Source organism: Sphingopyxis sp. CR5 (genome assembly GCF_059693785.1).
In genome coordinates this window covers 1-57,671 of sequence record NZ_JCATIE010000018.1, presented here as the reverse complement: position 1 = coordinate 57,671, position 57,671 = coordinate 1, and the positions used below count along the sequence as shown (strand labels likewise).

Annotated in this window: 16 protein-coding genes and 1 pseudogene (1 of these 17 running past the window's edge); 12 read left to right on the top strand and 5 right to left on the bottom strand. The window is 65.9% G+C overall.

The window, feature by feature from the left end; all coding sequences use genetic code 11:
* Nucleotides 1–748 (top strand): annotated as a pseudogene (locus AC58D2_RS19885) (IS3 family transposase); its annotated part reaches 236 nt to the left of the window's first position; the annotation flags it as partial.
* A gap of 31 nt (nucleotides 749–779) precedes the next feature.
* On the opposite strand, the gene AC58D2_RS19880 reads toward AC58D2_RS19885, so the two are convergent.
* On the bottom strand, nucleotides 780–914 hold the full coding sequence (locus AC58D2_RS19880) for a three component ABC system middle component (protein ID WP_497392774.1): 135 nt from the start codon (nucleotides 912–914) through the stop codon (nucleotides 780–782).
* A gap of 178 nt (nucleotides 915–1,092) precedes the next feature.
* Here AC58D2_RS19880 and AC58D2_RS19875 point away from each other — a divergent pair, with 178 nt between their 5' ends.
* From AC58D2_RS19875 to AC58D2_RS19850, 6 genes are all read left to right on the top strand, one after another.
* Entirely contained in the window at nucleotides 1,093–38,316 is a 37,224-nt protein-coding gene (locus AC58D2_RS19875; RefSeq protein WP_497392773.1) for a putative Ig domain-containing protein, read from the top strand.
* Between the two features lie 11 nt (nucleotides 38,317–38,327).
* A complete protein-coding gene (locus AC58D2_RS19870) occupies nucleotides 38,328–38,699 on the top strand; it encodes a DUF3467 domain-containing protein (RefSeq protein ID WP_497392772.1) in 372 nt (123 codons plus the stop codon).
* Nucleotides 38,700–38,716: 17 nt separating this feature from the next.
* Nucleotides 38,717–40,099, top strand: coding sequence for a GAF domain-containing protein (locus AC58D2_RS19865; protein ID WP_497392771.1), 1,383 nt, complete (start codon nucleotides 38,717–38,719; stop codon nucleotides 40,097–40,099).
* Nucleotides 39,990–40,694: an efflux RND transporter periplasmic adaptor subunit gene (locus tag AC58D2_RS19860; protein WP_497392770.1), complete on the top strand. Its 705-nt coding sequence runs from the start codon at nucleotides 39,990–39,992 to the stop codon at nucleotides 40,692–40,694. Before AC58D2_RS19865 ends, AC58D2_RS19860 begins: the two co-directional genes overlap by 110 nt.
* Nucleotides 40,695–40,703: 9 nt before the next feature.
* Nucleotides 40,704–42,857, top strand: a complete 2,154-nt coding sequence (locus tag AC58D2_RS19855; RefSeq protein ID WP_497392769.1) for a peptidase M50 — start codon at nucleotides 40,704–40,706, stop codon at nucleotides 42,855–42,857.
* Nucleotides 42,850–44,874 (top strand): preprotein translocase subunit SecA, encoded by a 2,025-nt coding sequence (locus AC58D2_RS19850; protein WP_497392768.1) that lies wholly within the window; start codon nucleotides 42,850–42,852, stop codon nucleotides 44,872–44,874. The genes AC58D2_RS19855 and AC58D2_RS19850 overlap by 8 nt, the downstream gene beginning before the upstream one ends.
* Before the next feature lie 306 nt (nucleotides 44,875–45,180).
* Here AC58D2_RS19850 and AC58D2_RS19845 read toward each other — a convergent pair whose 3' ends face one another.
* Both AC58D2_RS19845 and AC58D2_RS19840 read right to left on the bottom strand, forming a co-directional pair.
* Nucleotides 45,181–46,650, bottom strand: a complete 1,470-nt coding sequence (locus AC58D2_RS19845; protein ID WP_497392767.1) for a TolC family outer membrane protein — start codon at nucleotides 46,648–46,650, stop codon at nucleotides 45,181–45,183.
* A gap of 13 nt (nucleotides 46,651–46,663) precedes the next feature.
* Complete coding sequence (locus AC58D2_RS19840) at nucleotides 46,664–47,641, bottom strand: efflux RND transporter periplasmic adaptor subunit (RefSeq protein ID WP_497392766.1); 978 nt, start codon at nucleotides 47,639–47,641, stop codon at nucleotides 46,664–46,666.
* Between the two features lie 18 nt (nucleotides 47,642–47,659).
* On the opposite strand from AC58D2_RS19840, the gene AC58D2_RS19835 reads away from it, so the two are divergent.
* Nucleotides 47,660–48,421, top strand: a complete 762-nt coding sequence (locus AC58D2_RS19835; protein ID WP_497392765.1) for an ECF-type sigma factor — start codon at nucleotides 47,660–47,662, stop codon at nucleotides 48,419–48,421.
* A 52-nt stretch (nucleotides 48,422–48,473) separates the two neighbouring features.
* Here AC58D2_RS19835 and AC58D2_RS19830 read toward each other — a convergent pair whose 3' ends face one another.
* Nucleotides 48,474–50,861, bottom strand: coding sequence for a serine/threonine-protein kinase (locus tag AC58D2_RS19830; protein WP_497392764.1), 2,388 nt, complete (start codon nucleotides 50,859–50,861; stop codon nucleotides 48,474–48,476).
* Nucleotides 50,862–51,292: 431 nt separating this feature from the next.
* Here AC58D2_RS19830 and AC58D2_RS19825 point away from each other — a divergent pair, with 431 nt between their 5' ends.
* The 3 genes from AC58D2_RS19825 (at nucleotide 51,293) to AC58D2_RS19815 (ending at nucleotide 55,813) form a co-directional block, all read left to right on the top strand.
* Nucleotides 51,293–53,863, top strand: a complete 2,571-nt coding sequence (locus AC58D2_RS19825) for a TonB-dependent receptor (RefSeq protein ID WP_497392763.1) — start codon at nucleotides 51,293–51,295, stop codon at nucleotides 53,861–53,863.
* 4 nt (nucleotides 53,864–53,867) lie between these two features.
* Nucleotides 53,868–54,962, top strand: a complete 1,095-nt coding sequence (locus tag AC58D2_RS19820; protein ID WP_497392762.1) for a cytochrome-c peroxidase — start codon at nucleotides 53,868–53,870, stop codon at nucleotides 54,960–54,962.
* Nucleotides 54,963–55,057: 95 nt separating this feature from the next.
* Nucleotides 55,058–55,813: an energy transducer TonB gene (locus tag AC58D2_RS19815; protein WP_497392761.1), complete on the top strand. Its 756-nt coding sequence runs from the start codon at nucleotides 55,058–55,060 to the stop codon at nucleotides 55,811–55,813.
* Here the strand turns inward: AC58D2_RS19815 and AC58D2_RS19810 are convergent.
* Complete coding sequence (locus AC58D2_RS19810; protein ID WP_497392775.1) at nucleotides 55,718–56,374, bottom strand: glycosyltransferase; 657 nt, start codon at nucleotides 56,372–56,374, stop codon at nucleotides 55,718–55,720. The two genes, AC58D2_RS19815 and AC58D2_RS19810, sit on opposite strands and share 96 nt — an antisense overlap.
* Nucleotides 56,375–56,925: 551 nt before the next feature.
* On the opposite strand from AC58D2_RS19810, the gene AC58D2_RS19805 reads away from it, so the two are divergent.
* Complete coding sequence (locus tag AC58D2_RS19805; protein WP_497392760.1) at nucleotides 56,926–57,609, top strand: ArdC family protein; 684 nt, start codon at nucleotides 56,926–56,928, stop codon at nucleotides 57,607–57,609.
* The last annotated feature ends 62 nt before the right edge of the window (nucleotides 57,610–57,671 follow it).

The window sequence follows — 57,671 nt, the reverse complement described above, 5'->3', positions numbered from 1 at the left end:
AGGACATCATCGCGCTGGCCCGGCAATATGGTCGCTATGGCTATCGCCTGGTGACGGCATTGCTGCGCGATGCGGGATGGCATGTGAACCGCAAGCGGGTTGAGCGCATCTGGCGCCGCGAGGGGCTGAAGGTGCCGCAAAGGCAGCCGAAGCGGGGGCGGCTCTGGCTGAACGACGGATCGTCCATCCGGCTCCGGCCCGAGTATCCCGGCCATGTCTGGTCCTACGACTTCGTCGAAGGTCGGACGCACGATGGGCGCAAATATCGGATACTGTCGATCATCGACGAGGCGAGCCGTGGATGCCTGGCGTTGGTGGTCGCACGCAAGCTCAGGAGCGACGACGTGCTGGCGGCCCTCGCCGAGCTGTTCGTCGCGAGTGGGCCGCCGGCGCATATGCGGTCGAATAATGGCCCGGAGTTTATCGCGGCGGCGGTGCAGCAATGGCTCGCCCAGATCGCCGTGAAGACGCTCTATATCACGCCGGGGAGCCTATGGGAGAATGGGTATTGCGAGAGCTTCAACGGGTCGCTTCGCGATGAACTGCTCAACGGCGAGATCTTCTACTCGCTCGCCGAAGCCCGGATCCTGATCGAAGCTTGGCGGCGACATTACAACACCGTCCGGCCGCACAGCTCGCTCGGATATCGACCACGGCGCCGGAGGCCGTTCCATCGCCAGTGTCGCCCTCCGGTTCCGCTTCGCTCCACCTACGGCCAACACTGGCGATGGAGGGGCGAATGCACTAACAATCGCCGCGGACCACTCGGTAGGGGCCGGTCAAGGGACGGCTACATACGCGGCGGGCACCTCAAACGCATCGTTGCTTGACTCCAGATAGCCCGAAGCAAACCAGGCAAGGGTTAGCGCGCAAAAAGCGGGGCTCGTCTCCGCGTAGATGTCATGCGCGATCATTCGCTATCACCCAACAAGAGTTGGTATCTCGGATGCCATCCAATCCTGAGATTGGCAGCCTGGTAAAGTTCAGGGAAATTCACCCCGCTTGATCCGAAATCCGGCAATCGGCCGCTTACCCTTATGAATACAGGCGGAATGGTGGGACCGCCAACCCCGGCGGGGAAGGGGAGGCAGCATGTTCAACAGTCTCGGGCGTCTGGTATCGGCCAGTCGCCTGTTCGAAAACCGAATTCCGGACCAGCGCGGGACGGAGCAGCGACGCTGTGAACGTCGCAAGGCCGCTCTTCGTCAATCGTCGATCCTGTCGAGCCGACTGACGGTCGAGGCGCTCGAGCCGCGATTGCTGCTCTCGGCCGAAGTCGCGCCGCCGCTGGCCGCTGCGGTGGGGGCGGACCCGGCCGCAATCACCCGGCTGATCGACGTCGCACCGCATCGGATCGATCTGAGCGCGGAGCAGCCCGGTCCGGCTCAAGGGGATGGTCCCGCGGCCCGACAGGCCGCCCTTGCCACACAGGTCGGGCAATATTCACTTGCCGTTCGCGGGCAACGCGGCGTCGGCGGCGTCTATGTCTACAACGGGCTCGATGTCGTTGGTAACGGCCTGTTGACCAGAGATCGGGGACTGCCCACCGCCATCCACCCGATACGGGCGCGCTCCGTCGACGATTTGCTATCGACCGAGCTTCGCATCCGCGCCGTCTTGCCCGAACGCGAGAGTGTTAACGGATTCACGCCCGGCGACAGCTATTTGTTCGAAATTTCCGGTCCCGGCGAAAGCGGCGGAGACAGCGTCATATCGCTGCTTTCGGCGCCGATCGACGTGCCGCCGGTCAGCCGGTCGATCGATGCGCCGGGGGCGACCGAAACGCTGACCTTCACCCTGACCGAGGCGCGGCAGCTCTATTTCGATTCGCTGACCGACAGCAGCACGATCCGCTGGACGCTGATCGGCCCCGGCGGCACGATCGTCAATGCGCGCGCCTTCGGCGGCTCGGATTCGCGCGACATCGCCGGTTCGAACATCCTTGACCTGGAGGCGGGCGACTATCGCATCGTCGTCGATGGCGACGGCGATGCGACCGGCCCCTATTCCTTCCGCCTGCTCGACCTCGCCAACGCCGGCGCGATCGCCGTCGATGCTCCCGTTTCCGGCCACAACGAGGGGCGCCGGACCGACATCTATGCCTTCGACGTCACCGCGGGCGAGCGCTTCTTCTTCGATCGGCTGTCGCTGTCCGGCGGCGACGTGTCGTGGCGCCTGATCGGCCCCGACGGCGAATATGTGCGCGGCCCGGAGGTGTTCGACGATTCGGGCGTCTTCACTCTCGACCGCACCGGCACCTATCGCGTCGCCATCGAAGGCCGCGATTCGAATGCCGCATCCTTCGATTACGGCTTTGTCCTGTCGCGTGTCACCGACAGCGAAGCCGCCTTGGCCGTCGGCGACACGGTGACCGGCCGCATCGAGGGGCCAGGCGACAGCGTCGCCTATGGCTTCGACCTCGCGGCCGACACGCGGCTGATGTTCGACGGCTTGCTTGCGGCCGCGGCGTTCGACTGGACGCTGACCGGGCCGCGCGGCGTCGTGGTCGACCGGCGCGCTTTCGGCGGGTCGGATTCGTCCGGCGGGATGCCGATGCTGTCGTTGCAGGCGGGCAGCTATCGTCTCACGATCCGGGGCAGCGGCGATGCGGCGGGGGGCTTCGCCTTCCGCCTGCTCGATCCCGCCGCCGCGACCCCGGTCGCCGCGGCCGGCACCTTCGGTGCGATCGTGGGCGACGATGGCGCCTCCGACGGTATCGGCCATGTCGCCGGTGCGCCGCTGGACTATTCCGCGCTTTCCGGCGCGACCAACCGCGCGTGGGACGTGTCTTTGCTTGGCGATCTGACCGTTGCCGACCGCCAGGCATTGCGGCCGCAGGCGCTGACCGTCGAAACCTGGCTAAAGCCGGGCGGCGGCGGCGGCTATTATCAAGGCGCTCTGTCCAAGACGTCGAACACCGGCTGGTCCGATGGCTATGGGCTGTTGCGGGTCGGCGACGCCATCCGCTTCTACCTCAACTATTGGGACGGCACTTATGTCGAGGCTCCGCTGGAGATCGGCGCCTGGCAGCATGTCGCGGCGACCTATGACGGCGCCGCGCTGCGGCTTTATATCGACGGCGAACTGGTCGCGGAACAGGCCTTTGATGGCGAAATCACGCACAGCCTTTCGCCGCTGGCGATCGGCGCGGCGCCCGCCGGCAGCTATCGTTGGGACGGCGCGATCGACGAGGTGCGCGTCTGGTCCGTCGCCCGCAGCGCGGGCGAACTCGGCGCCGCTGGCCGGCCGCTGACCGGCGCCGAAGCGGGGCTCGTCGGCAACTGGCGCTTCGACGAGGAAAGCGGCACCGCCGCCGCCGACACATCCGCAGCCCGGCCCTCTGCCGCATCGGCGGGCGCGCGCGCGACCGAAACGCGGCTCTATCGCTTCACGGGCGAGGCCGGCGACCGCTGGTTCTTCGACCTGCTGACCCGGACGGGCGACGCGCTGACCGTCCGGATCTATGGCCCCGACGGCATCGAGATTCAGGCGGCGACCTCGCTGTCGGACATCGAGTTGCCCCCGCTGCCGATCGGCGGCGAATATCTGATCGCGGTCGAGGGCCCGGTTTCCAACACCGCACCGGCCGCCTTCTCCGCGCGCCTGCTCAAGCTCGCCGACACGACGCGAGCGATCACCGTCGGCGCCCCGGTGAGCGGCCATATCGATACCGGTCAGCGCAACCGGCTGACCTTCACCCTCGCATCGCCGGCGAAACTGCTGTTCGACAGTCTTGCCGATACGGGCAATCTCGTCTGGTCGCTGACCGGGCCGCGCGGTTCGGAAATTACCAATCTCAACTTCCGCAACTCGGATTCGGCGGATTATTTCCTTACGGCCTCGCCGCTGCTCGATCTGCCGGCGGGAAGCTATGAACTGACGATCGACGGGCTCGGCGACGCCGCCGCCGACTATCTGTTCCGCCTGCTCGATCTCGCGGCGGCGGCTCCGGTCGCGCTCGGCGCGACGACGAACGGGAGTCTTGATCCGGCGAACCAAACCGACCTCTATCGCTTCGATGCCGCGGCGGGCGACGCGATCGCGATCGAGCATGTGACGGGCGAAGCCGGCAACGCCTATTGGCGGCTTTACGACCCCACCGGCCGGCTGGTGACGCCGGCGCGTTATTTCGATGCGTCGGAGGCGGTGTCGCTGGGCATGACCGGCACCTATACGCTGGCTATCGAGGGGCGCATCTGGGATTCGGCGTCGCTCGACTACGGCCTGCGCGTCAGCCGCACCGGCAATACGCCGCCGCCCGATACGGCGGTGGGAACCGCGCTGACGATCGGCGCCACGGTGCAGGGTACGCTCGCCGAAGACGGCGCGACGAACCTTTACACCTTCAATCTCTCGGCGCCGTCGCGACTCCTGTTCGATTCGCTGACCTCTGACAATGGAAAGACATGGACGCTGATCGGGCCGCGCGGTGTCGAGGTGGCGGCGCGAGCGTTCGACGAGTCCGATTCCTATGAAGCCGGCGGCGGCGGTGGGGCGCTCGATCTGCCGCTGGCCGGCACCTATCAGCTTCGCGTCACGGGCAGCGCGGGCGCTTATGGTTTCCGTTTCCTCGACCTTGCAGCGGCGAGCGCGGCCGCTACCGACAATTCGCTTGTCGAGGGTGTTCTGACCCCCGCCAATGCGACCGCGATCTACAGCTTTGCCGGCGCGGCCGGCGACCGGTTGTTCCTCGACGTGCGCGCCGGGCTGAGTTCGGGGTCGATGCGTATCCTCGACCCCTACGGCCGCGACTATCTGAGCACGACATCCTTTTCCGACCGTGAACTGACGTTGCCGGTTGCCGGAACCTATCGCCTGCTGATTGAAGGACGGGTGTGGAACGGGGGCGCGAACGATGACTACAGCTTTGCGCTCAATCCGATGCAGGACCCGGCCGCGCTCGACCTTGCGCCGGGCGATCTTGTCGAGGGCGCGATCGCAGGTCCGGGCGACGTGCAGCGCTATCGCCTCGCGCTCACCGAAGAGACGCTGGTCTCCTTCGATTCCTTTACGAATGATTCGCGGCTGACCTGGCGGCTGACGGGTCCTGGCTATGACTATTCGACGTCGCTGCGCGCCGCGGACGGGTTCGAACAGGCAAGCCGGCCGCCGATGCTGCTCGGGCCGGGCGACTATGAGCTGTCGATCGACGGCAGTGGCGATGCGACCGGTCCCTATTCTTTCCGTCTCCTCGACGTCCGCGCAACGGCAAGCTTGCTCGAAGGGCGGGGCGAAACGGTGGCGGCCGTACTCGCCCCGGCATCGGCAACGCACATCTATGCCATCGACCTGGCCGCGGGAGAGCGGTTCACCTTCGACGCCCGCCAGGTGCCCGGCAGCAGCGTGGTTCGTCTGCTCGATTCCGATGGCCGCGACCTGTCGGGATCGGTGGGCTTCTCCGACCGCAGCTATGCCGCCACCGACGCCGGACGTTATTACATCCTGATCGAAGGGCGCGTCACGGACACCGCCGCCGAGCGTCCCTACGAATTCGCGATCGACCGGCCGGTCGACCCGGCGCCGCAGGCGATTGCGCTGAACAGCGACATATCGACGACGATCGCGCGGGCGACCGAAGTCAATCGCTTCACCCTGACCGTCGACGAACCGACGCGCGTCTATTTCGATTCGCTGACCGCCGACACCGATCTGTCATGGAGCCTCAGCCGCTTCGGCAACGTGATCGCGAGCGCCAGCTTCTATTACAGCGACGGGGGAGAGAATAACGGCGAGCGCGTCGTGACGCTGGTGCCCGGCACCTATGATCTCACGGTAAGCGGCAGCGGCTTCTATACCGGGACTGCGACCTTCCGGTTGGTCGATGTCGCCCCGGCGACGGTGCTGGTCCCCGGCCAGCCCGTCGCCGGATCGCTCGACCCGTCGAACGAAACCGCGATATACAGCTTCGAGGCTGACGCCGGAGATCATTTCTATTTCGACAATCTGCAAAGCACGCCGAACACCAGCCTGCGGATCATCGGTCCCGACGGCAAGCAGCTTTCGAATCCCGTAAACCTTGCCGACCGCGAGTTCACGGCAGAGCAGGGCGGCACCTATCTGATCCTGATCGAAGGGCGGGTATGGGCCGGAACGGAGACGCAGGACTATCGCTTCGCCCTCCACCGCAGCACCGACACCGCGACCGCGGTGGACATCGTCGGCGACAATCCACGACCATCGTTGCTGCGGCCCGGCAAGGTCGGCAGCGCGCTGTCGATGACCACCCACGAACAGATCGAGATCGATGACCCGGCACTCGATCTGCGCGAAGACCTGACGGTCGAATTCTGGATCAATCCCGACCGGACGACCGATGCGTGGACGCCGCTTGTCTACAAGGGCAATGACGCTGGGCAGCGCGGCTATACGATCTGGTACAACAGCAGCGGCTATATCCATGTGTCGAGCGCGCGCGGCGGCAGCGCCGATACGCTGCAAACCGCCAACGGCTCGGTGCCGATCGGCGAATGGACCCATGTCGCGGTCGCGATCGAGCGCAGCACCGGCGAGATGCGCATCTATCTGAACGGCGTTCTCGCCACGTCGCGCACGATCAGCACCTCGCCGCACAACGGCAACGCCGGCACGCCGCTCTATATCGGCGCCGGACCCGAATATGACGACAGCTATCAGCGGCTGGAGGGCGCGCTCGACGAACTGCGCATCTGGGACCATGCGCGCGGCGAGGCGGCGATCCAGGCCGACATGCTGAACGGTGCGCCCGCCGACCCCGACGGGCTGGTGCTGCGCCTCGATTTCGATGCGGAGAGCGGCAGCAGCGTGACCGACCGGGTGTCGGGCGCCGCGATTCCGGTGCTCAGCGACTTCGATGCGATCGCCGGCGCGATCGCCGGACGCCTCGACGGCCCCGGCGACACCCAGAGCTTCGGCTTCACGGTCGATGCCGCGACGCTGATGGCGTTCGATGCGCTGCACAACAATGGCGACATGACGGTGACGATCACCGGCCCCGAAGGCTTTGCGGTCGAGCGCAACATGCGGAACGGCGAAAGCCACGACTTCGGCAGCGGCAACCCCGCCTTCCGCATCGAGCCGGGCGAATATCGGATCACCGTGGACGGCAACGGCGATGCGGCGGGCGCCTTCGCCTTTCGCCTGCTCGACCTTGGCAAAGCGCCGGCGCTGGCGCTGGACAGCGCCGTCAGCGGCCGGATCAGCCCGTCGCGCGACAATCAGGTCTATCGCATCGAGGTCGATCCCGGCGAGCGATTGTTCATCGACGTACAGCAGTTCGGCGCCGGCGCCGACCGCGCGACCTTCCGCCTGCTCGACCCCTTCGGGCGGCAGGTCGTGGGGCCGGTCAATATCGCCGATTACGACACCGGACCGCTTACCTATGGCGGCACCTATACGCTGGTGATCGAGGGGCGGACGGCGCTGTCGAACTGGCCGATCGACTATCGGCTCGCCGTCTATGACGTCCCCGACGCCGCGCCGGTGCCGATCACGGTCGACGGCCCGAACCCCGACGAGCCGAAGGTCGCGCCCGGCGTATCCGGCAACGCGCTGGTGCTGCGCGGCGTCGACTATGTCGAGATCGCCGACAGCCCCGCGGTCGCGCCTGTGCGCAACCTGACGTTCGAGGGCTGGTACCGGCTCGACCGCTTCACCGACACCTGGACGATCCTGGCGACCAAGGGCAACGACCAGGACGGCAGCATTCCGCTGCACCTGTCGGTGAACAACGCCGGGCGCGTCTATGCCAGCGTCGGCGATGCGTCGGGGAACCAGAGCGTGACGACCGCCAACGGCGTGTTCGCAACGGGCGAATGGGTCCATCTGGCGGTGGTCGCGGACCGCGACGTCGGGACGCTCAAACTCTATGTGAACGGTGTAGAGCAGGCGTCGGGCGCTATCCGGCAGAACAACGCGGTGACGAACGGCGAGCCGCTGCTACTCGGCCATTACCCCGACGACAACACGGCGGACGGGAAGATAGAGGGTGCGATCGATTCGGTCCGCCTGTGGAATGTCGCGCGCTCGGCCGCCGAGATCGCGGCCGGAATGGCGGACCCCGCCGTCCCGGGAACGCCGGGCCTGTCCTATGCGCTCGATTTCGAGAGCTCCGCGCGTTCAGGCGGCGCGGTGCTGCGAAGCCTCAACCCGAACGGCGTGAGCGGCCGCATCGACACGCCGGGCGAAGAGGATCGCTACAGCTTTACGCTGACCGGTCGGTCGATGCTGCTGTTCGACAGCCTGACGCCCAACAGCAATCTCGTCTGGACGCTGACCGGTCCCGAAGACGTCGTCATCGACGCGCGCCGTTTCGACCAGTCCGATTCGTCGAGCTTCGGCGGCAATCCGGTGCTCGATCTTGGTGCCGGCGATTATGTGCTGACGGTCGACGGTGCGGGCGACACGGCCGCTTTCTATAATTTCCGCCTCACCGATCTGGCGCACGGCACGCCCTTGCCGCTCGGCACGCCGATTTCGGGTGAACTGACGCCGGCGAATGCCACCGACGTCTATCGATTTGCCGCCAATGCCGGGGAAACCTTCGTCTTCGACGCGCTGGAGGCGCTTGCCGGAGTCCGCTGGCGGCTGATCGACCCGTTCGGCAAGATCGTCTTCAACCAGCGCACGCTGACCGATATCGACGGACAGCAACTCGACGTAACCGGAACCTATACGCTGCTGCTCGAAGGAGAGGTCGGGCAGGGCGCGGTCGCGGGCTATGGCTTCGCCGTTTATCCGGTGACGATGCAGGATGCGCTGCTGACGATCGGCGACCGCATCGATTCGACGATTTCACGGCCGGGGGAGAGCGATCGCTACGGCTTCACGCTCGATGCGCCCGCACGGCTCCTGTTCGATGCGCTCGGCAATCCGGCCAATATCAACTGGACGCTGACCGGGCCTGGCGGGACCGTGGTCGATGGCCGCGCGATACGCAATTCGGACGGCGCCGACTTCACGGACAACCCGGTGCTCGACCTTTCCGCGGGCAACTGGACACTGACGATCGACGGCGCCGGCGATGCGACGGGCGCCTATGCGTTCCGCATGCTCGACCTCGCCGATGCCGAGGAACTGGCGCCCTCGGGCCTCTATAATCGCGCGCTGGGCGAATCGGGGACCGAAACCGACCTTTATCGCTTCGAGGCGACCGCCGGCCTGCGCTTCGGCTTCGATGTGCAGTCGAACGGATCGGGCAACAACCGCTGGCGGCTGATCGACCCGCTGGGGCAGGTCGTCTTCGGCCCCTCGACGCTCACCGACACCGGGCTGCTGACCGCGACGATGGACGGCACCTACACGCTGCTCGTCGAGGGGCGCAATTCGCAGACCGCCGACAGCGGTTACGGCTTCCTGTTCGATGTTCCGGTGCAGCCGGCGCCGAACGGGGCGACGAGCCAGGATTTCGACGATGGCAACCTGCCCTATGTGCTCGTCAATCACCGCGGCGCCGCGGCGCAACTGCTCGATGATGGCGACGATGATTTCCTGCGCCTGACCGACGCGCTCAACGCCAATGCCCAGAACAGCGTCGCCTTTTCCGCGACCGGCAGCGGGCGGCAGGACGTCGTCGATATCGGCTTCGATTTCCGCCTGACGCGGCGTCCCGGCCAGACCGTCGATGCCGACGGACTGGCCATCGCCTATCTGCCGGTGTCGGGGTACGGCAACGGCGGGCCCGGACCTCAGGTCGGCATAGAGGCCAATATCCCCGGTGCGCTCGGCATCGGGTTCGACACGTTCGACAATACCGGCGGCGACAGTCACAACACGATCTCGATCCACTATGACAATGTCCGGCTGACCAACGGCGAAAATCCCGTGGTGACGATGGCGAGCGGCGAGTGGACGCACGCCCGGCTGCTCATCGAGCGCACCGAAGGCGGCGCGCTGCTCACGATCGAGCTGACGCCAGAGGGCGGCGCGAGCGTGGTCGCGGTCGAGGATTATTTCCTGCCCGGTTTCGAACTGGAGGCCGGGCGTCTGCTGCTCTCGGCATCGCAGGGCGGGAATACCAGCGATCAGGATGTCGACAACATCACCGTCGCGATGACCCCGGCAGCGGCCCCGATGCCGCCGGCGGACTTCGGCGACACTGTCACGGGCACGATCGAACGGGCGGGCGGTGTCGACCGTTTCGCCTTCACCGTGACCGAGCCGACCCCGGTGGTGTTCGACGCGCTGACCAACAACAACCAGCTTCGCTGGCAGATCAGCGGTCCGACGCAGACCCCCGGCGCGCGCAGCTTCACCTCGACCGATTCGTCCAGCTTCTCGGGCAATCCGGTGATGTGGTTACAGCCGGGCCGCTATACGGTCGCGATTTCGGCCAACGGCACCGCGACCGGCAGCTATGGCTTCCGCCTGCTGTCGCTCGCGGATGCCGCGCCGATCACGCGCGGCGAGACGCGGTCGATCACGCTCAACCCCGGCAATGTCACCCAGGCCTTCCGCTTCGACGCGGCGGCGGGCGAGCGGCTGTTCTTCGACTATATCAGCGGCTCGACCGACCCGTATTGGCGGTTGATCGGCCCGCAGGGCGATGTCGTCTTTGGACCGAGCCGCGTCGGCGATATCGAGGAGCCGTTGTTGCCGCTCACCGGCACCTATACGCTGCTCGTCGAGGGGCGGATTCCGACCGGGGCGCCGCAATCGCTCGACTTCCGTGTCGGGGCGATGACCGATGCCGATGCGGATGCCGCGCTGACGCTGGGTGAGACGACCGGGGGCACGCTCGCGGCGCCGGGCGACCGGCTGCGCTATGCTTTCACGCTCGACGCCGCGACGCGCCTCATGTTCGACGCCCTGACCAACAGCAGCCAGTTCGTCTGGACGCTGACCGGCCCGGAAGGGGTCGTCGACAGTCGCGACTTCGGTCACAGCGACGCGTTGAGCCGGACCGACGCGATGGCGTTTTTCGCCGTCGCGGGCGACTATATGCTCACCATCGACGGCACCGGCGACACGACGGGCGATTTCGCCTTTCGCCTTCTCGATCTGGCTGCGGCGACGCCGCTGACGCTCGACACGGTGACGAGCGGAACGCTTGAGCCCGCCAATGCGACCGAACTTTATCGCTTCACCGCTGCGGCGGGCGACCGGCTCTTCTTCGATTATCTGACCAACCAGACTGCGGGGCGCTGGCGCCTGCTCGATCCGCATGGACGACTGGTTTTCTATGGCAATCACGACGGCGATTACGGACCGGTCACGCTCGACAAGGATGGCGTTTATACGCTGGCGTTCGAAGGCCGGATCGACGATGCGAATGCGTCGGCAACCTATGAATTCCTGGTGTCGCGGATCGTCGACAAACCGCAGTCGCTGACGTTCGGCGAAACGATACAGGGCACGCTCGACCAGGCGTATCAATCGACGCTCCTCGACTTCACGCTCACCGAAGACACGCTGCTGTATGTCGACGCGCTGACCGCCGACGGTTCGCTGGTCTGGACGCTGACGGGACCACAGGGCGATGTGGCGTCGCGCAGCTTCACCGGATCGGACGGCTATAATATCGGCGGCACCCCGGTGCTGGCGGTGCCTGCCGGCGACTATGTGCTGCGCGTCACGAATAACAGCGGCACGGCCGGGCGCGATTTCTCGCTGCGCGTGCTCGACCTTGCCGATGCGACCGCAATCACCCCCGGGCTACCTGTCACCGGTACGCTCAGCCCGGGATCGGAAACCGAGGCCTTTCGCTTTGCCGGCGAAGCGGGCGACCGCTATTATTTCGATCGGCAGGCGCTGGCCGGCGTATCGGCCTATTGGCGGTTGATCGCGCCGAACGGACGCGAGCTCTTCACGCGCGACTTCAACGATGTCGAAGACTTCATACTGCCCGACGACGGCAACTACACGCTGCTGCTCGAAGGTTACATCTATGATGCGGCGGCGATCGGCACCTTCGGCTTCAACGTCTTCGAGAATCCGGAATCCGCACCGATCCCGATTCCGGGCGTCGAGGTCAATCCCGCACCCGACCTGATCCCGCGCAACATTACCGCCACCGCCGACGGAGCGATCCGGTCGGGCGGGGCGGTCACGATCGCGTGGGAAACGTTGAACGACGGAACCGTCGCGGCAACCGGCAACTGGACCGACCGGCTGATCCTCCGCAATCTCGACACCGGTCAGGTGATCGGCAATTTCGTGCTCGATGACGAGGCGGGTAGTCTCGCTGCCGGGGCGTCGCGTCAACGGCAGATGACGGTCACGCTGCCGCAAGGGAACGCCGGGGTCGGCCGCATCTCGATCACCGTGACCAGCGACGTCGCCAATGCGGTGGCCGAGGAAAATCCGTCGGCGACCGGCGAAACCAACAACAGCGCCGCGATCGAGGTCGATTCGATCCTCGCGCCTTTCATCGACCTTACCGTGTCCGACGTCATCCCCGAGCCCGCCGAAGGCTGGGCGCCAGGCGACAATGTGACCCTCCGCTGGACGACGACCAACGAGGGCAACCGCCCGACGCCGTCGGGCTTTTCGGAACGGATCGTGGTGCGCAACAGCAGCAGCGGGCAGCAGATACTGCTCGCCACCGTGACCGCCGATGCGCTGGGGGCGGGCGACACCCGCGCGGGAAGCCATACCATCGTCTGGCCGGAAGGCCCGTCGGCACATGGTCAGTTCGTCTTCACCGTCACCACCGACATTCTGGACGATGTGGGCGAGGCCAATGACGCGGGGAACGGCGAAACCAACAATGCCGGAACGGCCACGATCGTCTCGTCGCCGGATCTGACGATTCGCGACCTGATTATCGCGGAAGGCGATCCGCAGTCGGGCGACACGATCACGCTCGGCTGGACCGAGGCGAATATCGGCAATGCCCCGACGCTTGCGGGCTGGAACAACCGCATTCTCGTCGTCAATACCACGACCGGGCAGACGCTGCTCGATACCAGCATCGCCAGCGACACGCAGCTCGCCGGCGGCGCCGAGCGGGCGCGCAGCTTCAGCTTCCGGCTGCCCGACGGCCAGGCGTCGGTCGGCACGATCCGCGTCACCGTTCAGGCCGACCGAAACGCCGGCGGCGGCGGGGGCGAGGTTCGGGAAGTCGCCAGCGGCTATAATGGCGAAGGCAACAACAGCGCGCAGGCCACGGTGCCGGTCGCGGCGCGCGCCTATGCCGATCTTCGCGTCGGCAATGTCTCCGCGCCGGGTTCCGCCAGCGGCGGCGACAGCATCGCCGTGTCGTGGCGGGTCGAGAATGCCGGCGCGATCGCCGAAGCGGCGGACGGATGGGTCGACCGCGTCATCCTGAGCGTCGACGATCTTGTCGGCAACGAGGATGACATCGTCCTGGGCGAGCGGCGTCGCGATGGCTCGCTGGCGTCCGGCGCCGGCTACAATGCGTCGCTCGACGTAAGCCTGCCTGCCGATATCGGCGGCAATTATCGCCTGTTTGTTGTCGCCGACGCCGCGGGCGCACTAACCGAACCCGATACGCGCGCCGACAACATCGGCGACCCGGCCCTGATCCGGATTACCTCGCAGGCACCGAATCTGGTTGCCGAGGCGGTGTTCGGTCCTGCGGGCACGATCGTCGGCGGCGATCCCTTCACCGTGTCCTGGCGCATCCGCAACACCGGCGATCTGTCGGCCGCGGGTGGCCATGTCGACCGGCTGATCCTGTCGGCCGACGATGTCGTGGACGAGGATGATCTGGTGCTGGCCGAAGTCGTGCGCGACGGGGCGCTGCCGGTCGGCAACAGCTATACCGTGTCGGTCGAGGCGCGGGTGCAGGATGGGCGGACCGGCGATTACCGCCTGATCCTCGTCACCGACGCCGGTGCCACGGTTTTCGAGAATTTCGAGGAAGGCGACAATGTCGCGGTGTCTCCGCCGGTGCGTTTCGAAGCCGCGGCCGCCGCCAATCTGACGGTCGAAAGCGTCGCGGTTCCCGACGATGCGGTGCCGGGTCAGACGATCGACGTCACCTATGTCGTGCGCAACACCGGCAGCGTCGCCGCCGCGGCGCCGTGGACCGACCGCATCTATATCGACGATGACGACGGCATATCGGGCGCGCATCTGCTGACGTCGCTGCCGCGCAACTTCGATCTTGCGCCGGGCGAAAGCTATGAAGTCACCCAGGCGGTGACGATTCCGTCCTCCTATGACGATGGCGAGTGGCATATTTTCGTGCGCACGGACGCGCTGTCGCAACTGTTCGAGGGCGGACAGGAAAGCGATAATGTCGGCACGTCCAACGCGCTGGCGCTTCAGCATCCCGACCTCGTGCCGGTCCTGATCGAAGGACCCGACGGCGGCACGGCCGACTCGAACAGCGAGATCACGATCCGGTGGCGGATCCGCAACGACGGAAGCGGCGACACGCTTGGCGGCTGGACCGACAGCATCTGGCTGTCGCGCGATGCCGTCGTCGGCGCCGGCGACATCAAGCTCGGCGCGTTGGTGAGCGACGCCGCGCTGGCCGCCGGCGCCGTTTACGACGGCAGCCTGACCGTTACCCTGCCGATCGACGCGAGCGGGGAATATCAGCTGATCGTCCAATCGGACAGCGGGGCTACGGTGGTCGAGACGGCCGCCGGGGAGGCCAATAACCAGGCGGCCGTCGCGCTTGACGTCGGCCTGTCCGACTATGCCGAATTGGAGGTCGGCGGTGTCTCGGCCCCCGCGCGGACGATCGCCGACCCGGCGCTTGTGACCGTGGGTTGGACCGTCACCAATGTCGGCACCGGTGCCGGTTTCACCTCCGAATGGACCGACCGCGTGATTGTGTCGCGCGACGATGTGCTGGGCAATGCCGACGATATCGTCATCGGAGAATTCGTGCACAGCGGCGCGCTCGATGTCGGCGCAAGCTATGATGCCAGCGAGGATATCCTTCTGCCGTCGGGCTTTTACGGCCGCTACACCCTGTTCGTGCAAACCGATGCCAAGGGCGAAGTATTCGAAAATGGCGCCGATGAAAATCGCGGCCTGTTCGCCGGACCCTTCGACGTTTCTCCGATTCCGTGGGCCGACCTGCACCTCCTTTCGGTCTCGGTACCCGAAACCGCGCTCTCGGGCAGTGCGATCAATGTCACGTGGCGGGTCGAAAATCAGGGTATCGGGCTGACCAACAGCGGTGACTGGTTCGATCAGGTCTATCTGGAAAAGCTCGACGGGTCGGGCCGGGTCAAGCTGGGCAGCGTCAATCACCTGGGCTTCCTGGCGCCGGGCGACAATTATGAACGCGCCGCCAGCTTTGTCCTGCCGGACGGGATCGAAGGCGAGTATCGCATCGTCGTCGAGACGCCGGGGGCGACCAATCCCCGGTCGAGCCCCTATGAGTTCATTTATACCGACAACAACAGCGGCCAATCGGCACCGATCGACGTCGCGCTCGCGCCCTCGGCGGATTTGAAGGTCGAGGCGATTTCGGCGCCCGAAACCGGGGTCGAGGGTCAGGTGGTCGATATCGAATGGACGGTGCGCAATGCCGGTGCCGCCGCCGCGACCGGAACATGGACCGATCGCGTCTATCTGCGCCGCGCGGGCGAGACCGGGGCGGGGACGCTGATCGGCACGTACAGCTATACCGGCCCGCTCGAGGCAGGAAAAACTTACAGCCGCAAGGAAGAAATGCGGCTGCCCGCGAAGGTCAGCGACCGTTATGAGGTGATCGTCGTCACCGACGCGGGCAACGCCGTCTACGAACATGGCGGCGAGGACGATAATCGCGCGGTCGACGATGCGACGATCCTCGTGTCGGCGATGCCGCGCCCCGACCTCCGGGTCAGCGAGATCGTCGCGCCCGACGAAGTGACGGCGGGCGCGACGGCTTCTGTCGAGTTCAAGATCGTCAATCAGGGACTGGAGGCAGCGAACGGGTCGTGGACCGACCAGGTCTGGCTGTCGCTCGACGACAAGCTGACGAGCGACGATATTCTGGTCTCCAGCCTCCAGAACCCTTCCGCGCTTGGTTCGCTGGAGGAATATCGGTCCGAAACGGGCACCTTCACCGTGCCCAAGCGGTTTCGCGGCACCGTCTATATTCTCGTCGCGACCGACAGCGGCAACAAGGTCGATGAATGGCCGAACGACAGCAGTCAGAGCAACATCGCCGCGCAGGAAATCTATGTCGAGCCGATTCCCTTCGCCGACATCGTCGTGGACAATGTCGTCACCCAGACCCAGGCGTTCGAGGGCAATGACGTCACGGTGCGCTACAGCGTCACCAACCGCGGGGCGGGCGACACCGATCTGGGTCAGTGGACCGAACAGATCTGGCTGACGCGGGACAAGAACCGTCCGCATCCGGGACAGGGCGACATACTGCTCAAGACGCTGACCTACAAGGACGGCGTTCTGATGCAGGATGCGGGCTATGACCGCGAAGTCACCGTGACGCTGCCCGAAGGGCTGATATCGGGCACCTATTACATCATGCCGTGGGTCGATCCCTATGCGACCCTGCTCGAAGATTCGCTGGCGACCAACGTCAATCCCGACGACCCGGCCGAGATCAATTCGAGCAATTATCGCGCGCGGGCGATCGATATCGTCGGCCTCCCGCCCCAGACGTTCACGCGGGCCATCGCGGTCGAGACGGTCAGCGCCGACGCGACCGGCGCTGGCGGCCAGGAATTCACCGTAAGCTGGACGGTAAAGGCGGGCGGTAACGCGACCGCAAATGGTTGGCAGGACCGGGTCGTTCTGGCCGACGCGCCATTGCTCGAAGACGCGACGAACATTTTCGAACTGGGCAAGTTCGCGAATCTGAGGCCGCTCGATCCGGGGCAGTCCTATACCAACAGCCAGACCTTCACGCTCAATCCGGCTGCCGCCGGCCTCTATGTGATCGTCCAGTCGCAATTGGGCGGCGACCCCAATAGCCTCGACAATGCGGCCTTTGCCGAAACCAGCGTCACCAACATGCCCGCCGACCTGCGCGTCGTCGACGTCGTGCCCGCGGCGCCCGATGCCCCCGCCTATTCGGGCGAGGCGACCAGCGTCACCTATACCGTTCGCAATGATGGCGCGGCGACGTGGGACGGGACGCAATATTGGACCGACGAGGTGTGGATTTCGGCGGACCCGGTGTTCAGCACTGATCGGGCCACGAAAGTCGCCTCGGTCGCTGTTTCGGATGGCCCGCTGGGGGCCGGGGACAGCTATAGCCGCACGGTCGACTTCACCATGCCGCCTGGCGTGGACGGAGACTATTATGTCTATGTGATCGCCAATTCGGCAGGGCGCTCGCCGATCCCGTCGGACATCGTGCGGCGGGGTGGCAACGACGGCCTGCTTGGCCAGTTCGCCAAATATGCGTTCGAACTGCCCCAGGGCAATATTGCCTCCGCGTCCTTCCCCGTCGTTTATCGCGAGCCGGATCTCAAGGTCACCGAACTGACCGTACCCGATACGCTGGCCGCCGGCAGCACCGTGACGATCAGCTTCAAGGTCGAGAATGTCGGCAACCGCGCGACCCGCGAGACCCAATGGACCGACCGCGTCTATCTGTCGCTCGATGCTTCGCTCGACGATGGCGACTGGCTGATGTCGCGGGAAAGCTCGCCGGGCGTGATCGTCAAGGCGGAAAACCAGCATGTCGGCGTGCTGGAGGCGGGTGATTCTTATTATGCGACCGTGACGGTAACGCTGCCCTTTGAACTCGAAGGGCCGATGAACGTCATCGCCATGGCCGATTCGGGGCTGGCCGAATCGGGCTATTCGACCAGCAGCCTCTCGCCGCGTCTGAAGGGCGTGCGCGGCCTGTTGGCGGGGGCCGTCCGCGAATTCCAGGGCGAAGGCAACAACAGCGCGGTGCAGGGGGTCACGCTGACCCCCTATACGCCCCCCAATCTTCAGGTGAGCGCGCTGACCGCGCCGGACCGCGCGGTGCGCGGCCAGACGTTCCGCGTCGAATATACGGTCACGAACGATGGCGGTGCGACACCGGCCTTGCAGGGACAATGGGACGATCTTGTCTATCTCTCGCGCGATCCCTTCCTCGACCTGACGTCGGACCGCTACATCGGATCGGTACGGCACAGCGGCGGGCTGGCGGCGGGCGACAGCTATGATGTCGCGCTCGACCTCACCGTGCCGAACGACCTCGGTACCGAAGCCTATTATGTTTTCGTCGTCACCGATCCGGCACGTTATGATGCGACGGGCAGGCTGTTCGAAGCCGACGAGCGCGACAACCTCCTCGGGACCGTCACCCCGATGGTGATCGAACTGCCGCCGCCGACCGACATCGAGGTGCAGGACATCGTCGTTCCCGGCGACCGGCAGCCGGGCGATCCGGTGACGATCAGCTGGACGGTCGCGAACCAGAGCGATGTGACCGCGTCGGGCCGTTGGACCGATGCGGTCTATCTGTCGCGCGACGCGACGTGGGACGTCGGCGACAAGCTGCTCGGCCGCGCCGATTTCAACGGCACGCTGCTGTCCGACGGCACGTATACGCTGTCGCTCGACACGACGCTGCCCGGTGCGGCGGCGGGCGATTACCGCGTGATCGTCCGCACCGACGTGCGCAACCAGCTTTACGAGGACACCGGCGAAGACAACAACACGACCGCGTCGCCCGACACGCTTTCGATCTCGGTCGAGGAACTGGCGCTCGGCATTCCGCTGACCGTCGACCTCGAACCGGGGCAGGAGCGGCTCTACCGGATCGAAGTGCCGGCGGACAGCACGCTGCGCTTCCGCGTCGGGTCGAACGACGAACGGAGCATCAACGAGGTGTTCCTGCGCCACGACGAGGTGCCGACCTCCGCCGCGTTCGACGCGACCTATACCGGCCCGCTCGCGCAGGAACTGACCGCGATCGTCCCTGACACCGAACCCGGCGTCTATTATGTGCTCGTGCGCGGCTACAGCGGCCCCGACGAAGGCGCACAGGTGACGCTGACCGCCGATCTGCTGCCGCTCGTCATCACCGGCATCGACACCGACCGCGGTGGCGATTCGCGTTTCGTCACCACGACGATCAAGGGCGCGCAGTTCCACCCCGACGCGATCGTCAAGGTTTCGCGACCCGACATCGCCGAATATGAACCCGTCGCATGGGAGGTCGTCGATTCCTCGACGATCATCGCGACCTTCGACTTTACCGACGCGCCGCACGGCCTCTACGACATCAAGGTCATCAATCCCGACGGATCGGAAACGGTCGAACCCTATCGCTTCCTGATCGAACGCGGCATCGAGCCAGAGGTGACGATCGGAGTCGGCGGCCCGCGGGTTATTCTGGCGGGCGACCAGGCGACCTATTCGGTGGCGCTTGAAAACCAGTCGAACCTCGACGCCCCCTACACCTATTTCCAGGTCGGCGTTCCCGAACTCAACAACAACCAATATGTCTATGGCCTGCGCTTCCTGGACTTCTTCGCCAATGTTCGTGGCGTGCCCGAAGGGCTGCTCGACAGTGTCGGCGCCCTCGTGCCATGGATGAACCTCGATTCGATCGTCAACACCAACGGCCAGCTCGTCACATCGGGTTTCCTGTACGATCAGCCCGCCGACGGCTTTACCGGCTTCACGTTCAACGTCCTGACCTATCCGGGGCTGAAGGCAATGGCCGACCGTTCGTTCGACACCTTCCGCGAACAGATGGCGGTATCGTTCCCCGAACTCGACGACCTGCTTGTCGGGGGCGAGGGCGGGCTCGAAGACTGGTGGGAGGCCGCCAAGGACCTCATCACGGCCAAACTTCCGGCGGCGAAGTCGGTCCTCGACCAGTTGGATTTCGTCGGCCTTTACCAGTCGAACGCCGCGACGCCGAGCCGCGACGAAATTCCTTTCATCCCCTTCCGCTTCCATATCCTTGCCGCCGCGACGACGATGACGCGCGACGAATTCGTCGCCTTTCAGTCGGAGCAGGCGCGGGGATTGCGCGATGCGATCATCGCCGCCGCCGATGCACCGCCGTCGCTGCTTGCCCTCGTCGGGAGCGAGGAGCAATGGGTCGACCTCTATCTCGCCGCGCTTGAGGACGCCGATCTGCTGCGCCCCGACGGCGATGTCCCGCCGATCCGCACCCAGCCGCAGATCGTCAGCCTAATGGCAACGCTCGCCTCGGGCATCCTGTATGGCCCGGCGGGCAGCGATATTCGTTCCGATGGCGATCTGCTCGGCTTTTTCGAGCAGTTGCGCACGCTCTATGGCCATGACGAAGGCCAGATGGCCGACATCGAATATCTCGATCCGCGTCAGAGCCCGCGCTATGTCGGCGATGTGCCGATCCCGGCGCTGCCCGATGCCGTGGATTATGATCTCGGCCTGTCGAACCCCACCTATTTCGAGGCGTTCCGTGTTTTCGTTCCGTGGATCGACTTCGCACAGCGCGGCGCGGGCCTGCCCGCCGATTTTCAGATCAACGGCCCCGAGCCGGTCGATGGCGATCCGCTCGCGGCGCTCGACTTCTCGCAATATACCGCCACCGGCGGCAACAGCGGCCGCCTCGCGTCGATCACCGGCCCGCAGACGATGGACACGCTCGGCTGGCTGCCGGCATCGGCGTCGCTGCCCTATACGATCGGCTTTGAAAATGCGGCGGGATCGTCGCGCTATACGAACGAGATCCGCATCGTCACCGCGCTCGATCCCGATCTCGATCCGCGCAGCTTCACCTTCGGCGACATCCGCATCGGCGACATCACCATCGACGTGCCCGATGGCAAGACGAGCTTCCAGGCCGAATATGATTTCACCGAAGCGCGCGGCTTCATCCTGCGCGTCAGCGCGGTGCTCGACCTCTATCAGGACCCGCCGAGCGCAAGCTGGCTGATCCAGGCGATCGATCCGGTGACGGGCGAGGTATTGCAAGATACGACGCGCGGTCTTCTGGCACCGAACAACGCGAGCGGTGCGGGAGCGGGCTTTGTCTCCTATTCGGTGCGTCCCGCTGGCGATGTCGCTACGGGCGAAACCATTTCCGCCTCGGCGCGGGTGCTGATGGATGGCTTTGCGCCAGAGGATACGCTGGTGCTCGGCCAGATGGTCGATGGCGAGGCGCCCGAAAGCCAGCTGGCGGTGGCACGCATCGGCGGCACCGACGATTATCGCGTCGATTGGCGGGTCGAGGATGACAATGGGGGCTCGGGCGTACGCCGCGTCACCCTGTATGTGGCCGAGGATGGCGGCGACTTCCGTATCTGGCAGCGTCAGCTCACCGAGGTCGAAGGCTCGCTGACTTTCGAGGGCGAGGCCGGAAAAAGCTATGAATTCCTCGCGCTCGCGACCGATGTGGCGGGCAATCGCGAGCTGCCGACGCCGGGGGTCAACGCCGCCTCCGACGGGGCGGACGTCAACCTTGGCGCCCTGCCGACGGTGCCCGGCACGACCCCTCCCAATTTCGGCCAGGCCCCCGAACCGTCGCCCGAGCCATCGACCAATCCGCTGTTCGCCGCCGCCGAGGCCGATGTGCCCGCGGCGGCGCCGCTGTCGTCGCCGAGCGAGTTCGGCGAGGTGTTGAGCCCCTTCACCGCGCGCGCCTTTGCCACCGGCATCGGGGCGAGCGCCGCCGGCATCGGTCCGATGGCGATCGTCGAGACGCCCGATGGCGGCTTCCTGATTTCGGGCGGCGCCAACCGCGGGACGCTGTGGAAATTCGACGCCAATGGCGGCGCGGCGGGGACGCCGCTCGCCCAGCTCGACGAGCCGGTATTCAACATGGCCTTCGACCTTCAGGGCAGGCTGTGGGCGACGACCGGCGGCGGGGCGCTGCTGCGGCTCGACCCGGACACGGGCGCGGTGCTCGACCGTTTTGGCGACGGCGTGACGATCGCGATCGCGGTCGATCCCGAAAGCGGCGGGATCTATGTCTCGACCAACAGCGGCATTTCGATCTTCAACCCCGACGACGGCGGCTTTACCCAGTGGAGCCGCGACGAAAATCTGCGCGTCGGCAGCCTCGCCTTCGATGGCGACGGGACGCTGTGGGCGGTGACATGGCCCGACCGCAAGCAGGTGGTGCGCTTCACCGACCGCGCGCGCGCCGAAACGATGCTGACCTTCGACGCGCCGGCCGATTCGATCGCTTTCGGCCAGGCGGACACCGCGCTCGAAGGGCTGATGTTCGTTTCGCACACCGCGGGGACGGTCGCCGACACCGGGCTCGCCGCCGAGGGCAGCGAACTGACGATGGTCGATATGGCGACGCTGCGCCGCGTCGCGATCGCGACCGACGGAACGCGCGGCGATGTCGTGACGGCGACAAGCGACGGCCGTCTGCTGATCAGCCAGAGCGGCCAGGTCGATGTCGTCGCCCCCGCGACGGCGCCAACGGTGATCGCGACCAATCCGCCCGCGGGGTCGGACGTGGTGCTGCCCGCGCCCTTCCTGACCGTGACCTTCGACCAGGATATGTTCGCGGGCGCCGCCGATCAGGCGGGATCGGTGCTCAACCCCGAATATTATCGGCTGGTCGACGGAACCGGCGCCGCCCACGCCATTCGTTCGATCAGCTATGACACCGCGACGCGCACGGTGGTTCTGGGGGTCGGAACGCTGCTTGCCGGCGATTTTGCCCTGACCGTCGGTGCCGGCGTGACCGCTGCGACCGGCCAGCGTCTGGGCGTCGATTATCAGAGCGGTTTCCAGGCCTTTGACGATATCTCGACCCTCGTCGATATCGACTTCGGCGATACCCGGCTCGATCGTCTGACGGGGACGGTGTCCTATCGCGTGACCGTCACCAACCGGACCGACGGCCCGCTGACCCTCCCGGCCTTGCTGACCATCGACCCGCTTGCGGGTTTCCCCGGCGTGCCGACCGACGCGAGCGGACAGAGCGGCGACGGCCGCTGGCTGGTCGATCTGTCGGCGTCGCTCCCTCCCGGGGGCGTGCTGGAGGCGGGCGAAAGCACGAACGGCCGCACCGTGTCGATCACCGGGATCGACGGCCGCCGGCTTGCCTTCGCGGCGGGTGTCGTCGCGGGGACCCTGCCCAACAGCGCCCCGCTAATCACCAGCGAGCCCCCGGCCGGGGCCAGCGTCGGGCAGGAATTTACCTATCGGGTGACGGCGACCGACGCCGATGGTCAGCCCGTCGCCTTCGGGTTGCTCAGCAAGCCCGCGGGCATGGTGATCGATGCCGAAACCGGCCTTGTTCGCTGGACGCCCGGACCCGATGTGCCGGCGCGGGCGGCGGTGGTCGTCGAAGTCTTTGATTCGCGCGGCGCGGTGACGCTGCAACGCTTTGTCCTCACGGTCGAAGGCGGCAACAGCGCCCCCGAATTCCGCAGCCCGCCGACGCGCGTCGAGGGCGGCGAAGGACAGGTGTTCCAGTTCCAGCTCAATGCCGTCGATGCCGACCTCGACCCGCTGGCCTATACGGTCGACGGGCTGCCCGGGGGTGCGGTCTTCGATCCCTCGACGCGAACCTTCAGCTGGCTCGCCGACTATGAATCGGCGGGCACCTATGACGTCCGCTTCACGGTGACCGACGGGATCAGCCGCGACGAGGCGCTCGTGACCATAGCGGTGGCCGAGCGTAACGAGCCGCCGCGCGTCGTTCCGGTTGCCGACCGCGACGCCCGCGAAGGCGACTTGATCCGCTTCCGTATCGATGCGCGCGCCGACAGCGACCGGACGCTCACCTATTCCAGCGACTCCTTGCCGTTCGGCGCGACGCTGAACCCCGCCACGGGCGAGTTCGAATGGACGCCGACCTATATCCAGAACGGGGATTATGACATTCAGTTCGCCGTCAGCGACGGTGAAACAACGGTCAGCTTCGTAACCCGCATCACCGTGCTCAACGCCAATGCGGCGCCTGTCTTCGACCAGCTCGATGGCTGGCAGGTTCTCGAAGGGCAGCTTTTGTCCTTCACCGCCTATGCACTCGATCCCGACAATCCCTATTATACGCCGCCCCTGCGCGACACCGCGAGCGGCGACGTCACGACGACGACCGACCTGCCCCGGACGGTGACCGTCGAACTGTTGTCCGACCTGCCGCCCGGGGCGAGCTTCGATCCCGATACGCTCGAATTCCGCTGGACCCCGACCAACGATCAGGCGGGCGACTATGAATTGCGCTTCCGCGCGACCGACACCGGCGACGGCGACGAACCCCCGCTGTCGACCGAGGTCGTCATGCCCGTCCGCGTCTTCAATCAGAACCGCCGTCCGCAGGTGCAGGCAATCGAGAATGTCAGCGTCGCGAGAGGCGAGGTGGTGGAGATTCCGATCGCCGCCTTCGACGCCGACGGCAATCCGCTGACGCTCGGCGCGATGAACGAAAGCCCGTTCCGGCCGCTTCCCGATTTCGTCACCCTCATCGACAATGGCGACGGCACCGGCATCCTTCGCCTTGCCCCCGGCGCGAACCAGCGCGGCGACCATACGATCATCGTCACCGCGATGGACGACGGGGACGGCACCGGGGCGCCGCTTGCCTCGGGCTACAGCTTCGTCGTCACGGTAACGAGCCCGAACGAAGCGCCGGTGATCGCCCATCTCGGCCATTTCGTCGCCGTCGCGGGCGAAAAGCTGAGCGCGACGATCGAGGTCGGCGACATGGACGAGGATGCGCTCGCCTATATGCTGACTGGCTTGCCGGCTGGCGCGACGATCACGCCGACCGGAGTCTATGGGCGCGCGTTGCTCGAATGGACGCCGACGACCGCGGAGATCGGCAGCTATGATGCGGCGCTGATCGTCACCGACAGCGGCAGCGGCGTCGTCGCCCCGGCCAGCGACAGCCAGGCTTTCCATGTCGTCGTTCGCGCCGCGAACAGCGCGCCGTTGCTCGCCCCCGTCGGCGACAGGACGCTGACCGAAGGCGAAGCATTCGCCTTTGACCTGCGCGGGATCGATTCCGACGGCGATGCGCTGACCTTCGCGATGGAGGGCGATCTGCCCGGCGCGACCCTAGATCCGGAGACCGGTCGCTTCAGCTGGACTCCCGCGCTCAACGCCGCCGGGACCTATCAGGTCGTCTTTGTCGCCAGCGACGGCAACAAGCGCGCGACCGAAAGCGTCACCTTCACCGTCGCCAACGCCAACCAGGCGCCCGAGTTCGTGCCGATGGCGATGCAGTTGCTGCGCGAAGGTTCGCCGACGACGATTCGGCTTGTCCCGGTGGACGGGGACGATGATCCGGTGCAGCTTTCGGTGGTCAGCGGCCTTCCGCAAGGCGCGTTGTTCGTGCCCGCGCGCGGCGAATTGCAATGGACGCCGGGCTTCGATCAGGCGGGCGATCATATCGTCCGCTTCGCCGCGACCGACCCGTCGGGCGCGGTCGGAACGATCGATGTGCTGTTCCGCGTCGCCAATGTGAACCGCGCGCCGGTGATCGACGAGGGCTATCATGCCTTCCTGATCGGCGAGGACAAGAGCTTCATCGTCGCCGCGACCGACCCCGACAGCGACGACACGCTGCGCTTCAGCGCCAAAAACCTGCCCGAGGGTGCGACGCTGGATGCCGAAACCGGCGAATTTTCGTGGACGCCGGGACCGGGGCAGGCTGGCGATTATGTCGTGACGCTTATCGTTGAGGACGGCCATGCGACGGTGCGCCGTTCGGTGCTGATGCGCGCGCAGCTCGAACCCACCGCGCCGCTGGTGCGGATAGAGGCGACGCCCAGCTTTCCCCCGACGCCGGGGCAGAGCGTATTGCTGCACCCGGTCGCCGACAGCCTGTCCGATATCGTTTCGCTGCGCCTGTGGGTCGACGGGCAGGAAATCGCGCTCGACGTCAATGGCCGTGCGACTGTCACGGCGGGCGAACCCGGCAAATATCTGGTGCGGGCGACCGCAGTCGATGCCGATGGCGGCACCGCGACGGTCGAGCAATGGCTCAAGGTGCGCGACCCCGCCGACAAGACCGCGCCGGTCATCGGTTTCGGCAACGGTATCGACGGCATGGTGGTGCGCGAGCAGCTTGCGATCGACGCATCGGTCGCCGACGCCAACCTCGACGAGTGGACGATCGAACTGATCGCCGCCGACGGCACCGTGCGCGAACTGGCGCGCGGCGAAGCCAATGCCAATGGCGACCTCGCAACGCTCGATGGCCGCACGCTTGCCGACGGCTTCTACACGCTGCGCCTGACCGCGCGGGACATCGGCGGCCGGACCAGCGCGGCGAGTGCCGAGATCGAGCTGCGCACCGGCGATGACAAGACCGGTCGTTATCGCTCGACGCATGTCGATCTGGCGGTCGCGCTCGGCGGCGTGCCATTTGCGCTGACCCGTCAATACGACAGCCAGACCGGCGAATGGCGCTTCCTGGGGCTCGACATCGACGTCGATAGCAATGTGAGTGACCTGCCGGGGATCGGCGGGGCGCTGCCGGGTTTCGAACTCGGTTCGCGGGTCGTCGTGACGCTGCCGACGGGTGATCGTGCCGGTTTCGCCTTCCGTCCGGTTGCGGAGACGATCGGTGCCGTCACTTTCTATCGTCCGGCCTGGGTCGCGGACGCCGACGACGGCTGGACGCTGCAATCGGCCGATACCCAGTTGCGCAAGGTTGGCGGCAGCTATTTCGATGTCGATACCGGCCTTGCCTACAATCCCGCCGCGTCGCAGTTCGGCAATGCGGATTATGCGCTGACCGGCCCGGACGGTACAACCTATATCGTCGACAGCAGCGGCGGCACGGTCGAGATCCGGTCGGCGGAGGGGCGGTTGCTCGTCGGCGACGGCGCGATCACTTCGATGGGCGGAGAAGCGCTGCAATTCCTCCGCGATGCGCAAGGCCGCGTTATCCAGGTTACGGGGCCGGACGGCGCCGCGATCGTCTATGACCATGACGAGGCGGGCAGGCTGACCGCGGTGCGCGATCTCGCGACCGGTTCGGCGGTCCGTTATGGCTATGCCGACGGTCGGCTGGCGATCGAAATTCCCTCCGAAGGCAACGGCACGCGTATCGCCTATGGCGACGATGGCGCGGTGACGACCAGCCCGGTTCGCGCCGACCTGGGCACCGCCGCCGCCTTCACCGGCCATGCCATCGCCGGTACCCTCGATGCGGAGGCGAACGACAGCTATGCCTTCACCATCCGCGACAGCGAACTGGCCGGTCCCGCGGGCGGCGCGGTCATCCTGCGCGTCGCGACCAGCGGCGATGCGATTCCGGAAATAGCGGGGCTTTCGGCACTGACCAGCCTCAGGACCGCCGACGGCGGTCGGGTCACCCTGTTCGCGACAAGCGAGGCCGGACTGTACCAGCTGACCCTGACCGGTACCGGCGCCTACCAGGCCGAAATGCGGATTGCGGGCGATATCGACGGCGACGGACGGGTCGATGGCACCGACAGCGCCGCGGTGGTCGCCGCGCTCCTTGGCTCAGATATCGACGGCGACGGCGTGACCGACGCGACCGACCGCCAGCTCGTCGCCGCCTCGTACGGATTCCTGGCCAACAGCGCGCCGGTGATCGCCGACGAGATCGACACGGTGACGACGCACGTCGATTTGCAGGCCTGGGTGCCGCTCGGCGACATTGCGAGCGACCCCGATGGCGACCGCCTCTATTACCGCATCATCGGCACGACCGGCGGCACCGCCGAGCTGACCGCCGACGGCCGATCCTTCATCTTTACACCGGCGGCAAGCTACAGCGGCGGAGCCAGCATCCGCTTTTCGGCTGACGACGGCTTCGGCACCTCGGCCGAAGGGGTTATCGATATCGCCGTATCCGACGCGCCGCTGGTCGCGATCGATTTCGACATCCGCACGCCGAGCTTCTCAGAAGCCGGGCTGGACCTGCGCGTCGGGCTGATCGGCACCTTCGCCGATCAGGACGCCGTCTACCTTCCCTATAATTATGTCGATGCCAGGGTCGGCGACCAGTCGATCGTCAAGCTGCTCGAAGACGGCACGATGCTGTCGGCGGGCGACGGCGCCACCTATCTCCAGGTCACGCGCGGCGACATCTCTGCCGCGACCGCCGTGACCGTCGGCTATGCGAAAACGGGCTTCGACCTGATGACGGCGATTTATGGCATCGACGCCTATCCCGACACGGTGACGATCCTGCCCGACGGTGGCGAGCGGCGCATCGTCACCCGGCTCGATCCCAATGGCGAATTTCTGGCCGACGGCGCCGATGCGGGCACCGTTTACGTGTCGTCCGATACCTCGGTCGTGACGGTCGACGAAGACGGCGTGATGCGCGGCGTCGGTACCGGCACCACGACGGTGACGGTGATCAACGGCTGGGGCGAGGACCGGGTGGTGGTCAGCGTGCTGCCGGCGACGGTGGGCGACGCGGTGACGGTCGATGGCGAAACCGGGGGCATCGTCGAAAATGCCGACGGGGTGCAGATCGCCTTCGGTCCCGGCGGGCTGACCGGTGACGCCGAAGTGACGATCACCAACCTCGACAAGGGCGAACTGCCGATCGCCATGCCGAACGAAGAGGTGCTGAGCTTCGTCGGCGCCTTCGATCTTCAGGTCGAGGGGGGGGAATTCAACGATACGGTGCAGATCGCCGTGCCGGTCCCCGATGGCGTTGCCGAACCGGGCGACCAGCTGTGGTTCTTTACCAACCTGATGCTGCCGCTCGGTGAGAATGGCGAGGATATCGAGGTCTGGACCGTCATCGATTCGGGCACCGTCGATGCCGACGGCATGGCGCGGGTGAAGTCGCCTCCCTATCCGGGCCTCAGCAAGCGGGGCAGCGTCCTGATCGCGCGCGCTTCGCAGCCGGTTCCCAACCTCAATATCAACGTCGGCTTCTCGACGGCGGTGGCGATGGTCTTTGCGCCGGCGATCGGCATCGCTTCGGTCGGCGGCCTTGCGGGCGGCGTGGCGGCGCTGGGTCTTGCGGGCGCCGCGCTCGGCATGGTCGCCATGCCGCTCTTCGCGCAACTCGGCGAGCTTTACGCCTATCGCAAATATGCGGGCATGGACGTCACCAAGATCAAGCTCGATCCGCAGATTACGCTCGAGGACCTGGCGGCGGGCAAGACCATCTATCCCGATTTCCCGCTGCCGCTGGCACAGAGCGACACCGGACCGGTCATCACCGCGGCATCGGTCGAGTTCGCGGGCGACAGCGGCACGCTGGTCGAGATTCGTGGCACCAATTTCCTGAGCGGGATCGATGCCGAAGGCACCGCCGGCGGGCGCGTCGGCGACTTGAAGGTCATTCTGCGTCACGGCACGCAGGAACTGGAGATCGACAGCAGCAAATTCGCCTTTGCCAACGAAGACAATGGTGAAACATCGGTCACGTTCCTGGTGCCGCCGCATGTCCTCCTCGGATCGACCGAAATCTATCTTGAACGGCCGCAAACGGGGTCCGTGACCGGGGCCGACGGCAAGGCGCTGGCGAGCAGCCAGATCGTGTCCAGTTCGCCGGTCGCCATCGACAACAAGGCGGGCTATGGCTTCGTCGGCGATCCGACCGGCGTTGTCGTGATCGACCGCGCCCTGCCGGGTGAGCCGGCGAGCGACGTCGATCAGGCGATCCACCGTATCGAACTCGATGCAACGGTCGAGGATATCGTCGTGACCAACGACCTGGGCGCCGCCTTTGTCGCGACGAACAAGGGAATTGCCGTCATCGACACGTTGTCGTTGCAGCAATATGACGTCAACCCGGACAAAGGCGGCGTCAACATGATCGAGATACCGGGCGGTGCGGTGACCGCGCTCGCGGTCGATCCGGCCAATCGCTATCTGTACGCCGCCGGTCTCGGCAAGGTCTATGTGATCAACATCGACCCCGGACAATCCAACTATCTGAAGGTGCTGCCCTATGGCAGCCACGCCATCGACGTGTCGGTGATCAGCCAAAAGCAAGAGTTCGGGCATATCACCAGCATGGCGCTGAATGCCGACGGCACCCGTCTCTATGTCGGTGTGCCGGTATCCGAAATGTTCGGCGAACGGGCCTGGATATATAATCAGAACGCCGATCCCGGCTTTGTGATGGTCATCAATACCGACGAAACGGACCGGCCCGCTGCGGGGCAGGCCAACACCGGACAGTGGCGCACGATCATCGGCAAGATTCCGGCCGGAATCGAGGTGTTCGACATTCAGGCGACAAGCGATCCCGACCGCATGGTCTTCGTCTCGCGCGGCGACCGCAACCGCGGCGTCCGCACCGTCGAAGTGACCAACAACGCCCCGGGCAGCTTCCAGGCCAAGGTGACGCAGATCGAAACGCGCATCACCGACGTCGAAGTGGGCGTGATGTATCAGCCATTTTCGATCGCCGGCGTCGTGCTCAGCGTCGACAAGAAGCGCACGACCGACGAATCGAGCTTCTCGATCGGCAAGGTGCCCGACCTCAATGTCCATAACGCGTCGGGCATCGCGGTGACGCCCGACCGGCAATATATGTTCGTCGCCGACTGGGGCCTGCCGACGCTCTATTGGTATGGCGGAGAACAGGCGCAGGCGCGGATCAACAGCCGCGGCTTTTATGAACCCAGCCTCGCCGAAGATGTCGACTCGCTTTATGAAATCGGGTCGAAGATCATGATCATCCAGGATCCCTTCGGCCCGAATCCGGTGCTGCTCGGGTCGACGACGCCGGTGCCGATGGCTTTCCTAGAGGATCTGCGCATCGATAGTTCGGGCAAGAAACTCTATGCCTATTATCGCGGCGCCGGCAATGTCGTGGTGATCGACATCGACACGATCCGCGACATCGACGTCACCGACGATCGCGACCGGATTGCGCTCGACAACATCAATTACGGCCACCCGATCTACAGCACGCCGATCGACGTCGCGCGCAACGGCAGCGGTCTGGCGCTTCAGGACGTGATGGCGCTGCGGCTGCTGGCGCCGCTCTCCGAATTCGATCTCGTCAACCAGGACGAAGAGCCGCTGACCTTCACCTGGGAAATCGACACGGATCTCGTGTCCGACAAAAGGGGCTATGCGACCAAATTCTATCTGAGCGCGCTGCCGCCGGGCAAGGGCCTGTGGCCGAAGGACCGGCCGACGACGCGCCATTTCTTCGATTCGGATCCCGATGCGGATATCCTTGCCAAGGATGACTACAATCCCAACCGCATCTTCACGTCAAAGGACCTCACGCCCGGCGCCTATTATGTGAACGCCGACGGCACGGTCGAGCGGACGGGCGACACCGACGACAGGACCTATAAACTTGTCTTCGACGACGGCTATGCGCGCGCGATGACCGCGGGGCAGGAATATTATTGGGGTGTCCAGATGGTCGGCCTCGATATCCGGGAGTCGGCCGCCTTCACGATCCCGGCGGAACGGACCAAGGGCTATTTCAACGGCGTGACCGTGCTCACCCACGGGTTCCAGTTCGGCCTTGCCTTCGACGATGCGCCCTTCGAGCCCGATGGCGGCAACTTCACCGAAATGGCGAAGCTCATCGTCGCGGCAAGCGGCGGCGGGGTCGTCCTCCATTACGACAAGGAAAGCGGGGACTGGATCGACATCGCGAGCGGCAAGCGCAACGCCGCGGCACTGGCCGACGCGAAGGACAAGGGTGTCGTACTGTTGTCCGACTGGAACAAGGAATCGGACATCACCGACAGCGGCTTCGCCGAAGCCGCGGCGGACGCATTGTTCGCGTCGCTCGTCGCCTTGAATGCGGAGACGGGGGGCGATCTGTTCGGCTCGGCGATGCATTTCATCGGCCACAGCCGCGGCACCGTCGTCAATTCGGAGATTATCCAGCGGCTCGGTACCTATTTCCCGAATGCCGGCGGCGAGGGCGGGTTGCAGATGACGACGCTCGATCCGCACGACATGGAGCAGAAGACGCTCAACATCCCGCTCAACATCCTGTTGCCGTTGATCTTTACCGGCGCGGCGGCGGTTGCCGACGTCCTCGCGCCACCGATCGGCGCCGCGCTGACCAGCCTGTCGCTGCGCCTGCCAAAGCTGCTCGCGCTTGCCGACAAGCTCGGCATCGAGCTCGATCCGGCGCCGTTCGGCGACTTCAAGGATCCCGACGTACAGGTCTGGGACAATGTCGATTTCGCCGACAATTATTATCAGGCACTGGCGCGTATGGACCCGCCGACCCTGCCGCTCGGCGAAACGCTGCGCAATCTGGCCTTCACCGTCACCCCGAACGGGCGGTCGCTCGAGAATGATCCCTTCAAGGATCTCGACGCCGACAAGCTGAAGGAATTGCTCCAGGGCAATCCCTTCGCATCCAAAAACAGCGCCGACCTCGACGTGCTGCTCGATGGCCGCTCGGGCTTTACCCAGGACGACGTCTGGCTGCTCGGTTTCGGCGGGCCGCATAGCCGCGTGTGGCAATGGTATGCCGGAACGATCGACGTCAGCGCGGACAATTTCAACGGCTATGCGGTCTATCGGCGCGTCGTCGACGACGGCCGGGGCACCCTGTCGCTTGTCCTGCCGACCGAGGATTTCGGGACGACGCCCTGGTACAGCGTGATTCCCAAGGACGTCACGCAAACCGTCACCAGCGGCACGTCGCGCGGCGATCTGACCGCGGTGTGGGAGGGGATCGGCACGGGCTGGTACTACAGCCCGGTCGGTGGCGGCGCCGAATATTGGGAGCGTGCGGGCGATCGCGTCTCGGTCGCCTATGACAATACGGAAACGACCAGGTCCGACGGGGCGGTGCCGACGATCTTCAACGGCGATTTCGAACAGGGCACGCGCCAGTCGATCTGGAACCTGATCAGCGGTGCCGACCGCGGGCGGTTCCCGGTATCCTATGAACTGCCGGGCTGGTCGTTCCACGGCGGATCGGGGTTCACGCTCGACATCGGGCAGCTTGTCGGCATTTCGACGGGCCCGATGGACGTGTCGGGCCTGATGCTGATGCAGACCGACATCCGCACGGCGTTCAAGGATGGCTTCTCGAAATTCCTCGACGTCTTTGCCGACAAGATCATGAGCTATATCGCCCGCGGCATCGCGGCGAAAAAGGCGGGGCTGCCGTCGGCGCCCCCGGGCGACACGAGCTCGCTCGAATATCAGGCGTGGCTGCTCGCCTATGGCCCCGACAGCCCGGCGGTCAAAAAGGTCCAGTCGGCGCTCAAATTCCTCGAAAAGGTCGACAACTGGATCAAGCTGGCGGTCGATGCGAAGGTCTGGACCGGCCAGACGAAGAGCTTCACCGATGCCTTCACCAAGCTGAACGACCCGACCAAGGCCGAACTCGACGGACTGACCGCGCTGCTCAAGGAAGCGATGGGCGCGATGCTCGACAAGCTGTTCAAGCCCGAATCCGATTTCGCGCTGATCATGGGCGGCGAAAAGGCGGTCGCGGCGCTGATGCGCGGGACGCTCGACAGCTATCAGGCGCTGTTTCCGCAAGACCCCTATGTCAACGCCTTCAGCGACTATTTCGATCATGTGATCGAAAAGGCGGTCGATTTCTCGGGCATCACGCACAACCGCGTCTATGTTCCCGACACTGCCAATTTCCTGACTTTCGAGACGATCTCGCCCTGGCTGATGACCCCCAATGTCGAGCTGGTCGTGACCGTCACTCCGGTCGACGGATCGCTCGGCACCTATACCAAGCATATCCGGTTGGAACCCGGCTTCATGGAAAAGACGGAGCATGTGCTCGAACTGCCCGCGGCCTATCGCGGCAAGATCGTCACCTTGAGCTTCGAGCATCGCAACAGCGAGGAAATCCTCGACTTCATCACCGACTGGGAAAACCCGCAGGATATCGACTACCGGCTTCTCTTCGAGTTCGACGAATATAGCTATGCCAGCCTGTCGTCCGACGCGAAGCTGGTGCTGGAGAAGCAGGCGGAATGGGTGTTCAACCATCCCGAGGCGACGAAGATCCAGATTCTGGGCTATACCGACCCGCGCGGCGACGACGCCTATAACTACGAACTCGCCCTGAAGCGGGCTCAGACGGTTACCCATTATATCCGGCAGTATCTGATCGATCATGGCGATGATCCTTCGCGCGTTGTCGATCCCGTTTCGATGGGCGAACAGGAAGCCTCCGAAATACCGGGAACGGGCGGTGAGAAATGGGACAATGATCGCCGCACCTCGATGCAGGTGAAGTTCGAGCGGCCCGGGGGCGGCACCGATGTCGATCCGGCGACGCTGGAACCGATCAGCCAGATATTCTTCCTCGACGATATTCATTTCCGCCTGATCCCCAACGGCGATCCGCTGGAGATCGAAACCGATGCGATGATCACCACGCCGGCGCCCGCGATCACCGCCGACGATGCGCTGCCGCTGTTCGACGTGGCGCGTAACGCGTGGATCGACAGCGACCTGTTCACCGGCGTCGCCGAACTGCTCGAAACTGTCACCGTCGAGGTGCGTCCGCTCGCCGACAAGGCGCTGGCGTCGTTCGCCGACGGCGTGCTGACGATCGACGACGATGCCGGCGGCTATGGCTGGTTCATCGACGCGACGCCGGGAACGGCCGAGGAGTTCACGCTCGGCACCGCCGACCACCTGCTCGTTGCGGCGCCCGGTAGCGAGGCCGCTGGCCGCGTCGACCTTTTGACGGTGATGATGCACGAACTCGGACACGGCATCGGTCTGGCCGATGTGCCGCGGACCGAGGATATGCGGTTGATGAGCGCGACGCTCGGGCTTGGCGAGCGCCGCCTGCCGAGCGCGCTCGATCGCGACGTCAATCCGGACGCGGCGGCCGATGCAGCGGCTGAGGGCGATGATGGCGAAAGCGTCCCGACCGTCGTTCTGCCCGCGGCACCGGAAACGGTTGCCGGTGCGGCGTCGAGTTCGACCGGTCTGATCGCCCTTGGGGGTGCAGCGACGGGCGCGCTCCTCAACGGCGATTTCGCCGCGGCGGGCGATTGGGCGACGACCGGCGGCGCACTGCTGACCGGTGGTGAGGCGGTGCTGACCGAAGATGCGCGCTATCTGACGGCGCTGCGCCAGTCCTTCGCGATTCCCGATGGCGCCCGCACGCTCAGCTTCACGATCCGTTCGGCGGTGCTCGGTGCCGACGCCGACCTGCCGCCCGACGCGTTCGAAGCGGCGCTGATCGATCCGGTGACGGGCCGGTCGCTGCTCGGCGCACTGGGAGGGCTCGATCTGACCGACGCTTTCCTGAACCTGCAGGCCGACGGCAGCCTCTATCTCGCGCCTGGCGTCACGGTCAGCGGCACGCCGGGCAGCGGCGAAGCGATCGTCACCATCTCGCTCGAAGGTGTTTCGCGCGGCAATGGGGCGATTCTCTCGTTCGACCTGATCGGAATGGGCGCGCAGGACAGCCGCGTCGCGATCGACAATGTCGTCTTCGTCACCGCGCCCAACACGCCACCCGTCGCGCGCGACGACAGCGTCGCGGGCGAAGAGGATCAGCCGACCAGCATCGACATGCTCGCCAATGACGGGGATGTCGACGGCGACCCGCTGACGGTCGCAATCGTCGCGGGACCCGCGCACGGGACGCTGACGCCGCCCGAAACGGCGGGCGGTGCGTGGCTTTATACGCCCGATGCCGATTTCGCCGGTGCCGACAGCTTCACCTATTCGATCAGCGACGGTTTGAGCCTGCCCGTGACGGCGACGGTCTCGATCAACGTCGCCGCGGTCAACGATCCGCCGGTGCTGGAAGCGATTCCCGATCAGAGCGTTGCCGAAGGCACGCTGCTGTCGCTGCCGTTCGCCGCCAGCGACGTCGATGATGCGGCCGAAGCGCTCACCTGGTCGCTCGTCGCGGCGCCCGAGGGTGCGACGCTGACCGACGCCGGCTTGTTCAACTGGACCGCTGCTGAACCCGGCGATCGGACGGTGACGGTGCGCGTTACCGACGCGGCGGGCGCGTCGAGCGAGCGTAGCTTCCTGTTGCGGGTGACGCCGGCGGGCAATGCGATTCCCCAGTTCGCGCCGATCCCGGCCCAGCGCGTCGCGCAGGGCGAGGAACTGGCGTTGGCGCTGACCGCGACCGATGCCGACGACGAAGCCGATACATTGGTCTATTCGCTCGTCGATGGGCCGGAGGGCGCGACGGTATCGGCCGATGGCGGCTTCCACTGGATCGCGACCGCCGCCGCCGGGACGCGCGAGGTGGTCGTGCAAGTTACCGACCCCAAGGGCGCGTTCAGCCAGCAGCATTTCCTGCTCACCGTCGTCGCGGTGCCCAACGAGCCGCCCGTCCTCGCCCCCGTCGCGCCGCAGAGCGTCGAACAGGGCATGGAACTGGCGCTGACGCTGGTCGCGAGCGACGCCGATGATGCAGCCGATGCGCTGGTCTATTCGCTCGTCGCCGGGCCGGAGGGGGCGGCGGTGTCGGCCGATGGCGATTTCCGCTGGACCGCCAGCGGCGCCACCGGGACCCGCGACGTGACGGTGCGCGTGACCGACCCCAAGGGCGCGACGAGCGAGCAGAGCTTCACGATCACGGTGGTCGCGGTTCCGAATGACGCACCGGTTCTGGCGCCGATCCCGGCCCAGAGCGTCGAGCGGGGCAGGGAAGTGGTTCTGACGCTGACCGCGACCGATGCCGATGATGCCGCCGACACGCTGGTCTATGCGCTGGTTGCCGGGCCGGAGGGCGCAACGGTATCCGCCGACGGGCAGTTCCGCTGGGTCGCTGCGGGCGATGCCGACGTGCAACAGGTGACGGTGCGCGTCACCGACCCCGACGGGGCCGCCAGTGAACAGAGCTTCGCGATCACGCTGCTTGCGCCGCCGCTGCATGCGCCGGTGATCGCGCCGGCGGCCGATGTCGAGGTCGATGAAGGCAGCAGCGTCTCGGTCCGTCTGGAGGCCAGCGATGCCGATGGCGCGGTGGATGATCTTGTCTGGACGCTGCTGTCGGGCCCCGAAGGGGCGTCGCTCAGTGCCGACGGCCTGTTCACCTGGACCGCGGTTGATGGCGACAGTGAGGCATCGATCGTCGTGCGCGTCACCGACGCCGACGGCCTGTCCGATCAGGTCGCCTTCACGATCCACGTTGCCGACGTTGCACCTACGCTCAGCGTTTCCGGAGCCGACAGCGGCCGTACGGGGCAGAGCTATACGGTGATGCTCGGCGCCATCGATCCGGGCGACGACACGCCGGTCGAGTGGCTGATCGACTGGGGCGACGGTACCGCCCCGACGCGCGTCGCGGGCGACGCGGCGGATGCGAGTCACGCCTTTGCGGTCGCGGGCGATTATGTCGTCCGGGCGACGCTGGTCAACGACGACGGCCATTTTGACGCCGCGCCGCTGCATGTTGCGGTGGCAGCGCCCCCGGCGCTGCGCGTAACGCAGGCCACGATCGACGAAGGCGTTGTGTCGGTGCGCTTCTCCGAAGCTCTGGCGCAGAATGCGTCGGGTCGCGTCGTGACGCTGACCGGCGAGCGTTTCGGGTTGATTGCCGCGACGATCGCCTATGACGGCGATGGCCGGGGCTTCGTGCTGACGCGTGCCGACGGCAAGCCGCTGCAATATGATCGCTACAGCCTGCTGATCGACGACGCCTATTTCCTCAGCGCGGACGGCGTGATGCTCGACGGCGATGCCGATGGCGTCGCGGGCGGCGATTATCGGGCGGCGATCCTGTTCGCGCAGCCGGCGTCGGGCACCGCAGAACTGCCCGACTTCATGCGCGGACCCGGCGAGCATGTCGATGTGCCGCTAGAGGACGCGGCAGGGTTGCAGGTGCGCTTCACCAGCGAGGGCGGGGTGAAGACGCTCACCTTCCGCGTCACCTATGATCCGGCGTTGCTGCGTATCGACGGGGTGCTGCGCGGCGCCGATCTGCCCGACGGTGCGACGGTCGATTACCGGACCGAGGCGGCGCCGGGCGGCAAGCGCGTGGCGATCATTTCGGTGGTCAGCGATACGCCGATCGCCGCGGGCAGTCGCTGGCTGCTCAGCCTGGACGCCGAAGTGCCCGCGAGCGCGCCCTATGGCGCGAGCGAGATATTGACCGTCGCGGTCGACACCATCAACGCGGCGGCCCCGTCGGCAACGCGGATCGACGAAGCCTTCCAGTTCGTCGGCTTCCTGGAAGACGGCCAGTCGTCGCCGCTCGTCGCCAGCCTGTGGCAGACGGGTCGAACGGCGTCCGGCCTGCCGGTGCTCCCGTCTTGGACCGCCAAACGGCCCGCCTTCGACCCGATCGCCTATGGGACCGAAGCGGCGGTGCGCAAATGGGCCGAGGACATTCACGCAACCGCCTCTGGAAAGACGAAGAAGGCAAAGGCGCTCGCCGATGCCAAGACGAAGGCAGAGGCCAAGGCAGCGGCGAGCGGCGAGCGGCATGAGGCGCCCGGCGCTCCATCCGGGGATATCCCTGCGGCGCACCTCGATTTCGATGCGGTGCCGGCGGCGCTGACCCGACCCTCCCAACCCGAAACAGCGGCTGCGGACACCGGGCTGGCGCGCCTGCTCGCCGACGCGGACGGCGGTTTCGACCTGTTGCCTGTGATGCTGCCGGCGTTGCTGATCGATCCGCGCGACCGGCCGCGCGCGAAGAGGCGGCGTAAGCGGACATGAAAGGACGGGGGATGACCACGAGCAAACGCGGTTCGAACAAGGCCGGTACGGCGTTGCCGAAGGCGGCACCCGCCGCTCCGGCGGGGGGGACGAACGGCGCGGCCGCCGCCAGGGCACCGGCGCGGCAGCAGCGGCTGCGCTTTCGTACCGATGATGTGAAAAGCAGCTATTGCAACATGGCCAATGTGACTTCGACCCGCGAAGAGGTGGTGCTCAATTTCGGCGTTAACCAGAATTGGGATCAGCCCGCCGACGCGGAGCGCGATCTGGAGGTCGATATTCAGCATCGCGTGATCCTGAGCCCCTTCGCCGCCAAACGGCTGACGGATGCGTTGACGCAGCTGATGCGCGATTATGAAGCGCGCCACGGGGCGCTCGGTTGAGCGATGAGGCAGGGCGAATGAACAGGGCCGCCGAAGCCGTATCGCCGGGTCCGTTTCAGGGCGCCGACGAAGCGCGGCTGTGGGCGTCGCTCGCACAGGCGCGCGGGGCGGGCGGCTTTTGCCAGGCCTGGCTTAACCTCCAGTGCCATCGCGTCGCCGGAGCCGCGGCGGGACTGATCCTGCTCGAAAGCGAAGGAGGGAGTTTCGGTCCTGCCGCCGCATGGCCGGAAGGGCCTCAGGACCGACCGCACCTGCGCCATGTCGCCGAACGCGCGCTCGGCGGCGGTCAGGTCACGATAGAGGCCGATCCCGACAATCCCGGCTCTACCGGAATCGGGTATCCGATCGGTTCTGAAGGCCGCACGTGCGGCGTCGTGCTGTTGTCGGTCGCAGGTCTGTCGCCGCCGCAGCTCCAGCTGTTGCTGCGCGAACTTCACTGGGGGGTCGGCTGGATCCACTCGGTCCTGTGGCAGCATCGCGCGACCGAGGCGAACGACCGGAATGCCGCGGCGGTCGCCGCGATGACCGTGCTCGCCGCCGTGCAGGAACAGGATACGCTCGCCGAAGCGGCGCTTGCATTTTGCAATGCGGTCACGGCGGCGTTGCCGGCCGAACGTGCCTCGCTCGGCTTGGTCCGCCGGGATGCCGTGAAACTGAAAGCGATGTCGCACGGCGCCTGGTTTCGCAAGCGGTCGGACGTTGCCGAAGCGATCGAGGCGGCGATGGACGAAGCGATGGACCAGGGCATGACGCTTGCCCTGCCTGCGGTGCGAGAGGGGCATCCGGTCGTTTTGCAGCAGGACCGGCTGCTCGCGCTCGCTGGCAAGGGGGCGGTCGCGAGCGTGCCGATGCTCGACCGTGGTTTGCCGGTCGGCGTGCTGACGATCGAGCGTACGGTCGACGACGAGCCTTTCGAGGCCCGGGATCTTCTCGTCGCGGAAACGATCGCCGCGCTCGTCGCCCCGGTGATCGCGCTACAGCAGCGCGAGGAACGCTGGATCGGTGGCCGTGTCCGGCAGCATGGCATGGACGGGGCCAAGGCGCTTTTCGGCCCGCGCCGGCCGCTNGATCGCCGCGCTCGTCGCCCCGGTGATCGCGCTACAGCAGCGCGAGGAACGCTGGATCGGTGGCCGTGTCCGGCAGCATGGCATGGACGGGGCCAAGGCGCTTTTCGGCCCGCGCCGGCCGCTCGCCAAGGGGCTCGGGATCGGCGCGCTCGTCCTCGCGCTCGTCCTCTTCCTGCCCTTCTCCCAGTTCCGCGTCGGCGCCGATGCGGAACTCGAAGGGCGGGTGCAGCGTGCCGCCGCCGCGCCCTTTTCAGGCTATATCGCGCGGTCGCAGGCGCGGGCGGGCGACATGGTGCGCGCGGGGCAGGTTCTCGCGACGCTCGACGACCGTGATCTGCGCATCGACCGCGCGCGGGCGGTGAGCGAAGTGCAGCAGCTCGACCGCCGCTACCGCGAGGCGCTCGCCAGGCACGAGCGCGCCGAGATGGGGCTGGCGGGCGCCCAGCTTCGTCAGGCCGAGGCGGCGCTCAAGCTGATCGACTATCGATTGGCGCGCACCAGCATCGTCGCGCCGCTGTCGGGTGTGCTCGTATCGGGCGACCTCAGCCAGCGGGTCGGCACGCCGGTGGAGGAGGGCGATACGCTGTTCGAGGTCGCGCCGCTCGGCGATTTCCGCGTCGTGCTTCATGTCGCCGAGGAGGACGTCAGCTATCTTGAGCCCGGCCAGACCGGTCGCTTTGCGCCGACCGGTCTCGCCGGCGGCACCGTCCCCTTCGTGATCCGGCAGATCACGTCGGTCACGTCCAGCAGCGAGGGGAGGAACCGGTTTCGCGTCGAGGCGGAACTGACCGGCGACCGGCGCGCGGTGCTGCGCCCCGGCATGGAGGGGGTGGCGAAGGTCGCGATCGACCGGCGCAGCAATTTCTGGATCTGGACGCGGGGGCTGCGCAACTGGCTCCGCCTCTTCTTCTGGAAATGGACGCCATAGGGGACAGATATGGCGAATCCCTTCGAAAGCGCCTCCTGGTTCCAGGTCGCCCGACTCCGGCCACGGCTGCGCTCGCACGTGCGGGTGCGGCGGCACCGCTATCGCGGCATTATCGCCTATGTTCTGGACGATGGCGCGGCAGGCCGCACCCACCGCATGCCGCGCGGGGCCTATCTGTTCGTCGGTCGCCTCGACGGCGAACGTACCGTCGAGGCGCTATGGGGGGACCTCGTCGGCGAACTCGGCGAGGATGCTCCGACCCAGGACGATGTGATCGCCACGCTCGGGCAGTTGCACGGTGCCGACCTTCTGTCCTCGGACATGCTTCCCGACACCGGCGAGATGATCAAGCGGCAGAAGAAGCAGCGCCGTCAGCTCTGGCTTCAGAACCTCAAGGGGCCGATGTCGCTGCGCTTTCCTCTCATCGATCCCGATGCCTTTCTGACTCGCGCGATGCCGCGGCTGCGTCCGCTTTTCGGTTGGCCCGGGCTGCTGCTGTGGCTGGCGGTGGTGGCGCCCGCGGCGCTGATCGCAAGCGCGCACTGGTCGGAACTGACGCATAATCTGGCCGACCGGGTGCTGGCCGCCGACAATCTGATGATCATGGCGCTCTGTTATCCGTTGGTGAAGATCATCCACGAATTCGGTCATGGTTTTGCGGCCAAGACGCACGGCCGCGAGGTGCGCGAGATGGGGGTGATGCTGCTGGTGCTCTTCCCCGTTCCCTATGTCGATGCGTCGGCCGCGAGCGCGCTGCCCGGCAAATGGCACCGGGCGCTGGTCGGCGCGGCGGGAATGATCGCCGAACTGTTCGTCGCCGCGCTGGCGACCTATGCCTGGGTGGCGCTCGAACCCGGGACCGCGCGCGCCTTCGCGTATAATATCATGCTGGTAGCGGGCATTTCGACATTGCTCGTCAATGGCAACCCGCTGCTGCGCTTCGACGGCTATTATATCCTCGCCGACCTGATCGAAATTCCGAATCTGGGGTCGCGCGCGAATCGATATTGGGGGCATCTGGTCGATCGCCACATCTTTCGCACCCATGATATCCAGCCCTTTGCCGCGACGCCGGGGGAGAAGCGCTGGTTCCTTGTCTATGCGCCCGCCGCGTTCGTCGCGCGCATCGTCATGCTGCTGGGCATTGCGCTGTTCGTCGCGCAGAAATTCTTCGTCGTCGGCGTTCTGATCGCGCTCTGGTCGCTTTGGACCGGCCTTGCATTGCCGGTGTGGAAAATGTTCGCGCATGTCTTTGCCAGCCCGCACCTGCACCGCAATCGCCGCTTTGCCGTGCAGGCGACGTTGGCAGCGACGGCGGCGCTCGGGCTGCTGCTTTTCGTCGTGCCCGCCCCGCATCACGTCAACGCGCAGGGCGTGGTGTGGCTGCCCGATGCGGCGCATGTCCGTGCTGGCACGGACGGTCTGATCACGCGCGTCGCGGTGGCGGAGGGGGCGGAGGTGCGGCCCGGGGACTTGCTGGTCGAGACGGTGCAACCGACCCTTGAGACCGAGGTGACAAAGCTCGGCTGGCGCGTTCGCGAGCTGGAAGCGCAGGCCGATTCGGAACTCGCAGGCGATCTTGTCAAACGACAGATCAGTCAGGTCGCTGCCGTCGAAGCCCGGGAAAAGCTGAGGATGCAGCGCCAGCGCGAAGCCGTGCTACGGCTCTTCGCCGGCGCGCCGGGCCGATTCCTCCCGGTAATGGCTCCGGCGACCGACCTGCCCGGCCGGCATGTAAGGCAGGGCGATTTGATCGGTTATGTCGCGCCCGATCGCGCCGAGATCGTGCGGATCGTCGTGCCACAGGACGACATCGACCTCGTCCGGCGCCAGTTGCGCGGCGTGCGCTATAGGATCGCCGCAGTACCGGGCGAAAGTTTCGCCGGCCGCATCGTGCGCGAAGTGCCCGGCGGCACGCATGAGTTGCCGAGCGAGGCCCTGGCGCTCGCGGGCGGCGGAAGCATCGCGGTCGATCCCACCGATACGAGCGGCCGCAAGGCGCTTAACCGCGTCTTCCTGTTCGACATCAGCCTGCCGCCGCGCCTGCGGCGCGTGCCGTTCGGAACGCGTGTCCACGTCCGTCTTCAACTCGCCTGGGAGCCGCTGGGCTGGCAGGTCGGACGGCGGGTACGGCAACTCTTTCTGTCGCAGTTCGATGCTTGACCTTGCGGCTCTTCGCGGTCGCGTCCACGACCTGTGGCGCGAGATACGCAGCGATGCGCGGCCGGTTGTCGCTCCCTATGCCGAGCGCGGGCCGGCCAGGACGTGGAAGTGGGACCGTCCGGTCGATCTGCTGATCGGGCGGCTTGCCGTAATGTCCGGTCGTCGCAAGCCGCCGCTGCTGACGCGGGCCGAGGCGATTTGCGCAGCGTCGGACGCACTGCGCGACCTCGACGATGCGACGCTCGATGCGCGCTGCGCCGACATGCGCGCGCGGTTGATGCGGCGGGGACTGTCCGACGATCTGGTGGACGAGTGTTTTGCGCTGATCCGCGAAGTGACGGGGCGCGAACTGGGCATGCGGCATTTCGCGGTGCAGCTGATGGGCGGGCTCGTCATGCTCGATGGCGGGCTGGCCGAGATGGCGACAGGGGAGGGAAAGACGATCACTGCGCTGTTGCCCGCGGTCACGGCGGCGATGGCACGGATGCCGGTGCATGTCTTTACCGTCAACGACTATCTCGCCGGGCGCGACGCGGAAAAGGTCACACCCGTCTATCGCCGCTTCGGGCTGGCGGTCGGGTTGATCGTCCACGGTCAGGAGCCCGATGCGCGCCGCGCGGCCTATCGCGCCGACATCGTCTATGGCACCAACAAGGAAATCACCTTCGATTATCTACGCGACCAGACCGCGCTTGGCCCCGAGCGCGGCGCGACGCGGCGGTTGCTCGGCGAATTATTCGGTCGCCGCGCGGCGCCATTGTTCCTGCGCGGCCTGCATTTCGCCGTGGTCGACGAAGCCGATTCGATCTTCATCGACGAGGCACGGACGCCGCTGATCCTTTCGGCCGAGTTGCCGGCGAACGATGACGGTCTCTATCTGGCCGCGCTCGAAGTCGCGCAGGGGCTGGAGGAGGGGCGGCACTATCGGGTGCGCGAGGCCGACCGTGCGATCGAACTGACCGACCGGGGGTGCCGGACGGTGGCCGATCGCTCCGAAGGGCTGCCGCACCCGCGCTGGCGGATCCGCCGGGCGCGCGAGGAACTGGCGTCGCAGGCGATTGCGGCATTGCGTCTCTATCAGCGCGACCGTGACTATATCGTCGCCGACGACAAGGTGCAGATCGTCGATGAATCGACCGGCCGCGTCATGGCCGACCGCGCGTGGGAAGGCGGACTGCACCAGTTGATCGAAACCAAGGAACGGGTCGCGCTGTCGGGGACGCGCAACACGATGGCGCGCATCACCTATCAACGCTTTTTTCGCCGCTATCGCCGCCTGTCGGGAATGAGCGGCACGGTGCGCGAGATGGGAGCCGAGCTGTGGGCCGATTACGGACTGCGCGTCGCGCTGGTGCCGCGGAACCGTCCCGATCGGCGAGAGGATCGCGGCCATTTGCTATGTCGCAATGCCGCCGAAAAATGGAAAACCGTTGCCCAAGCGGTGGAGGCGGTGCGCGACGGGGAGGCGCTGCGCCCGGTGCTCGTCGGTACCCGTTCGGTCGGAGATTCCGAAGCGGTTGCGGCGGCCCTCGACCGACGCGGTATCCCGCATCGCATCCTTAACGCGCGACAGGACGCCGAGGAGGCGGCGGTCATCGCCGCGGCGGGCCAGCCGGGCGCGGTGACGGTCGCGACCAATATGGCCGGCCGCGGCACCGACATCGAGCTGACCGACGCGGCGCGTGATGCCGGCGGATTGCACGTGATCCTGACCGCTTATCACGAAACGCCGCGTATCGATCGCCAACTCGCGGGCCGGGCGGGGCGACAGGGCGATCCCGGCAGTGCGCAGGCGATCACCGCGATCGACGACGAGCTTTACACATTGTTCGCTCCGCAGGCGGCAAGGGCTTTCGCCGCCTCGACGAAACAATGGCCGGTCGAGGGACGCGCGGCGGACGTCTTGCGCCGCTGGGCGCAGAGGACGGCCGAACGCCGCCACGCCGCGACCCGCCGCCAGACCGAATTGTCCGAGGAGCGGCTTCAGCAAGCGATGGCGTTCAGCGGGCGGAGTTAGAGCGAAGATGAAAGAAGGACATCCATGCCAGATTCTCCCGTTCCAGGTGCGAGAGGTGATTGGCAACCTGTCCAACTCTTGATCCCGCGCGTTGCGAAGATTGTCGACCGGCGCGGCCTGCATACCCGCCTGTTGATGCCGGGCTTCTATCAGGTCCGGTTTTCGCGATCGCGTGGTTGCCGGATATACCGCAACCCGCGATGACGATTCCGCCGCGGCGACCCGCTGACGCAATCATGGCCGGACGCGGACGATTGTGTATCGTCATCGGGACGCGCCGGCGCGGCGCGGCATCATCCTGACCGGTCAGCTTTCGGGTGGACCTTGCACCGCCTTGATCGTGGCGTCTTGCGTCGGCGTTTGTGCGGTTCCCGTGGCGACCGGATCGGGTCGGCCGGGTTCGCGGAAATCGATGACCCGGCCCTCGACATCGCGATAATGGGCCATCGGATCGTAAAGTAGGCTGGAATCGAAGTTCAGGTTGCGCGCCTCGGCGCGGCCGATCGCGGCCAGCAGGGCAAAGCCGGCGACATAGGCATCGCGCTCTGCCGTCACCAGCGTCACCTGCGAATTGAGCAATTCCTGTTCGGCGTTGAGCAGGTCGAGCAGCGGCCGCAACCCCGTGTTGGTTTCGGCGCGGATGCCGGTAAGCGCGCGTTCGTTCGCCGCGACCCCGCCCGTTGCCGCCTCGATGACATGCTGCGCCGAGCGCCAATTGGCAAAGGCCGATCGCGTTTCGGCGACGACCTCGCGCTCGGCAGCTGCGATTTGTTCGAGCGATGCGCCGTATTTTTCGCGCGCTTGCCGCGTCTGCGCGTTGACTCGCCCGCCTTCGTAGATCGGTATCTTCAGTTGCAGCCCGACATAGCCTGTCGTGCCCTGGTCGCGGTTGCGCGGACCGGTGCCCGACGAGAGCGAGCCAAGATAGCTGTAGCGGTTGAGCCCGCCGATCGCGCTGAGCCGCGGCATGCCATCGGCCTGAGCGACGGTGATGTCATGCTGCGCGGCGACGGTTTCGGCGCGCGCGGCCTGAAGGTTGGGATTGCTTTCGAGCGCGATCGTCACTGCCTCTTCCGCGGTCGCGGGCAGTTGCGGCAGCGGCGGCGGCGGCGCGAGGTCGCCCGGCGGATTGCCGACGAGGCGGATATAGTTTTCGCGGCTCGCGATCAGCCGCGCCCCCGCGGTTTCGAGCTGGCTGTCGGCGAGCGCGACGCGCGCCTCGGCCTGCGCGACGTCGGTCGGACCGCGGTCGCCGACGTCGAACCGGTCGCGCGTTTCGGAGAGCGTATAGCCGATCACCGAGCGGTTGCGCTGGTTAAGCCGGACCGTCGCCTCGTCGCGAATTACGTCCATATAGGCGGCGACGACCTGCGAGAAGAGGTCGGCCTCGGTCCCGCGTAGGCCGGCGCGGCTTGCCTCGGTGCGCGCCTTGGCGGCACCGACCGAATGACGCACCGCGCCAAACTGAACGAGCGGTACGTCGAGATTGAGCGTCGCGACAGCCTGACGATCGGGGTCGGAGACGAACAGCGTCGGCGACTGGTCGCCCTTCAGGACATTCTCCTGATAGATTGCGGATCCCTCCAGACTTGGCCGTCCTGCCGCGCGCGCTATCGGCACATTCTCGTCCGCGGCACGGACATTGGCGCGCTGCGCGGTCAGCGTCGGATTCGACGTGTAGGCCGTTTCGAGCGCCTGTTGCAGCGTGTCCGCGAACGCCGTGCCGGGCAGGGTCAGCAGGGCCGTGCAACCGAGTAGGGCAAGTCTGGGCTTCATCCGTCAATACTCCTCAACTCGTGCGCGATGCGGGCGGCGTCGGTGCTGCCGGTCCGGTCGTCACGCCGCCGATTGCGATCCGGCAGCGCAGCCCGGCGGGCAGCTTGTTGCCGGGATTGGGCAGCTCAAGCCGCATGCCGAAGGTGCCGCTAGCGGCGTCGAAGACGCGGTCGATCACCTTGACCTGCGCCCGGTATTCACCGCCCACCGGCTCTTCGGGAAAAATGGCCACCCAATCGCCCTCGTTCACCGTTCCCAGCTGCGAGATCGGAGCGAACACTTCGACGTTCAGCGGATTAAGCTGAGCGATCGTCAGGATGTGCGAGCTGCTTGGGCCGCGATATTCGCCGACCGACATCGCGCGCTCGGTGACGACCCCGTTGATCGGGCTGCGCACCGTCTTTTCGGTCAGAATGCGCTGGGACCGGACATATTCGAGTTGCGCGACACGCTGGTCCTGCGCGGCCGCCCGCTTTTCCTCGGCGGCGGCTTCGGCATTGGCTTCGGCTTCCTCGACCTTGTCGCGCGCCAGATGAACGCGGATTTCCTCGCTTCGCCGGCGGACGGAATCGAGATAGGCGGCGCGAGCGTCGGCCGCTCGTACCGCGTGGGAGTTGGCGGCGCGCGCCTGCGCTGCGTCGGCGGTCGCGCGATCGACATCCGCGCGCAGCCGGGCAACCACCTGTCCCCGTCCGACGGTATCGCCGCGATCGACCAGGATCGCCGCAATCACCCCCTCGACGCCGCTGTTGACGTGAATGAGACGGCTCGGCTCGATCAGACAGTCTTCGGATCGCGCCGGATCGGACAAAGGCTGCGCGGCGGCAGTCGTCAGCGGCTCCGGGGGTGCCCCACCGGCTGCGGGCCGGACGGGGGCGGCGCGCGGCGCCGGGGTGTGCCCTCCGGCGTCGTTGTCGGCGACGGCCAGATAGACGCCGCCGACCAGAACGATCGCCGCACCGCCTGCGGCCATGACCCGCATTTTGTCCATCCGATCCCCCTTGCGCGAATGCGCGCCCGCCACGGCCTTTTCGCGGCGCAGTTCCGTCCTCTCTTGGGTAAGCGGGGAAAGGCGGGATTTCGGATCACATCGATGATGACTGGCTCGTTTCGGGCGATCGCCGGTTGTAAAGCCCCGATGCCGGCTTGTGTCCGGCGGAATTTGTCCATAGCTTTGCGATGCTTGCTTGGATGTTTCAGGAGATTCGGCGCTGTGGGGGAGCCGGAGACGAAATTGGAGTTGCAGGGGTGGCGGCAGGGATCGTCGGACGCTCGCGACCGGCTGATCGCCCGCCTGTATCCCCAGTTGGCGGAAATTGCTGCTGCGCGCTTGCGCAGGGAACGGAACAGCTCGCTGTCGACAGGCGACCTGATTAACGATGCCGTGCTACGGCTGGTGCAGATGGAGCAGATTTCGCTGGCCGACCGCACCCATTTCATCGCGCTCGCCTCGCGGATGATGCGGCACATATTGGTCGATCATGCCCGGTCGAAATCATCGTCGAAACGCCGCCATCGCAAGGTTGAGATCGCCACCTATGTCGACGGGCCGCAGCGCATCGACCTCAAAGTGCTCGACGCGGCGCTCATTCGCTTGCGCGCATTGGACGGGCAATTGATGGAGTTGGTCGAAATGCGCTATTTCGGCGGGATGACGACGGCCGATATCGCCGAAGTGCTGGGGGTTTCCGAACCGACAGTGAAGCGCCGCTGGATGGTTGCGCGTGCATGGCTCGCCGATGCGATCGCCAATCCGATCGATCCCGAATGAAGCGACCCGGCTGTCGAAGCAGGAACGGCCTCGATCGGGGAACGTCCCTGCTTTAGCGCAATGGTCCGAATTCGGTCGTTGGTCGACCGGCGGCACATTTTTCCAGATTTCGGCGTAATCCGGGCAGGAATTCCGCCATGAAACCGGCGATTTCGTCGCGGCGCTCCAGGTCCGACAGATTGCTTTCGGCCTTTTTCCAGGAGTCGCAGGCCAGATCGCGCTTGGCAGCATCGCGGGCGATGACGCCGAGGATCATCTGCGAAAAACCCAGGGCGCCGAGTGTGTTGGGCGATCGTTCGGGGGTCAGCGCCGCCTGATGGATCGCGATCACTTCGCGTTGGCGGGCGATCGCCTCGTCGAAGCGACCTTGGTCGCGGAGCCACTGCGATTGTGCTTCGCGAATGCCGCTCGACAGCGTCTGCAGGGCATTGTCCTGGGGTTCGATCGCCAGCAGGCGGTCGATCATCGTCTGCGCCAACTCGATGAAGTGCGCGGCTTGCGCATCCTTTCCGAGCCGTGACGCCGTCGCAAAACCGTTATAGCCGGTCCAGGCAAGCATATAGAGAACGATCGGATCGTTCGGCCGCTCCTTTTCGAGCGCGTGGAATCGCTCCTCGGCATCGTGAAAGAGCGGCAGGCTCTTCGGCATGGTGCCTTCGTCGAACGACATCGCATAGCCGCGGTAATAAAATGCGTAGGCCAGGTCGAGCCGGGCCTCATAGGAGGCGCGTGCCGCTGCCGGCCATTGGCCGGTTTCCTTTTCCATGCGCGCGGCCAGGGCGGCCACGCCCGGCATGTCGTCGGTCATGTCGGCGACTTCCAGCTGGGCCTTGCGCACGGTAGCGCGGGACCGGAACCAGTCTAGGTCGCGCTGTGCCGGGGCGATCCGGTCGAGAGCCTTCAGCGCGCCGGCAATCGATGCTTTGGCGCCCTTGCCGTCATTGTCGCCGTGGATCTGGATGACCGCGCGATGTGCGAGCAGCCGCGCGCGGACGGTCTGGACCGCCGGACCGGGGTCGCCGATCGCATCGAGCAGCGCCACCGCCTTGTCGAGGCTGGCTTTCGCATCTTCGCGTTCACCGAAATTCGGCTCGTTCGGAACGCCCTGAATACGTGCCAGCTTGACGAATCCCTCGGCGGCTTCGAGCCGCAGGGCGTTGCCGATGTCCGGCGACGCGGCGAGGGCCGCGAGATAGGTTTGCGCCCGCTGCGCCAGGTCGACGCGTGCTTCGGTGTTGCCGACCACGCGGCTCATCCGGTCGTTGAGGTCGAAGAGCATATAATGCGCAAGTTCGCGAAGCTGTTGGAAACGCATGGCTTCGGCGGCGCGGGCGGTTTCCGTGGACCGCAAGGCGTGCAGCGTCACCCCGAAAGCGCCGAAGAGGAGCGACAGCGCCGCTGCGGTGGCGATCACGCCGGTGCGGTGTCGCTGAACGAACTTGCGCGCGACATAAGTGCGGCCGCCCTTGAGCGCGGCGACTGGAAAGCCTTCGCCCCACGCGTCGACGTCGGCGCTCAGCGCCTCGGCGGTGGGATAGCGATCCAGCGGGTTATGGGCTGTGGCCTGCGCGATAATCGCGCGCAACTCGCGATCGCCGTCCGTGGGCGGGATCAGCTTTTCGAGCAGCCGCCCGAGCGAATAGATGTCTGCGGCGGTCGTGACTTCGCTGCTTGTCATCCGTTCCGGCGCCGCATAGCCGGGAGTCAGGCTGAGGCTGTCGAGCGAGCCTTGACCCGTGGTCGATGCCGGCGCGGCGAGTGCGGCGGCCGGACGCGCGATCCCGAAGTCGATCAGTTTGACGGTCCCGTCCTGAGTGACCAGCACATTCGACGGTGTCAGGTCCCGATGGACGATCAGGTTGCGGTGAGCAAAGGCCACGGCGGTACAGATGTCGCGGAACAGGCGCCGCCGCGCGGGCGTTCCGGGCCGATGCTCCTCCACCCATTGGAGCAGCGGGAACCCATCCACATATTCCATGACGATATAGGGCGATCCGCCCTCGGTCTCGCCGCCGTCGTAAAGCTGTGCGATATTCGGATGGGCCAGCGTGGCGAGCGTCTGGCGCTCGCGTTCGAAGCGCGCGACCAGCGCTTCGGACAGCAGGCCGGGTTTGATGATCTTGATCGCCGCGATGTGGGCGAAGTCACCCGTTTCGCGCTCGCCTCGATAGACCGACCCCATGCCGCCGCGGCCAATGCGCGCGACGATGCGATAGGCGCCAATGCGCTCGGGAGCTGCCTCTTCGTAAAGGGCGTCGGCGGCGGCGCCGGTTCGCACCAGTGCGTCAAGGTTGGCCGCACGGATCGCATTGACGCGCTCGAGCAACTCGGGTCGCCCCTGCGTGCGGTCGGCGATCCAGTCATCACGCTCGTCTTCTGGCACGTCAAGCAGCGCCTCGAACAGAAGCAGCGCTTCCCGTTCGGTTGCCGGATCGTTCATAAAGCCTTGTCGTGGCTACGGAGGAACCGGCCGGCTCCCGTTGAATCACGGCCTGTGACTACCCGCATGGCCCCTCTCTGATCTGGTCCGCGCATCTTGTCGAATAACGCGTCGGTACAGGCAAGCCCTTCCTTCCCCGCTTGTCCTTTCATTTAGCGAATTGTCGGGGAAAATCGGATCAGAATTCAGGCGACGCACGGATATGTCTCACCGCCGGGCGGGCTGCTCGGCCGAGCATGTCGCTCCACGCCGTCGACTGACATTCCCTATCGCCAGCGATCGCGCACGCGGCCAGCTCTTGGTTGTTCGAGCATTCCATAGCCCCCAGACCCTTAGGGCCGCCATATTGCCAAGAAATTCCCTTTTTGCGATTGACTCGCAATATAAATAATTCCTAGAGGCGACCCCGAAACGAAAACGGGGGTCCGAAAGTGAAGACATTGACCGCGACGGCGAGCGTGCTGGCGATCGCCATGACTGTTCAGGCGCAGGCCGCGGAGCAGCCTGCCCAGAGCGAGGAGAAGGCCGGCGCTGAACCTTCAACGACGATCAAATTATCGAAGGTCCGGGTCGAGGGCGACGACGCGCCGATCAGCCATCGCTTCGGCGAGCCGGTCGATTCGGGCACCAGCCGGTTCGACCGGGAGTCGGTCGTGGCCCGTGCGCCAGGCTCGGGTGACGTGAACGAGATATTGCGCGCGCTGCCGACCGTGCAGTTCAGCAGCCAGGACGGCCGCGCGACCCGCGCCGAGCTTCAGGACCTGCGGCCCGCGAGCATCTCGATCTCGGGCGGCAGCTTCACCGAGAATCTGTTCGTCGTCGACGGCATCGGCGTCAATTCGCGGCTCGACGTATCGAGCACCAATCCGAACCATTATATCGAAGGCAATGCCGCTGGCTCAGCGCAATCCTTGTGGGTCGATTCGAGCCTCGTCGGCTCGATCACCGTGCGCGATTCCAACATCTCCGCCGAATATGGCCAGTTCACGGGCGGCGTGGTCGAGATCGACACGCGCGCGCCGGCTACCGAATTCGGGATCAGCGCGCATTATGGCGAGACGGGTCCCGATCTCGCGCAATTCCGCATTTCAAAGCGCAACCGCGAGGCTTTGGGCGACGACGTGCCGGGCAAGCCCGACTATCTGAAGCGCCGCTATGGCGCGAGCATCGACTTGCCGGTCAGCGACGCATTGCGCTTCCTGTTCGGATACAGCCGCTCGGAATCGCGCGTCACCTATGAGCGGGGTACCTATTACGCCGAATATGGCGATTATCGCCAGCAAAGCCTCAGCGAGAATTTTCTCGCCAAGGCCGAACTCGATCTCGGCGACGATCTGCGGCTCACCGGCCAGCTCACCTACAGCCCCTATGAGAGCGAATTTTCGCATCCGAACGGCATCGACAATTGGGTCTATCTCGACGGGGGCGGGCTGTCGGGAAGCCTGAAGCTCGAAGGCACTGGCGCGAACGAGGCGCGCTGGAAGGTGGAAGTGTCCCACGCCGTTTCGGACACCGACCGCCGCTCCGACCGACCCGGCATCCTCAACATCAGTTCGACCGCGCCCGGCGTCGACTGGTGCTCTTCGACAAGCAGTTGTTCGCTCGGCGCGCCCGACCCGATCAACCAGCGACAGTGGGACAGCACGGTGAAGACGCAGTGGGAACAGCCGGTGCTCGGCGGGGACATTCGCATCGGCGCGGAATATGCGCGCGTGAAGGCCGTCAAGGAGCGCCCGGAAACCGTCTATTCCTTCCGCCACGGCGACCGGGCCGATCTGCCGATCGAGGTCAACCCCGACACGGTCTGCACCCAGCCGATGCTGTATCCCGACACCTGCGTCGACGGCGCCTATGCGCTGGCACAGATGTCCCTCGCCATGGCGTTCCGATCGCGCGTCAAGCTCGATTCCTATACGCTATGGGGCGAATGGCAGGGCGATGTCGCTGGCTTCGAGGTTCGCGCAGGGCTGCGCTATGACCATGAAAGCTTCCTCGGCAATCACAATGTCGCGCCACGCCTTTCGGTCTCGCGAGACCTGCCCTTTGCCGGAATGAACCTGACGCTCGGCGCGAACCGTTATTATGGGCGCAGCTTCCTCGGCTATGCGCTGCGCGAAAGCTATCCCGACAATTATATCTATCGGCGCGTGCCCGAAGTCGTCGACGGCAAGAATGTCTGGTCGGACAATTGGACACTCTACAGCCACACGATCTTGCCGCGCTATTCGAATGCCGACCTCAGGACGCCCTATGTCGACGAGCTCACCTTCGCCCTGCGCGGCCTCGCGCCGCTGATCGGCGGCGAATATCGCATCCGCAGGATCCTGCGCGATTCGCGCAACAGGTTCGCGCAGTCGGAGCAAATAACTTCTACGGAGGTGGAGGAGACCGGCGATATCGCCACCGTCCGCAGCTACACGATCACTAACGACGGCAAGAGCAGCTACCGCGGCCTGTCGCTCGAATATGTCCGCGAATTCGGCAATCACAGTTTTTCGATGAGCACCAACCTGTCGAAGACCAAATCTTCGAACGTCGATTATTTCGACATCGCCAACGAGACCGAGTTCCAGGGTGAGAATGTCTATTATCAGGGCGAAGTCGTTCCGCTGCTTCGCGCCACCGCCAATAATCAGCTCGAGGATTATGCCGCGCCCGTCATCGTCAATTTTGACTGGGCGGCGCACTGGTTCGGCAAGCGGCTGCGCACCAATGTCAACGCCCGCTACCGCAGCGGCTTCGAGCGGGTCGACGATACGGGCGAGAATATCGTGGTCGATGGCGTGCGCTACGACGTTTACGATCTCGTCAAGTTCGACGATGCGGTCAGCTTCAACCTGTCCGCCACCCTCGATGCGATCCGGTCGCGTTATGGCGTGCTGTCGTTCGACCTGCGCGTCAACAACCTGTTCAATACCGTGCTGGAGCAGGATTACAGCAGCACGTCGCAGCCTTGGCAGATGGGCCGCAATGTCTGGATCTCGGCCAAATACAGCTTCTGATCCGATGCGCCGGCCGTGGATGCAGATCATCGCGCTGGCGGGGTTTTTCCTCGCCTCGGTCGGCTCTGCGGCCGCGCAGGACGCGGCGGCGCCCGACATGGCCGCCCTGCGCCTGCTTTATAGCGGACAGCCGCAGGACTGGCCGCGTCCGGTGCTGCAGCCGGGTGCTGTCTTCACCGAATTCGGCCCGACGCCGCCGGTTACCGATCCGCAGGTCAATCCATCGACCCCGGAAAAGATCGCCTTCGGGAAGATGTTGTTCGACGATCCGCGGCTATCGGGCTCGGGCCAGATCGCCTGCGCGTCGTGCCATAACCGCGAGCTCGGATTCGGCGACGGGATCAGCACCTCGTTCGGTCATAATCGCCAGCGCGGCCGGCGCAATGCGATGTCGCTCTATGCCGTCGCCTGGATGAAAGCGCTGTTCTGGGACGGCCGCGCGCCGAGCCTTGAAGCGCAGGCGCTGGCCTCGATGACCAACCCGTTCGAGATGGCGGCCGACCCGGATGTGGTCGTGTCGCGGCTCGCGGCCGATGAACGCTACACCGCGGTCTTCTCGCGTGCGTTCGGCGACCGGACGATGACGCCGCAGCATGTCGCGCAGGCGCTTGCCGCCTTTCTGCGGACACACAAGCCGAGAACGTCGCGGTGGGACCGCGCGTTGCGGGACGGCACGAAACTGCTCAGCGACCAGGAATTGCGCGGACTTCATCTCTTCCGCACCAAGGCGGGCTGCGCGAATTGCCATAATGGGCCGCTGTTCACCGATCAGCGCTTTCACAATATCGGGCTGTCCTTCTACGGACGGCGGCTTCAGGATCTCGGTCGCTACGAGATCACGAACGATCCTGCCGACGTCGGCGCCTTTCGTACGCCAAGCCTGCGCGGAGTGTCGCGTACCGGGCCATGGATGCACAATGGAATTTTCCCGCATCTGCGGGGCATCGTTAATTTCTACAATGCCGGCGGTGTGCAGTCGCGGCGCAAGCCCGAACAGGCGGACGATCCGTTGTTTCCGACCACATCTCCTATTCTCAAGCGTCTCGACCTGACGGGCGAGGAGCGCGATGCCCTCGTTGCCTTCCTGGAAACCCTGTGAGGGCTCCGGCGCCGTTCCCGCAGTCGCCGCGCCGCGAAAGTGGACGGAACCGGTCGAGGTCCGCGCGACGGCGAACCATTCGCGAAGCGAATCCGGTGCCGTCGCTGCCACCTGCCATCGACACCATGCGCTACAGCGACCGTCCGCTGCCGATGGCGACGCGGTTGCTCGGTCTGGCCGGAACGGCTTTCGTCTGTCTTGCCCTGGTCGGGGCGGGGCTGCTGCGTTGGGTGGACACGCCGCGTCCGCGGGGTTCGACCGCGGCATTGACGCTCGTCGAGATCGCTCCTCCCCGAGCGCGGCCCGCACCGCCAGGCGACCGTCCGCCGGGGCCGGAGCAGGTTGAGCGTCAAGCGATGCCGGAAAGCGCGTCGCCCACCGCCGCACCGATGCTACGTCTGGCGCCACCCGTTGACGCGATCGGGCCGTCAATGATCGGCCTTCCGCGACCGGGCGACGCCCATGCGCGCATTCCCGCATCCGATGCCAAGAGTGGCCCGCCCGCTACCCGCGCGATGGCACCCGAAGCGCGGCCCGTGCCTGCGGCACCGAAAGCCGCCGACGAGCGTGCGCGATGGGAGGGGCGCGTGTTGGCCGCGCTCCATCGCGCCAAGCGTTACCCGCGCGCGGCGCGGCGCGGCGGCGACGAAGGCACCAGCTGGATCCGTTTCGTGATCGATCGGCGCGGCCGCGTCCGCTCGGCGGTTCTGCAACGCTCGTCGGGTATCGAGTCGCTCGATCGGGAAGCGTTGGCGCTACCGGCGCGCGCGCAGCCTTTGCCCAGGCCGCCCAGGGCCGTGACCGGAAGCCGCATCGAACTGGTCGTGCCGATCGAGTTCTTCCTCCGCTAAGACGTAAATTGTTTTCCGGGTCCCTTCGGGAAGTATCGACATAGTCTTGCGCGCCCATCGGAGAGGTCGCGCCGATTGGGGCCTTGTCGGCACAGGGAAGCGCGTGCAGTTTTCCAGCAGCAACCGGGCCATCCAGCGGCCGGGCGCGCCCAGTTTTCCGAAGATTGCGAGGTCGGACGAGTGGTTCTGGAGCACAAAAGGCAAGCCGAAGCGACGATAGAGATACCAAGCCGTAATTCCCTGTGGCGCTAGCCAATGAGCATAGACCAGGTCGATGCGCCGTTCTCTGATGAGGCGGGCAGCCGCCGCGTATTGCGCCGCGAGGAAGAATGGCAATTGGAGGATCAGGAGAGGATCGCGCTTTATGTTCGGCATGATGGCGGGATAGGCCAGTTTCTGAAGCGCTGCCGGCCAAAAGTAGCGAAATCGCGTGACCCGAAGCCGTCCATGATCTTCGACGCCCGTTGCTTCGAGGTCGTCCGGAGCCAGAACATCGATTTCGTCATCGCCGCGTGCACCGAGCCACGCCTCGGCCTGTTCTCCGACGAAGTTGGCTTGCATGTCGCCGGAAAAGCGCGGAAGCGTTGAAGTTAGCATGAACATTCGCATCGAACGCGTTTTCCTTCGGCCGACGACGAATGCAAGCTGATTAACGCCCCGGATTCCCATTTGCGGCGGGTGCCCCGCCAGATCCTTGAACGCAAAACTGAAGCACTACCGGCATATTCGCTCACATTTTGCAACATTCGTTCCATAGGTCGCCGCGTCCGCGGCGGCGTTGATTCCCTTCGCCCTGATCGACGCCGCGTTCGCGACGGCGTTTTCCTCTTTCGCTTCAAACTGACGCCGCATGCGCGGCGGCGCTGATTCTCCTGGCACAGATTGTCGCCGCATGTGCGGCGGCGTGGTGATCCCGGCACGGGAGGGCCGCGAGGTGGGCGTCACTCGCCTCTAGTCCCGCCTGTCCGGGCCGCAACCCGCTTCGCGGGTTCTCCACTTCGTTTCGATCCTTCGGATGCCCCCCGGCCAATAGAGCGGGTCTGCCGGCTCCCTCCTGCCGCCCCCCTCGCGCCCCTTCCGGGCCGGGGTGCGGTTGGAAGGAGAGAAGGGAAATGGAACGGACGAGTGGACGCGAGAGCCTCTACCGCGAGGTCTCCAGCCGCATCATCGCCGAGATCGAGGAAGAGCGGCTGCCCTGGGTGCAGCCATGGGAGCGCGCGGCGTGCGCCTGCACGATGCCGTGCAACGCCGCAAGCCTGCGCCGCTACTCGGGGATCAATGTCCTCATCCTCTGGACCGAAGCGATGGCGAGGGGGTATTCCTCACAGCGCTGGCTCACTTACCGGCAGGCGATCGCGCTCGGCGGGCATGTCCGGCGCGGCGAGAGCGGGACGCGGGTCTGCTATGCCGATCGCTTCACGCCGCGGGAAGAGCAGGAGCGGGCAAGGGACGAGGGCCGCGAGGCGAGGGCGGTCGCGTTCCTCAGGCGGTTCACCCTGTTCAACATCGATCAGTGCGAGGACCTGCCCGCCCATGTCACGGCTGAAGACCCGGTGCCCGACCCGGTGCTGCAGGTGGCGGCAGCCGACGCGCTGATCGCGGCGAGCGGTGCGCGTTTCATCATCGGCGGCGACGAGGCCTTCTACAGTCCCGCGCACGATGCGGTGCAGGTGCCGCCGATCGCGGCGTTTCCCGATCCGGTCAACTGGTATCGCACCGCGCTCCACGAGCTTGGCCATAATGCCGCGATCCGGATTATGCCGCATGTGCTCGTTAGGGCGCGGTCGGCGGTATGATCACGCCAACCCCATTCGGCATAATCCTCGTCGCTCCAACAACATGGAGCACGACGATCATG

Coding starts and splice junctions, on each gene's coding strand:
- AC58D2_RS19830 (WP_497392764.1), bottom strand. CDS start 50,861: ATGAACGATCCGGCAACCGAACGGGAAGCGCTGCTTCTGTTCGAGGCG.
- AC58D2_RS19850 (WP_497392768.1), top strand. CDS start 42,850: ATGCTTGACCTTGCGGCTCTTCGCGGTCGCGTCCACGACCTGTGGCGC.
- AC58D2_RS19855 (WP_497392769.1), top strand. CDS start 40,704: ATGGCGAATCCCTTCGAAAGCGCCTCCTGGTTCCAGGTCGCCCGACTC.
- AC58D2_RS19840 (WP_497392766.1), bottom strand. CDS start 47,641: ATGGACAAAATGCGGGTCATGGCCGCAGGCGGTGCGGCGATCGTTCTG.
- AC58D2_RS19805 (WP_497392760.1), top strand. CDS start 56,926: ATGGAACGGACGAGTGGACGCGAGAGCCTCTACCGCGAGGTCTCCAGC.
- AC58D2_RS19875 (WP_497392773.1), top strand. CDS start 1,093: ATGTTCAACAGTCTCGGGCGTCTGGTATCGGCCAGTCGCCTGTTCGAA.
- AC58D2_RS19820 (WP_497392762.1), top strand. CDS start 53,868: ATGCGCCGGCCGTGGATGCAGATCATCGCGCTGGCGGGGTTTTTCCTC.
- AC58D2_RS19870 (WP_497392772.1), top strand. CDS start 38,328: ATGACCACGAGCAAACGCGGTTCGAACAAGGCCGGTACGGCGTTGCCG.
- AC58D2_RS19835 (WP_497392765.1), top strand. CDS start 47,660: ATGCGCGCCCGCCACGGCCTTTTCGCGGCGCAGTTCCGTCCTCTCTTG.
- AC58D2_RS19810 (WP_497392775.1), bottom strand. CDS start 56,374: ATGCAAGCCAACTTCGTCGGAGAACAGGCCGAGGCGTGGCTCGGTGCA.
- AC58D2_RS19880 (WP_497392774.1), bottom strand. CDS start 914: ATGATCGCGCATGACATCTACGCGGAGACGAGCCCCGCTTTTTGCGCG.
- AC58D2_RS19845 (WP_497392767.1), bottom strand. CDS start 46,650: ATGAAGCCCAGACTTGCCCTACTCGGTTGCACGGCCCTGCTGACCCTG.